Annotated in this window: 51 protein-coding genes and 2 pseudogenes (1 of these 53 only partly in view); 35 read left to right on the top strand and 18 right to left on the bottom strand. The window is 66.5% G+C overall.

The features are described 5' to 3' along the window. The 11 genes from urtB to H531_RS0108940 all read left to right on the top strand — a co-directional run. On the top strand, positions 1-633 hold the 3' portion of the coding sequence (urtB, locus tag H531_RS0108995) for an urea ABC transporter permease subunit UrtB (protein ID WP_022799024.1). 279 nt of this gene lie to the left of the window's left edge; only the last 633 of its 912 coding nucleotides appear in the window; the start codon falls outside the window, past its left edge; the stop codon is at positions 631-633. Continuing rightward, positions 634-1,695: an urea ABC transporter permease subunit UrtC gene (urtC, locus tag H531_RS0108990; RefSeq protein WP_022799023.1), complete on the top strand. Its 1,062-nt coding sequence runs from the start codon at positions 634-636 to the stop codon at positions 1,693-1,695. It abuts the gene before it with no gap. Next, positions 1,688-2,434 carry an urea ABC transporter ATP-binding protein UrtD gene (gene urtD / locus H531_RS0108985; RefSeq protein WP_022799022.1) on the top strand — a complete coding sequence of 249 codons (747 nt, stop codon included), beginning with the start codon at positions 1,688-1,690 and terminating at the stop codon, positions 2,432-2,434. Before urtC ends, urtD begins: the two co-directional genes overlap by 8 nt. Then, positions 2,427-3,134 (top strand): urea ABC transporter ATP-binding subunit UrtE, encoded by a 708-nt coding sequence (gene urtE, locus H531_RS0108980; protein WP_022799021.1) that lies wholly within the window; start codon positions 2,427-2,429, stop codon positions 3,132-3,134. The genes urtD and urtE overlap by 8 nt, the downstream gene beginning before the upstream one ends. A gap of 8 nt (positions 3,135-3,142) precedes the next feature. Continuing rightward, entirely contained in the window at positions 3,143-3,445 is a 303-nt protein-coding gene (locus tag H531_RS0108975; protein ID WP_022799020.1) for an urease subunit gamma, read from the top strand. A gap of 843 nt (positions 3,446-4,288) precedes the next feature. Further along, positions 4,289-4,645, top strand: a complete 357-nt coding sequence (locus H531_RS0108965) for an urease subunit beta (protein ID WP_022799018.1) — start codon at positions 4,289-4,291, stop codon at positions 4,643-4,645. Further along, positions 4,642-6,351 (top strand): urease subunit alpha, encoded by a 1,710-nt coding sequence (locus tag H531_RS0108960; protein WP_022799017.1) that lies wholly within the window; start codon positions 4,642-4,644, stop codon positions 6,349-6,351. Before H531_RS0108965 ends, H531_RS0108960 begins: the two co-directional genes overlap by 4 nt. A gap of 7 nt (positions 6,352-6,358) precedes the next feature. Next, on the top strand, positions 6,359-6,808 hold the full coding sequence (gene ureE, locus H531_RS0108955; protein ID WP_022799016.1) for an urease accessory protein UreE: 450 nt from the start codon (positions 6,359-6,361) through the stop codon (positions 6,806-6,808). Between the two features lie 6 nt (positions 6,809-6,814). Then, complete coding sequence (locus H531_RS0108950; RefSeq protein ID WP_022799015.1) at positions 6,815-7,468, top strand: urease accessory protein UreF; 654 nt, start codon at positions 6,815-6,817, stop codon at positions 7,466-7,468. 11 nt (positions 7,469-7,479) lie between these two features. Further along, the gene (gene ureG, locus H531_RS0108945) at positions 7,480-8,088 is read left to right on the top strand and encodes an urease accessory protein UreG (RefSeq protein ID WP_022799014.1); all 609 of its coding nucleotides are present in this window, start codon (positions 7,480-7,482) and stop codon (positions 8,086-8,088) included. Between the two features lie 28 nt (positions 8,089-8,116). Beyond that, positions 8,117-8,881 carry an urease accessory protein UreD gene (locus H531_RS0108940; protein ID WP_156860479.1) on the top strand — a complete coding sequence of 255 codons (765 nt, stop codon included), beginning with the start codon at positions 8,117-8,119 and terminating at the stop codon, positions 8,879-8,881. Between the two features lie 97 nt (positions 8,882-8,978). Here H531_RS0108940 and H531_RS12990 read toward each other — a convergent pair whose 3' ends face one another. The 3 genes and pseudogenes from H531_RS12990 to H531_RS15105 all read right to left on the bottom strand — a co-directional run. Then, on the bottom strand, positions 8,979-9,548 hold the full coding sequence (locus H531_RS12990; protein ID WP_022799012.1) for a peroxidase-related enzyme: 570 nt from the start codon (positions 9,546-9,548) through the stop codon (positions 8,979-8,981). Further along, complete coding sequence (locus H531_RS15110; protein WP_281167149.1) at positions 9,542-9,886, bottom strand: cyclase family protein; 345 nt, start codon at positions 9,884-9,886, stop codon at positions 9,542-9,544. The genes H531_RS12990 and H531_RS15110 overlap by 7 nt, the downstream gene beginning before the upstream one ends. A 137-nt stretch (positions 9,887-10,023) precedes the next feature. Beyond that, positions 10,024-10,179, bottom strand: a pseudogene (locus tag H531_RS15105) (cyclase family protein); the annotation flags it as partial. A 491-nt stretch (positions 10,180-10,670) separates the two neighbouring features. On the opposite strand from H531_RS15105, the gene hemW reads away from it, so the two are divergent. Continuing rightward, entirely contained in the window at positions 10,671-11,789 is a 1,119-nt protein-coding gene (gene hemW / locus H531_RS0108925; protein ID WP_028490761.1) for a radical SAM family heme chaperone HemW, read from the top strand. A 35-nt stretch (positions 11,790-11,824) separates the two neighbouring features. Here hemW and H531_RS0108920 read toward each other — a convergent pair whose 3' ends face one another. Continuing rightward, positions 11,825-12,214, bottom strand: coding sequence for an NADH-quinone oxidoreductase subunit 15 (locus H531_RS0108920; protein ID WP_022799010.1), 390 nt, complete (start codon positions 12,212-12,214; stop codon positions 11,825-11,827). Positions 12,215-12,289: 75 nt separating this feature from the next. Here H531_RS0108920 and H531_RS0108915 point away from each other — a divergent pair, with 75 nt between their 5' ends. From H531_RS0108915 to wecB, 4 genes are read left to right on the top strand one after another with little or no spacing between them, the layout of a single operon-like run. Beyond that, positions 12,290-13,132, top strand: a complete 843-nt coding sequence (locus H531_RS0108915; RefSeq protein ID WP_022799009.1) for a phosphotransferase — start codon at positions 12,290-12,292, stop codon at positions 13,130-13,132. 10 nt (positions 13,133-13,142) lie between these two features. Then, the gene (gene upp / locus H531_RS0108910) at positions 13,143-13,769 is read left to right on the top strand and encodes a uracil phosphoribosyltransferase (RefSeq protein WP_022799008.1); all 627 of its coding nucleotides are present in this window, start codon (positions 13,143-13,145) and stop codon (positions 13,767-13,769) included. Further along, positions 13,766-14,851: an MraY family glycosyltransferase gene (locus H531_RS0108905; RefSeq protein ID WP_022799007.1), complete on the top strand. Its 1,086-nt coding sequence runs from the start codon at positions 13,766-13,768 to the stop codon at positions 14,849-14,851. The genes upp and H531_RS0108905 overlap by 4 nt, the downstream gene beginning before the upstream one ends. Beyond that, positions 14,848-15,966, top strand: a complete 1,119-nt coding sequence (gene wecB, locus H531_RS0108900; RefSeq protein ID WP_028490760.1) for a non-hydrolyzing UDP-N-acetylglucosamine 2-epimerase — start codon at positions 14,848-14,850, stop codon at positions 15,964-15,966. Before H531_RS0108905 ends, wecB begins: the two co-directional genes overlap by 4 nt. Here wecB and H531_RS0108895 read toward each other — a convergent pair. Then, on the bottom strand, positions 15,941-17,137 hold the full coding sequence (locus H531_RS0108895; protein ID WP_022799005.1) for an MFS transporter: 1,197 nt from the start codon (positions 17,135-17,137) through the stop codon (positions 15,941-15,943). The genes wecB and H531_RS0108895 overlap by 26 nt on opposite strands. Before the next feature lie 214 nt (positions 17,138-17,351). On the opposite strand from H531_RS0108895, the gene H531_RS0108890 reads away from it, so the two are divergent. Genes H531_RS0108890 through H531_RS0108875 form a run of 4 tightly spaced genes read left to right on the top strand, consistent with a single transcriptional unit; the run spans position 17,352 to position 21,957 of the window. Then, the gene (locus H531_RS0108890; RefSeq protein ID WP_022799004.1) at positions 17,352-18,341 is read left to right on the top strand and encodes a TAXI family TRAP transporter solute-binding subunit; all 990 of its coding nucleotides are present in this window, start codon (positions 17,352-17,354) and stop codon (positions 18,339-18,341) included. 54 nt (positions 18,342-18,395) lie between these two features. Then, on the top strand, positions 18,396-20,513 hold the full coding sequence (locus H531_RS0108885; RefSeq protein WP_022799003.1) for a TRAP transporter permease: 2,118 nt from the start codon (positions 18,396-18,398) through the stop codon (positions 20,511-20,513). A gap of 24 nt (positions 20,514-20,537) precedes the next feature. After that, positions 20,538-21,515: a TAXI family TRAP transporter solute-binding subunit gene (locus tag H531_RS0108880; protein ID WP_022799002.1), complete on the top strand. Its 978-nt coding sequence runs from the start codon at positions 20,538-20,540 to the stop codon at positions 21,513-21,515. A gap of 7 nt (positions 21,516-21,522) precedes the next feature. Beyond that, complete coding sequence (locus H531_RS0108875) at positions 21,523-21,957, top strand: hypothetical protein (RefSeq protein WP_022799001.1); 435 nt, start codon at positions 21,523-21,525, stop codon at positions 21,955-21,957. Here the strand turns inward: H531_RS0108875 and H531_RS0108870 are convergent. Next, positions 21,954-23,168 carry a S1C family serine protease gene (locus H531_RS0108870; protein WP_022799000.1) on the bottom strand — a complete coding sequence of 405 codons (1,215 nt, stop codon included), beginning with the start codon at positions 23,166-23,168 and terminating at the stop codon, positions 21,954-21,956. The two genes, H531_RS0108875 and H531_RS0108870, sit on opposite strands and share 4 nt — an antisense overlap. A gap of 47 nt (positions 23,169-23,215) precedes the next feature. Further along, complete coding sequence (gene purU, locus H531_RS0108865) at positions 23,216-24,073, bottom strand: formyltetrahydrofolate deformylase (protein ID WP_028490759.1); 858 nt, start codon at positions 24,071-24,073, stop codon at positions 23,216-23,218. Positions 24,074-24,091: 18 nt separating this feature from the next. Here purU and rraA point away from each other — a divergent pair. Further along, positions 24,092-24,583 (top strand): annotated as a pseudogene (gene rraA, locus H531_RS13925) (ribonuclease E activity regulator RraA); the annotation flags it as partial. Here the strand turns inward: rraA and mutL are convergent. Both mutL and mutS read right to left on the bottom strand, forming a co-directional pair. Further along, positions 24,480-26,141 carry a DNA mismatch repair endonuclease MutL gene (mutL, locus tag H531_RS0108860; protein ID WP_022798998.1) on the bottom strand — a complete coding sequence of 554 codons (1,662 nt, stop codon included), beginning with the start codon at positions 26,139-26,141 and terminating at the stop codon, positions 24,480-24,482. The pseudogene rraA and the gene mutL overlap by 104 nt on opposite strands. Beyond that, a complete protein-coding gene (mutS, locus tag H531_RS0108855) occupies positions 26,138-28,573 on the bottom strand; it encodes a DNA mismatch repair protein MutS (RefSeq protein ID WP_022798997.1) in 2,436 nt (811 codons plus the stop codon). The genes mutL and mutS overlap by 4 nt, the downstream gene beginning before the upstream one ends. A 24-nt stretch (positions 28,574-28,597) precedes the next feature. Between mutS and H531_RS12980 the strand changes: the two genes are divergently transcribed. The 4 genes from H531_RS12980 to H531_RS0108835 all read left to right on the top strand — a co-directional run bounded on the left by H531_RS12980 (position 28,598) and on the right by H531_RS0108835 (position 31,871). Beyond that, positions 28,598-29,596, top strand: a complete 999-nt coding sequence (locus H531_RS12980; protein ID WP_156860478.1) for an AI-2E family transporter — start codon at positions 28,598-28,600, stop codon at positions 29,594-29,596. Positions 29,597-29,742: 146 nt separating this feature from the next. Further along, on the top strand, positions 29,743-31,020 hold the full coding sequence (locus H531_RS0108845) for a molybdopterin-dependent oxidoreductase (protein WP_022798995.1): 1,278 nt from the start codon (positions 29,743-29,745) through the stop codon (positions 31,018-31,020). 9 nt (positions 31,021-31,029) lie between these two features. Then, on the top strand, positions 31,030-31,434 hold the full coding sequence (locus tag H531_RS0108840; protein WP_022798994.1) for a hypothetical protein: 405 nt from the start codon (positions 31,030-31,032) through the stop codon (positions 31,432-31,434). Then, entirely contained in the window at positions 31,431-31,871 is a 441-nt protein-coding gene (locus tag H531_RS0108835; RefSeq protein WP_022798993.1) for an MOSC domain-containing protein, read from the top strand. The genes H531_RS0108840 and H531_RS0108835 overlap by 4 nt, the downstream gene beginning before the upstream one ends. An 87-nt stretch (positions 31,872-31,958) precedes the next feature. Here H531_RS0108835 and H531_RS0108830 read toward each other — a convergent pair whose 3' ends face one another. Together H531_RS0108830 and glnA (H531_RS0108825) are read right to left on the bottom strand one after the other, a co-directional pair. Beyond that, a complete protein-coding gene (locus H531_RS0108830) occupies positions 31,959-33,611 on the bottom strand; it encodes a bifunctional metallophosphatase/5'-nucleotidase (RefSeq protein WP_022798992.1) in 1,653 nt (550 codons plus the stop codon). Positions 33,612-33,660: 49 nt separating this feature from the next. After that, entirely contained in the window at positions 33,661-35,130 is a 1,470-nt protein-coding gene (gene glnA, locus H531_RS0108825; protein WP_281167148.1) for a type I glutamate--ammonia ligase, read from the bottom strand. Positions 35,131-35,417: 287 nt separating this feature from the next. Here glnA (H531_RS0108825) and glnA (H531_RS0108820) point away from each other — a divergent pair, with 287 nt between their 5' ends. The 10 genes from glnA (H531_RS0108820) (at position 35,418) to H531_RS0108775 (ending at position 46,603) form a co-directional block, all read left to right on the top strand. Then, positions 35,418-36,758, top strand: coding sequence for a type I glutamate--ammonia ligase (gene glnA, locus H531_RS0108820; RefSeq protein ID WP_022798990.1), 1,341 nt, complete (start codon positions 35,418-35,420; stop codon positions 36,756-36,758). A gap of 148 nt (positions 36,759-36,906) precedes the next feature. Beyond that, entirely contained in the window at positions 36,907-38,079 is a 1,173-nt protein-coding gene (locus H531_RS0108815) for a branched-chain amino acid ABC transporter substrate-binding protein (RefSeq protein WP_028490756.1), read from the top strand. Between the two features lie 66 nt (positions 38,080-38,145). Beyond that, the gene (locus H531_RS0108810; RefSeq protein WP_022798988.1) at positions 38,146-39,114 is read left to right on the top strand and encodes a branched-chain amino acid ABC transporter permease; all 969 of its coding nucleotides are present in this window, start codon (positions 38,146-38,148) and stop codon (positions 39,112-39,114) included. After that, the gene (locus H531_RS0108805) at positions 39,111-40,436 is read left to right on the top strand and encodes a branched-chain amino acid ABC transporter permease (RefSeq protein WP_022798987.1); all 1,326 of its coding nucleotides are present in this window, start codon (positions 39,111-39,113) and stop codon (positions 40,434-40,436) included. The genes H531_RS0108810 and H531_RS0108805 overlap by 4 nt, the downstream gene beginning before the upstream one ends. After that, positions 40,433-41,212, top strand: coding sequence for an ABC transporter ATP-binding protein (locus H531_RS0108800; protein WP_022798986.1), 780 nt, complete (start codon positions 40,433-40,435; stop codon positions 41,210-41,212). The genes H531_RS0108805 and H531_RS0108800 overlap by 4 nt, the downstream gene beginning before the upstream one ends. Further along, the gene (locus tag H531_RS0108795; protein WP_022798985.1) at positions 41,209-41,922 is read left to right on the top strand and encodes an ABC transporter ATP-binding protein; all 714 of its coding nucleotides are present in this window, start codon (positions 41,209-41,211) and stop codon (positions 41,920-41,922) included. Before H531_RS0108800 ends, H531_RS0108795 begins: the two co-directional genes overlap by 4 nt. Before the next feature lie 83 nt (positions 41,923-42,005). Then, entirely contained in the window at positions 42,006-43,586 is a 1,581-nt protein-coding gene (locus H531_RS0108790; RefSeq protein ID WP_022798984.1) for an ABC transporter substrate-binding protein, read from the top strand. 51 nt (positions 43,587-43,637) lie between these two features. Beyond that, entirely contained in the window at positions 43,638-44,648 is a 1,011-nt protein-coding gene (locus tag H531_RS0108785; RefSeq protein ID WP_022798983.1) for an ABC transporter permease, read from the top strand. A 3-nt stretch (positions 44,649-44,651) separates the two neighbouring features. Next, positions 44,652-45,500, top strand: coding sequence for an ABC transporter permease (locus tag H531_RS0108780; protein WP_022798982.1), 849 nt, complete (start codon positions 44,652-44,654; stop codon positions 45,498-45,500). 53 nt (positions 45,501-45,553) lie between these two features. After that, on the top strand, positions 45,554-46,603 hold the full coding sequence (locus H531_RS0108775; RefSeq protein WP_022798981.1) for a protease complex subunit PrcB family protein: 1,050 nt from the start codon (positions 45,554-45,556) through the stop codon (positions 46,601-46,603). Here H531_RS0108775 and H531_RS0108770 read toward each other — a convergent pair. The 7 genes from H531_RS0108770 to H531_RS0108740 form a co-directional block, all read right to left on the bottom strand. Beyond that, entirely contained in the window at positions 46,560-47,744 is a 1,185-nt protein-coding gene (locus H531_RS0108770) for a bifunctional folylpolyglutamate synthase/dihydrofolate synthase (RefSeq protein WP_022798980.1), read from the bottom strand. The genes H531_RS0108775 and H531_RS0108770 overlap by 44 nt on opposite strands. A 3-nt stretch (positions 47,745-47,747) precedes the next feature. Beyond that, the gene (locus tag H531_RS0108765) at positions 47,748-49,550 is read right to left on the bottom strand and encodes an ABC transporter ATP-binding protein (protein WP_022798979.1); all 1,803 of its coding nucleotides are present in this window, start codon (positions 49,548-49,550) and stop codon (positions 47,748-47,750) included. Next, the gene (locus H531_RS0108760) at positions 49,547-51,283 is read right to left on the bottom strand and encodes an ABC transporter ATP-binding protein (RefSeq protein WP_022798978.1); all 1,737 of its coding nucleotides are present in this window, start codon (positions 51,281-51,283) and stop codon (positions 49,547-49,549) included. Before H531_RS0108760 ends, H531_RS0108765 begins: the two co-directional genes overlap by 4 nt. A 199-nt stretch (positions 51,284-51,482) precedes the next feature. Continuing rightward, a complete protein-coding gene (locus tag H531_RS15100; protein WP_022798977.1) occupies positions 51,483-53,927 on the bottom strand; it encodes a S1 domain-containing protein in 2,445 nt (814 codons plus the stop codon). Positions 53,928-53,942: 15 nt separating this feature from the next. After that, a complete protein-coding gene (locus H531_RS0108750; protein WP_022798976.1) occupies positions 53,943-54,539 on the bottom strand; it encodes a hypothetical protein in 597 nt (198 codons plus the stop codon). Next, positions 54,524-55,273, bottom strand: a complete 750-nt coding sequence (locus tag H531_RS0108745) for a COG1470 family protein (protein WP_022798975.1) — start codon at positions 55,271-55,273, stop codon at positions 54,524-54,526. Before H531_RS0108745 ends, H531_RS0108750 begins: the two co-directional genes overlap by 16 nt. A 55-nt stretch (positions 55,274-55,328) precedes the next feature. Continuing rightward, positions 55,329-55,940, bottom strand: a complete 612-nt coding sequence (locus H531_RS0108740) for a hypothetical protein (RefSeq protein WP_022798974.1) — start codon at positions 55,938-55,940, stop codon at positions 55,329-55,331. Positions 55,941-56,229: the final 289 nt, after the last annotated feature.

The following is a 56,229-nucleotide window of genomic DNA, read 5'->3' as shown; positions in this document are numbered from 1 at the left end:
GGACGGCCTGCTGAAACCCTTCTGGCGACCTGGGGAATTTCCCTTGTGCTGCAACAAGCTGCCCGAGACCTCTTCGGACCTTCGGGGGTAGAGGTGACAAGCCCCTCCTGGTTGGCGGGAGCGCTGGAAATCCGAGGGGGAGCGCTGGATGGGCTGGGCCTACCCTATGTGCGCTTCTTTGTAGCAAGCCTAGCCTTGCTGGTGTTGGGTCTCCTAGGGGCCCTCCTCCGCTGGACCCGAATTGGCCTTCATATCCGGGCCGTTAGCCAAAATCGCGAGATGGCCGCGGCCTTGGGAATTCACACCCGGGCCGTGGATGGGTTTGTCTTTGCCTTGGGAAGCGGTCTAGCAGGCTTGGGAGGAGCGGCGTTGGCCTTCCTGGCGCCCGTCACCCCTACGGTGGGGCAAAGCTACATCGTGGATGCCTTCCTTGTGGTCATTTTGGGAGGATTGGGCAGCCTAGGGGGAACCGTGGTAGCCGGCCTTCTCGTGGGCCTGGCCTCTGCCCTTTTGCAGGCCCTGACCAGCGTCAGCCTGGCCAAGGTGCTTCTCCTGCTCTTGGTGGTTTTAACCCTGCAGGTACGGCCCAGGGGTTTGGTCTCCCTTCGCTCCCGGGCCCTCGAGGAGGTTTAGATGAGGGCAAACGCGGCTTTCCTGGTGAGGATCCTAGGCCCTGGAGCCTTAGCCCTCTTGGCCTTAGGCCCCTTCTGGCTCTCCAGTTACGACCTCTCCCTGGTGGGGCGCTTCCTCAGCCTAAGCCTTGCGGCCATTGGGCTGGTCTGGGTCTGGGGATATGGCGGTGTCTTGAGCCTAGGCCAGGGCATCTTTTTTGGTCTCGGCGGATATGCCTTGGCCATGCACTTAAAGCTTGCGTCTTTGCCCGTGGGGGAATTGCCTGATTTCATGGTCTGGAATGGCCTAACTCAACTCCCATGGTGGTGGGCGCCATTCCGCAACCCCTATTTTGCCCTGACCATGGTCTTCCTCTTGCCGGCCCTTCTCGCCTTGGTCCTGGGCTTTCTCCTTTTCCGGCGGCGCATCACCGGAGCCTACATCTCCCTCATCACCCAGGCCCTCGCCCTCACCTTCGCTACCCTGCTTATCAGCCAGCAAGGACTCACCGGAGGATTCAACGGCCTTACCAATTTTTCCCTTTTCCTTGGCCATTCCGTAGGGGAGCCAGAATTCCAAAAGGCCCTCTATTGGTTCACCCTGACAGGGGTGGTCTTGGCCCTTGGTCTTTCCTACCTCCTAAAGGCCTCTTTCTTTGGAAGAGTGCTCCTGGCGATTCGGGAGGGGGAAAACCGTATGCGCTTCTTGGGGTATGACCCCGCCCTTTTCAAGACAGCAGCTTTTGCCCTAGGAGCAATTCTAACAGGAGCGAGCGGGGCTCTCTTCACCCTGCATGTAGGGGTCATTTCTCCGGCCATGGTAGGGGTAGTCCCCTCCATAGAGATGGTGATCTGGACGGCTCTCGGGGGACGGGAGAGCTTTCTGGGGGCTGTGGGAGGGACCGTGATCCTCAACTTGGTCAAGGACCGGGTAAGCAGTGCCTTCCCCAGCGCCTGGTCTTACCTTCTAGGCCTCCTCTTTGTGCTCGTGGCTTTAGCTCCAGCCTTGGGGGAACGGGCCAGAGGACTCCGGGCCCGCCAGCACCCCGAGGCCAGGGTACCGGAGGTGAGAAGTCGTGGATGAGCTCCTCCGAGTAGAGGACCTGGTGGTGGAGTTTGCGGGGGGCTTCCGAGCCCTGAACGGCGTCAACCTGACGGTCGCTTCAGGGGAGCTACGGATCCTGGTAGGTCCTAACGGGGCGGGCAAATCCACCCTCCTGGATGCCATCATCGGCCGCGTTCGCCCCAGCCAGGGCCGGATCCTTTTCCACGGTCAACCCATCCAGGCTCTACCGGAACACCTTATCGCCCGGCAGGGCATCGCCCGGAAGTTCCAGACCCCGGGGGTTCTGGAGGAACTCTCCGTCTACGAGAACCTCCTCTTGGCAGCCCGTCGCGTTAAGGGGCTATGGAGCTCGCTTAGCTGGAAGCCCACCCCAGAAGAGGAGAAAACGGTGGGGGATCTTTTAACAAGGATCTCTTTGGAGGAGAAGGCCTATACATTGGCCCGTCGCCTCGCCCACGGAGAGCGCCAGTGGCTGGAACTGGGCATGGTCTTGGCCACCGGGGCCAAGCTGGTCCTCTTGGATGAGCCCACCGCAGGCATGACGCGCCAGGAGGTAGAAAAGACCGCCGAGCTTGTAAAGTCGCTGAGGGGGAGCCGCGCCTTCCTTGTAGTGGACCACGATATGGCCTTTGTGGCCATGTTGGAAGCCCCCGTCACCGTCTTACACCAGGGGCAGGTATTGGCAGAAGGAAGTTATGAAGAGGTGCAGAACCACCCCGAGGTGGTGGCGGTTTACCTTGGGGGGGCCCATGCTTGAGGTAGAAACCCTTGCTACAGGTTACGGAAGCAGCCAGGTGCTCTGGGGGATAAGCCTGCGGGTAGAACCAGGAGAGGCGGTGGCGATCCTGGGACGGAACGGGGTAGGCAAAACCACGCTCCTCCGGGCCCTGATGGGACTCAATCCCATTACGGGGGGCCGCATCCACCTCTTCGGTCGCGAGATCACCCATACCCCCGCCTATGTACGGGCCCGACAGGGCCTCGCCTACGTTCCCCAGGGACGGGGCATCTTCCCTTACCTGACCGTAGAGGAAAACCTAAAGGCGGGCCTTGCAGCCCTTTCGGGAAGGGTTCACCCTCTTGCCCAGGAGGTGCCCCCTAGCGTGTTTGATCTCTTCCCTATCCTTTGGGAAGTAAGAGACCGCAAAGGGGGAAGCCTTTCTGGAGGCCAGCAGCAGCAGCTGGCCATCGCCCGGGCCCTGGTCGCTAAACCTCGTTACTTGCTCCTAGATGAACCTACGGAAGGGATTCAACCCTCGGTAGTAGCCACCATCCAGGCAGCCCTCGTACGCATTCTTCAGGAGCTCCGCATAGGTATTCTCCTGGTGGAGCAAAAACTAGAGTTCGCCTGGAGCTTTGCCCGCAGGTTCTACGTGATGGACCGGGGGCAGGTGGTCCTCGAGGGCGGGACCTCAGAAACCAGCCCGGAAACGGTGGGTAGGCTGATTAGCTTGTAGGGGGCGCCATGCGGTTAACCGAACGTGAGATCGATAAGCTCCTCATCTTCCTGGCCGCTGAGGTAGCCCGACGCCGCCTTGCCCGGGGGCTCAAGTTGAACTACCCCGAGGCGGTGGCCTTGATCACAGCGGAGGTACTGGAGGGCATTCGCGAGGGCAAAAGCGTGGCGGAGCTAATGGACTTGGGAGCCCAGGTACTGAAACGGGAGGATGTGATGGAGGGGGTAGCAGATATGTTAGAAGAAATCCAAGTAGAAGGTACCTTTCCTGACGGGACCAAGTTGGTAACGATCCATAAGCCCATTCGGTAGGGAGGGATACCCTTTGCTTTTGGCTACTGCGCTCCCAGGCTCCAAAAACCTTGCGGAGACTTTCCACCAGGGCCCCATGCGGGCCTGCACCCGCGGGGTGGTATGAATATGCGAGTCTTTCTTCCCACATTCCCCGCAGCCCGGGCCATCTTAGACGTCTTGGCCACCCTAGTTGAGCAGGGCCATCTGCCCAAGGGAAGGAGGTGAACCCGTGAGCGCCCCCGGTCTGACCCTTTGGCTGGTAGGGTTTCTACTGGGGTTACGCCATGCTCTGGAGCCCGACCATTTGGCTGCGGTAAGCAACCTTGTTTTGACCTCAGGCCGCCCCCTTAAGGCAGCCCTGGCAGGTGCCCTGTGGGGTTTGGGACACCTGTTTACCCTGGCGGCAGTGGCGGGGGTGGCCTTGGCCTTGGGCCTCCGGCTTCCTGCTGCTTTTGGCTTCCTCACCGAGCTGGCAGTGGCGCTTGCCTTGACTTGGCTGGGGCTTAGCACCCTCTTAGGTCTCCGGGTTCGGCGCACGATGGGTCTGCGGTACCGGAGCCGCTCCCCTCTGCGCAACCCCTTCCTTTGGGGTGTTCTCCACGGCTTGTCCGGATCCGCTGCTTTGGTACTCTTGGCCTCCAGCCAACTCACCTACCCTCTACAAGCCCTTGGGTACGTGGTCGTCTACGGCACAGGCGCTTTTTTGGGCATGTTTCTCATGAGCCTCGCAGTGGGCCTCCCCTTTCTTTGGGCGGCTTCGCGGGTACGACGCCTTCAGTGGTACGGAACTGCGGCTACAGCCCTTTTCGGATTGCTGGCCTCAGGGGTGCTTTTTTGGGAGATCCTGAGAGGAGGTGGATCATGATTCCTGGGGAAATGCTTACCGAGCCGGGAGAGGTGGAGCTTAATCCTAGCCGCACTACGGTCTGCCTCGAGGTGGCCAATACTGGGGACCGTCCTGTTCAGGTGGGCTCCCACGCCCATTTCTTTGAGGTCAACCGCGCCCTTCGCTTTGACCGGGAAAAAGCTTACGGGTTCCGCCTTAACATCCCTGCTGGAACGGCCGTGCGATTTGAGCCTGGGGAAACCAAGGTAGTGGAGCTCGTAGAGATCGGGGGTCTTAGGAAGGTCTACGGCATGAACGGCTTGGTCATGGGCTCTCTGGAGGAAAAGCGGGAGGAGGCACTCCGCCTCGCCCGGGAAAGGGGATTCCTATGAGGCTTTCCCGGGAAGCTCGTGCCCGCCTTTATGGACCCACAGTAGGGGATCGGATCCGCCTGGCCGATACCAATCTCCTCTTAGAGATAGAAGAGGATTGGACCCTACCCCCGGGGGAAGAGGCCGTTTTCGGGGGTGGGAAAAGCGTCCGGGACGGGATGGCCCAGTCCCAAAGGAGTCGGTCAGAGGGGGCCCCGGATCTGGTGATTACCAATGCCGTGGTCCTGGACTGGTGGGGCGTGGTCAAGGCGGATGTAGGCATTCGGGACGGCCGCATCGTGGCTTTGGGCAAGGCAGGCAATCCGGACATCATGGACAACGTTACACCTGGCCTGGAAATCGGTCCAGGCACAGAGATCATCTCGGGCGAAGGTCGGATCCTCACCCCCGGAGGCCTTGATGTCCATATCCACTTCATCTCCCCCCAGCAAGCTTGGGAGGCCCTCTTTAGCGGCATAACCACCATGATCGGGGGAGGGACCGGACCGGCCGAAGGAACCAAGGCCACCACCTGTACCCCGGGCCCTTGGTATATCCACCGGATGCTGGAGGCCCTCGAGGGGTTACCCCTCAACTTCGGGTTACTGGGGAAGGGGAACGCTTCCTCGCCCCAGGCGTTAGAGGAACAGATCCTGGCCGGGGCGATCGGGCTTAAGGTTCACGAGGACTGGGGGGCTACCCCCGCCGTTATCGACACCGCCTTGACCGTGGCCGAGGCCTACGATGTGCAGGTGGCCATTCACACAGACACTCTGAACGAGAGCGGTTTTGTGGAAGATACGCTGGCGGCCTTCAAGGGGCGAACCATCCACACCTTTCACTCGGAGGGGGCCGGAGGAGGGCATGCCCCGGACATCCTCAAGGTAGTAGGTTACCCCAATGTGCTCCCCTCTAGCACCAACCCCACCATGCCTTACACGGTGAATACCCTGGACGAACACCTGGACATGCTGATGGTGTGCCACCATCTCAGCGCCAACATTCCCGAAGACGTGGCCTTCGCAGAGTCCCGCATCCGTCCCGAGACGATGGCAGCGGAGGATGTCCTCCATGACCTAGGAGCCATCAGCATGATGACGAGCGATTCCCAGGCCATGGGACGCGTGGGGGAGGTGATCTTAAGGACCTGGCAGACAGCTCATAAGATGAAAGAAGAACGGGGCCCGCTACCCCAAGACAGCGCAAGAAACGACAACTTCCGCATTCGGCGGTACCTGGCTAAGTATACCATCAACCCCGCCATCGCCCACGGGATTGCGGAGTATGTGGGGTCCATAGAACCCGGAAAGTACGCAGACCTGGTCCTATGGCATCCAGCTTTCTTCGGGGTTAAGCCCGATCTGGTTCTCAAAGCCGGCTTTATCGTTGCTGCACCCATGGGCGACCCCAACGCCTCCATTCCCACCCCTCAGCCTGTCCGCTATCGGCCTATGTTCGCTGCTTTAGGCGAGGCGCTAACGCGTGTCTCCTTTACCTTTGTCTCCCAGGCCGCCCTAGAGAAGGGGGAGCTTCCGGCCGGGCTGCGCCGTCTTCTGCTCCCAGTACGGCGAACCCGGGGGCTTACCAAAAAGGACATGCGGCTCAATGATGCCTTGCCCAGGGTGGAGGTGGACCCGGAGACCTACAGGGTTACGGTAGATGGAGAGGAGATAACCAGCAAACCGGCCCAGGTTCTACCTTTGGCCCAAAGATACTTCCTTTTCTAGAAAGACCATGATCAAAACCTACGTGGTGACCCACATTTGGAGGATGGAGGGGAAGATCCCGGAGGGTTTACAAGTGGTGGACTTGCCCATGACTTCGGAGGAGCGCACCCAGGTGCGCCGGCGCTTGCAAACCCCAACCGGCCTCGTCCTTCACCTGGCCCTGCCTACAGGAACCGTGCTTCAACCAGGACAGATTCTCTGTGTGGTAGAGGGTGTGGCCTACCGGGTAGTAGCAGCTCCGGAGGAGGTTCTCGTCATTTATCCCAGGAGTCTCCAGGAAGCAGCTCAAGTGGGCCACCTCATCGGCAATCTTCACCGCCCCATAGACCTTTCAGGTGAGGGGATTGCGATCCTCTACGATGCCGCTTTGGAAGAACGGCTAAGGAACCTTGGCTTTGTGATGGCTAGGGAAACGCGCTCCTTCGCCAAGACCCCTTTGCCTGGGCATAGCCACTAGCGCTCCATGAAGGAAGTAACCCTACTCAGGCTTTTCCAACTGGCTGATTCGGCCTTCCCGGTGGGAAGCTTCGTACACTCTTACGGCTTGGAATCTTACGCGGCCATGGGATTAGATCCTGAAAGGATACCCGATCTGATCCTCGCCGATCTTCGGCTTGGGCAGCTTCATTTGGACCTAGCCGCCTTGGTGCTGGCCTTTGAGAAAAGTCCAGACCTCGAGGCCCTGCAGCGGCTTAACGCCCTGCTTACCGCATGGAAACCGGTACGGGGGCCCAGGGAGGCCAGCCTGCAGGTAGGAAAGCGTATTCTGGCCCTTCTAGGCCGCCTATATCCCAGCCTTCCTTGGCCACCCCTGCGGGAAGGGCATCAAGCAGTGGCTTGGGGTATTGCAGGAAAGATGCTGGGGCTTGAGCGGGAACCTCTGGCCCTGGCCTTCCTTCACGCTTCCGTACAAGCTCTGCTTATGGCCGGAACCCGGGTGCTGGCGTTGGGACCTGAGCGGGCCCAACGCATGCTTTGCTTCCTTCACCCTTTTATGGCAAAAACGGTGCAAGAGGTGCTCTGCAACCCCGATGAGGCGTTGTTTGCCGCTACGCCCGCCTGGGACCTGAGGGCACATCAACAGGACTTCCTGTGGACCAGGCTGTTTCAGAGCTAGGGAGGGGGATTGTGAAACCGGTAAAAATCGGCGTGGCCGGGCCTGTCGGCTCAGGAAAAACCGCCCTGATCGATCGGTTGGCCAAAGCCATGCGGGACCGCTATAACCTTGCGGTGATCACCAACGACATTTACACCTATGAGGACGCAGAATTCCTTGTACGCTCGGGGGCCCTTCCCCCCGAGCGGATCGCAGGGGTGAGGACGGGAGGATGCCCTCATACGGCCATTCGCGAAGACCCTGCAGCCAACCAGGAAGCGGTGGAAGCTATGCTGGCCCGCTTCCCCGATCTGGACATCCTTTTTTTGGAATCAGGGGGAGATAATCTCGCTGCTTCCTTTAGCCCGGAACTGGTGGACGTATGGATTTATGTAATTGATGTGGCCGCAGGGGACAAAATTCCCCGCAAGGGAGGCCCGGGTATTCAAAAAAGCCATCTCCTGGTGATCAACAAAATCGATCTTGCCCCTTTGGTTGGAGCCGACCTTGGGGTCATGGAACGGGATACCCGGTTCCAACGCGGTTCACGTCCTTGGGTATTTACCAACCTCAAGACGGGGGAGGGACTGGATCGCGTGGTGGAGTGGATCCGACGGGAGGTCCTCTTTGAAGGAGACTGAAACATCCCAACCAGCTTTCGTCAGCCGGTTGGACCTGGAGTTCATCGCTGTCGGCGGCCGGACCCTTCTACATAGGGCTTACAGCCGCGGTGCCATCAAAGTGCTGCGGCCCTTTCCCTTGGGGGAAGGCCTGGTGTTGCAGCTTTTGACCCTTGGCCCTGGCCTCATGGGAGGGGACCAGATGGAGATCCGGGTTCATGTTCATCCCGGGGCCAGGGTATTCCTGCTCAACCAGTCAGCGACCAAGGTTCTGCCTGGGCGGGGAAATCGTTCAGTGGTTTTGAGGCTTTTTTTTCGGGTGGAAGGCTTTCTGGAGTACTATCCTGGCCTCACCATTCCCCACCCCGCCTCGGCCTTGGACCAAAGGATGGAGGTGAGTTTGGGGGCGGAAGGGTCTTTCTGCTGGATGGAAATGTATGCCCTAGGGCGATTGGCTAGAGGAGAAGCGGGAAAGTTTCAGTGGATTCGCACCCGAACGGCAATTTACGCCGAAACTCCCTTTTATATGGACGCCTTGGAGCTCTTTCCTGGAGAACTCGGCCCAAACCACCCAGGGGTTCTAGAGGGCTACCCCTACCTTGTGGCCGGTTTCTGGAACTGGGAAAGCCGCCCTTTCTTTGAGGAAACAGGGAACGGGCTTCTAGGAGTGGGGCCTACCGCGTTCAGTCACTCTTTTCTTAGAGGGATTGGGAACAAAGAGGTGACCCGGAGGGCCCTAGAGGTCTGGCGTCGGGAAAGGGCGCTGAGGGGGCTCCCGGACATAGACGTAACGCGTTATAGCAGCGCCCTTTAAAGGGCCCTCTCTTGCCGCTTCACCCACAAGCGAACCCCAGGGCCCCACTATGGGTTCAGAATCCCTATTCTCGGCCACCGAGCTGTTAAGGTCACGCCTACCGCAATAGCTCAGAGAGGCCGCCGTAGTACTCCGGGTTGGGCTTGAAGCCAAGGCTGTTGAGGAGCCGGTTGGTGAAGTTGAACATGGCGGCCACCTCGGCAGCCTCCAGGATGGCCTCATCGGAAAGCCCCGCCTCCCTCAACGGCCTCAGGTCCTCCTCCGTCATCTCGTAGTGGCGGTGGGTCACCTTGAGCGCAAAGTCCACCAGGGCCCGCATCCTCGGAGGAAGCTCCGCCCGGCGAGGGTTCGCCGCCAGGACCTCGGGAAGGATGGGGTCGTTCGTCAGGTCCTTTAGGTAGCGCTTGTGGCTCGCCACGCAGTACTCGCAGCGGTTCTCCCCGCTGATGGCCACCGCCATAGCCTCCCGCTCCTCCCGGCTCAGGAGACCCTCTCCCCGCATCAGGGTGTCGTAGTACTGGAACCAGAGGAGAAAGCGGGGGCTCAGGGCAAAGGCCCGGGCCACGTTGGGCACGAAGCCCGTCTTCTCCCGGAAACGGGCGAAGAGGGCCCGCACCTCCTCGGAAAGCTCCCCCTCCTCCGGCACCCGGAGCCAGGAGATCACCATACGGCTACCGCCCGCACCGGCCCGCCCGAGGCGCCCTTGTGCTTGGGGCCTCCCACAAAGATGAGGGCGCCTGAAGGGGGTACCTGAGCCAGGTTGGCCAGGTTCTCCAAGCCGTACTTCCCCGCCCCAAGAACGGTAACGTGGGTCTTGAAGTCCTTGGAGGGACCAAAGTCCAGGGAGAGGGTATCCACCCCGATCCCCACGATCTCCCGCTCCCGCACCAAAAACGCCGCCGCCTCCGGAGAGAAGCCCGGAAAGTGAAGGGTCCCCGAGGCGTCCTGGTTGAGGAAGGCCTTGGGGTCCCGCCACCGGCTCTCCCAACCCGAGTGCATGGCCACGAAGGCCCCCTTGGGAAGGCGGCCGTACTGCCTTTCGTAGGCCAGGATGTCGTCTCGTAGGCCAGGATGTCGTCCACGGAAAGCTGGGTGTCGGGATCCTTAGCCGCCCGCCCGTGGATATGGACCACCGCCAGGGGGGCGATGAGGGCGCTCACGGGAAGCTTCTCCGCCGTGGGGGCCCCCTCCACGAAGTGGGCCGGGGCGTCCATGTGGGTGCCGGAGTGCTCCCAGAGGTCTAGGCGGTTCCCGTAGTAGCCGTTCTTGCGCACCGTGACCAGGGTGGTGATGCGCATGGGCTCGGCCCCAGGGAAGAGGGGAATCTCCGGGGAGAGCTCGTGGGTCAGGTCCACCGCCCGGGAGAAAGCCTTGCCCGGTACCTCCTGCTGGGCCAGGGCCTGAGCAGCCAAAAGGCCGAGACCCGCCCCAAGAAAAGAGCGGCGGGAAATGGACCGGGCTACCGTTTCCATCACGTGGGGGGCGCACATGGGCTCCTCCTTTAGGGGACAGGTTACCACCTCCCTAGCCAGGTACGCAACCATGCCCGCGCCTGCGCCCGCTTCAACCCCCCCGGGCCGCGGCTCAGGGCTGCCCATGCGCCTGGGAAGTAAGGAGGCATGGGGTAGCACTGAAGTCCGGGTAAGCAGGGCTACAAGCCACCGGGGGCGCTATCTTGGAGGAGGCGATGGCGGAGGCGGACACAGGGGGCCACACGGAAGGCAGGACAAGGGGAGCTAACCCCGCAGGAGCCATGGCCCGGGCGGAAGCCCTCCTGAGGGATAAGGGGGTGGCTAGCCTCTACGTCCATGTTCCCTTCTGCCCCACCTTGTGCCCCTACTGCGACTTCCACGTGGTCCGGCGGGGGCCGGGGTGGGTGGAGGCCTACCTCAGGCGCCTTGGCGAGGAGGCCCAACGCCTTCACGAGCGCTTCCCCGGGCCCCTTACCACCCTCTACCTGGGCGGGGGCACCCCGAGCTACCTGAAGGACCGGGAACTCGTGGCCCTCTTCCAAAGCCTCCCCTGGGGGCTCGCGCCGGGGGCAGAGGTGACCCTCGAGGCCAACCCCGGCACCCTCTCCCCGGCCAGGCTAGGGCTCCTCCAGGAGCTGGGGGTGAACCGCCTCTCCTTAGGGGTGCAGAGCTTCCAGGACCCGGTTCTCAGGTTCCTGGGGCGGGCCCACGGAAGGAAAGGGGCGCTCCGGGCGGTAGAGCTGGCCCTGGAAGCGGGGTTCCGCGTCTCCCTTGACCTCATCCTTGGCCTCCCCATGCAAGACGTGGAACAAGACCTGAAGGAGGCGGCCTCGCTGGGGGTAGGGCACCTCTCCGCCTACACCCTGCAGGTGGAAAAGGGCACCCCTTTCGCCCTCCTGGGCCTACAGGAAGACCCCGAGCGGGAGGCCTGGGCCATGGAGCGGGCGGAGGAAATCCTGGGGGAGGCTGGGCTATTCCGCTATGAGGTCTCCAACTTCGCCAAAGCGGGAGCGGAGGCCCGGCACAACCTGGTCTATTGGCGGGCCGGCTTCTGGCTCGCCCTGGGCCCCGCCGCCACCGGACAGTACCCGGGGAAAGGCCCCGCCTACGCCCTGAGGCGCAGGAGCCCCCCCCTCCCCCGCTGGCTTTTAGGAGAGCCCCCCAAGGAAGAGGCCATTCCCCCCTTGGAGCACGCCAAGGAGGCCCTTATGCTGGGCCTCCGGCTTAGGGAAGGGGTGGACGTGGCCGGGGTGGAGGCGAGGACGGGGCTTTCCCTCTGGCCCTTCCTTCAGGACAAGGCCGGAGAGCTTGGGGTGGAGGGGCTTCTTGAGGTAGAGGGAACGCGCCTAAGGCCCACCCCTAAGGCCTTCCCCCTCCTCCACCAGGTAGTGCTCGCCCTGTGGGAGGCGCTTGAACCCCTGGCGGCCGCGGGCTAAGCCTAAGGACCTGCGGGCGAGCCCCAGGAGCCGGGTTAGGCCAAGGCCAGGGCGTTCCGGGCCCGGTCGGCAAGGGCGAAGAAGCGCTCCTTGGTAAGGGGGATTTTTCCCGTCACCAGGCCCTTCCCCGGCTCGTAGTGGGCGTGGAGGTGGATGTGGGCCCGGGGCAGGCGGAGGCCGATGCGCTTGAGCCTGGCGTGCCTGGGGGAGACGTCCGCCAAGAGGAAGGGCTCCCCGAGCCCGTCGGAGAGGGAGGCGGTCATGATGGTGGTGGGGAGCTCGTAAGGCCTCTCCATGCGGTAGATGAAGTCCGGAAAATCGGCTTCCTTCTCAAAACGCACGCCCTTCTCTCGGGCGTACTCCCGCATCCAGGAAAGGAGCTCCACCCAGGCCTCGTAGAGTTCGCGCTCGTGGGCCGCACCCATGGCTTGCAGTATACCCCCGTCCAGGCCCCCCTACCAAGAAGGCCCACCCCCGGGTGGGGGCTTAGAATAAGGCCCGTGGCCGTGGCCGCCCTAAGAGGCCTCCTCCCCCCTGAGGGCTTCGCCCGCCTCACCCCCCTCGGGGGGTTTGAGGCCCGGGTGTACACGGACGGGGAAAGGGTGTACAAGGTGTACAAGCCCCAGGAGGCCCATCTTGCGGCCCTGGAGGCCAGGCGTATGGCCCGGGCAGGGCTCGGGAGCTTCGTCCTTGGGGTGGTGGAGGTAGAGGGGCAAGGCGTGCTCATCACCCGGCGCTTTCCGGGAAGGCCCTTCACCCCGGGGGCGTTCACACCGAAGACCCTGGCCGCCCTTGGCCACCTCTTCCTCTCCCTCCACCGCCTGCCCGAGCCCGGCTGGGTAACCCAAGAAGAGCTCCTCCTCCGCCTGGAGCGCTTCGCCGAAAGCCTCTCCGGGGTGCCCGAGGCCCAGGAGCTCCTCCGCCTCCTGAGGCGCGAGGTGAGCGTGGCCGCAGGGGTGGAGCGGCGCTTCTGCCACCGGGACGCTTGGGCAGGCAACCTCCTCCTGAAGGAGCCGGGGGCAGAGGGCCTCGAGGTCATGCTGGTGGACTGGGTGCGCTCCGGGGGAGACGACCCGGCCCGGGACCTGGCCCTCCTCAAGACGGGAAGCCTGGACCTCCTGGGAGAGGGTGCGGCCAGGGAGGCCCTTTTCCGCATGGCCCGCCTCTACCCTAAGGAGGTGCGGGAGCGGCTGGCCTTCTACGTGCCCCTCACCTACCTGCACGACCTCCACTGGTTTCGCACCAAGGACCCGGCGGGCTTCCCCCAAGCCTTGCGGGAGAAGCTTCCTAGGGCGGCCTCCTTCCTCCAAGACTGCTTTCCCGGAAAAGGGGGGGCGTGTTAGGCTTCGTGGGATGAGGCTCACCCTGGTGGACCACCCCTTGGTCCAGCACAAGCTGGCCCACCTCCGGGATAAGCGCACGGGCCCCAAGGACTTCCGGGAGCTAGCGGAGGAGATCGCCATGCTCATGGCCTACGAGGCCATGAGGGACCTGGAGCTTACCGACGCCGAGGTGGAGACGCCCCTCGCCCCCGCCCGGGTCAAGGTCCTTTCCGGGAAGAAGCTGGCCCTGGTGGCCATTCTCCGGGCAGGGCTCGTCATGGTGGAGGGGATCTTGAAGCTTGTTCCCCACGCCCGGGTGGGGCATATCGGGATCTTCCGGGACCCCGAGTCCCTGAAACCTGTACCCTACTACGCCAAGCTCCCCCCGGACGTCGCGGAACGGCGGGTCTTCCTCCTAGACCCCATGCTGGCCACCGGAGGGAGCGCAAGCCTGGCCCTCTCCCTCCTTAAGGAACGGGGGGCCACGGGGATCAAGCTGGTCTCCCTCCTGGCCGCCCCTGAGGGGCTTGAGCGCATCGCCCGGGACCACCCGGAGACGGAGGTGGTGGTGGCGGCCGTGGACGAGCGCCTGAACGAACACGGCTACATCCTCCCCGGCCTGGGGGACGCAGGGGACCGGATCTACGGAACGCGATGACGGAGTGGCTGCACCGGATCGGGGTGGCCGCGCCCACGGGCACCGGCTGGCTCACCGTGGTCTTTGTCTTCTTTCTGGCCCTCCTCTTCACCTGGCGCTTTATCCCCCAGGTGCGCCGCTTCGCCCTGAAGGCGGGCTGGGCCGACCTTCCCAACGAAAGGCGCCTGAACCGGGAGCCCCTCCCCAACGCTGGCGGCCTCGCCGTCTACGCCGGGGCGGTGCTGGCCCTGGTGGTGGCCGCCTTCCTTAGGCCCATCGTGGTGGAGCACGTCCTCATCCAGATCCTCGCCATCCTCCTTGGGGGAGCCTGGCTGGTCCTGGTGGGCTTCATTGACGACCAGTTTGGCCTACCTCCCCTCTTTCGCCTCTTCGTCCAAAGCCTGGCCGCCCTTCTCCTCATGGCGGTAGGGGTACGCTTTGAGGCCGCCTTCGGCACCCCTCTAGACCCCCTCTTGGGCCTCTTCCTCACCTGGCTTTGGGTGGTGGGCCTCACCAACGCCTTGAACCTCATGGACGGACTGGACGGGCTGGCCGGGGGAATCGCCTACATCAGCGCCATGAGCCTCCTGGCGGTTTCCGCCCAGTACCCCTTCTGGGCGGCGGGCACCCTGGTCCTTTCCGCCCTTGCGGGCGCATCCTTGGGGTTTCTTCGGCATAACCTCCACCCAAGCCGCATCATCCTGGGGGACGCGGGGGCCTACTTCCTGGGCTACACCCTCGCGGCCACCGCCCTCCTCGGCAACCTCAAGCTCACCACCTTTCTCGGCCTTCTGCCCCCGGCGCTTTTCCTCCTCCTCCCCATCCTGGACACAACCCAGGTGGTGGTGCGGCGGCTCCTAAGGGGCCAGAACCCCCTGGCCACCCCGGGCAAGGACCACATCCACCACCGCCTCCTCGCCCGTGGGCTTTCCCAGAGGCGGGTGGCCTTCCTCCTTTGGGGCCTAGCCCTCCTTTTCAACCTTCTGGCCATGGCCTACCTGGGGATGCCCTGGGAGGCCATCCTGGCAAGCCTGCTCGCCACCCTCCTGGGCCTCTCCTGGGTTACCTACCGGAGGCTAAGAGCGCTGTGGAGGGGAGAATGAAGCGCGTGGTCCTCGCCTTCGGCACCCGGCCCGAGGCCACCAAGATGGCCCCGGTCTACCTAGCCCTCAAGGAGATTCCCTACCTGAAGCCCCTGGTCCTCCTCACGGGGCAGCACCGGGAGCAACTGCGGCAGGCCCTCTCCCTCTTCGGCATCCAGGAGGACCGAAACCTGGACGTGATGCAGGAGCGCCAGGCCCTCCCCGACCTCGCGGCCCGCATCCTCCCCCAGGCCGCCCGGGCCCTCAAGGAAATGGGGGCGGACTACGTCCTGGTCCATGGGGACACCCTCAGCACCTTCGCCGTGGCCTGGGCCGCCTTTCTGGAGGGCCTCCCGGTGGGCCACGTGGAGGCAGGCTTAAGGAGCGGCAACCTCAAGGAGCCTTTCCCCGAGGAAGCGAACCGCCGCCTCACCGACGTCCTCACCGACCTGGACTTCGCCCCCACGCCCCTCGCCAAGGAGAACCTCCTTAAGGAGGGAAAGCGGGAGGAAGCGATCCTGGTCACGGGGCAAACGGGGGTGGACGCGGTGCTCCTCGCCTCGAGGCTGGGCAAGCTTCCCGAGGGCCTCCCCCCCGGCCCCTACGTCACCGTGACCATGCACCGCCGGGAGAACTGGCCCCTCCTCCCCGAGCTCGCCCGGGCCCTCAAGCGGGTGGCCGAGGCCTTCCCCCACCTCACCTTCGTCTACCCTGTCCACCTGAACCCCGTGGTGCGGGAGGGGGTGTATCCCGTGCTGAAAGGGGTCAAGAACTTCGTCCTCCTAGACCCCCTGGAGTACGGCCCCATGGCCGCCCTCATGAGGGAAAGCCTCCTCCTCGTCACCGACTCCGGGGGACTGCAGGAGGAGGGGGCGGCCCTCGGGGTGCCCGTGGTGGTCCTTAGGAACGTAACGGAGAGGCCGGAAGGGCTGAAGGCGGGGATCCTTAGGCTCGCGGGCACCGACCCCGAGGGGGTGTACCAGGTGGTCAAGGGGCTTCTTGAGGACCCAGAGGCCCTAGAGGCCATGCGCCGGGCGAAAAACCCCTACGGGGACGGCAAGGCCGGGGCGCGGGTGGCCCGGGGGGTGGCGTGGAGGCTGGGCCTCGGCCCTAGGCCGGAGGATTGGGTTCCCTAGGCCACGGCCTGATCTGGTATAGCCCCACCAGGAGGACAAAGCCTCCCAAGAGGAGGGCGGCAAGCCGCCCCCCAAAGCGTTCAAAGAGGAGGCCGGTGAGGTAGGCCCCCACGGGGCCCGTTCCCAGCATGACCAGGGTGTAGACCGCCATGACCCGGCCCCGAAGCCGGTCGGGCACGGAGAGCTGCACCAGGGTGTTGGCGTTGATGAGCACGGAGATCATCCCAAATCCCCCCAGGGCCAGGAACAGGGGCACCCCGGGCGCCCAGGCCAGGAAGAGGCCCAGATGGGCCAGGGCCAGGGAAAAGACCCCCAAAAGAAGCCTCCCCGGCTTGGGTTTTCCCGTGAGGGCCATGACCAGGGCCGCCATCAAGGCCCCCATCCCCACGCTGGACACCAAGAAGCCGTAGCCCGTGGCGGAAAGCCCCAGGACCAGCCGGGCGTAGGCGGGCACCAGGGTCTGGAAGTTCATGCCAAAGAGGCTGGCGAAGAGGACCAGGCCCACCACCCGGCGCACCACGGGGTGGGCAAGGGCGAAGCCCACCCCCTCCAGGGCCTCGCGCCACCAGCGCTCCCCTCCCCCTTCCCCTCGAGGCCCGGCGGGCAGGCGCGAGAGGACGAAGAGGAGGGGCAGGAAGGAGAGGGCGTTGGCCAAATAGGCGACCCCCACCCCCAAGAGGGCGATGAGAAGGCCAGAAAGGGCCGGCCCCAGCAGGCGGCTCAAGTTGAAGCCAAAGGAGTTCAGGGCGATGGCCCCCGGGTACCGCTCCCGGCCCGCGAGCTCCACGGTGAAGCTCTGGCGCACGGGCTGGTCCATGGCGTTCAAGGCCCCGTAGAGGAAGGCGAAGGCCAGCACGTGCCCGTAGCGCACCCATCCCGTGAGGATCAGGAGGGCCATGAGAAGCGCCAGGACCATCATCCCCCCCTGGGTGAGGCGAAGGAGGTTCCGCTTGGGGTATCGGTCCGCCAGGACCCCGGCAGGCAGGGAAAAGAGAAGGGAGGGCAGAAACTGCAGGGCCACCACCAGACCAAGCCGCTCGGCGCTTCCCGTGAGAAGGAGGACGAGCCACCCCTGGGCCGCCGCCTGCATCCAGGTGCCCATCTGGGAGGTGAAGAGGGCCAACCAGTAGGCCCGGTAAAGGGGGTCCTTGAGGAGGGCGAGGGCCAGCACCCCTCCATCCTAAAACTGACCAGCCAGTCGGCTAAGCCCCCGCGCCCTAGGCCCGCTACAGGGGATGCCCTGGCCAGGTTTGTGGAGAAGCCCTTTGGTCCCAGCAAAAACCTTGCGGGGACTTTCTACCGGGGCCCTCGGGGTAGGCCTTCTGGCCTTGACAGGGAAGGGGGTGTGGGGTAGGTTAGAGGCGCAAAAGTATACGGGGGTAAGCATGAAGAGAGTCCTTATCGCCTTCGTTCTCCTGGCCCTGGGCCTCGCCCTGGCCCAAAAGCCCAAGGTGGTCATCGGCACGGGAAGCACCGGTGGGGTATTCTTCTACTACGGCACCGCTTTGGCCGATATCCTCAACAAGGCGGGGGCGGTGGAGGCCCAGCCGGTGCAGACCGGGGGCTCCTACGACAACCTCCTCCTCCTCCGGGACCGGACCGCCCCCCAGGCCAACACCTTCTACTGCGCCCTCACCACCACCGACTCGGCCTATGTGGCCTTTACGGGAGAGGAGCCCCGTTTTAAGGAGCGCCCGGCCAAGGGCCAGCGGGTCCTCTTCTACATGTACCCCTCCTTTATCCACATCGTGACCGTGGAGGGCTCGGGCATCCGGGTCCTGCAGGACCTCAAGGGCAAGCGGGTCTCCACCGGCCAACCCGGCTCCAGCACCGAGAACCTGGCCCTCCTCGTCCTCCAGGCCGCTGGGGTAAAGCCCGAGTCCTTCGCCAAGCGGGAGCGCCTCCCGGTGGCCGAGGGGGCCAAGGCCCTTTCCGAGGGCACCCTGGACGCCTTCTTCTGGGTGGGGGGCGTGCCCACCAGCTCCATCGTGGAGCTGTCCACCGACCTCTCCCGGAAGGGCAAGCGGGTTTACCTGGTGCCCATCGATCCTAAGAGCACCGTGGCCCAGGTGGTGGAAAAGCGCTTCCCCGGGCTCGTGGAGCCCTACAAGGTGCCCAAGAGCATCTACAACACCCGGACGGACGTCCCCGGACTGGCCACGGGCAACATCCTGGTCTGCCCGGAAAGCCTCCCCGCCGAGGCCGCTTACGCCATGGTGAAGGCCACCTTTGAAAACCTGGCCACCCTGCGCACCGCCGTGGCGGCGGCCAAGGACACGAGCCTCGAGGCCACCGCCCGCCTCTACGGCAAGCTCCCCATCCCCTTCCACCCTGGAGCGGAGCGGTACCTGAAGGAGAAGGGCCTGATCCGGTAGGTCCATAGGCCCTCCCGGGGCCCGGTCGGGCCCCGGGACTTTTGGGAGGAACCCATGGCCGAAGCCCCGACCCACCCCATCCCCGACACCCCCCTGGCCCGCCTGGCGCGGCTACTTTTGGTCCTGGGGGCTCTTTACAGCCTTTACCTGGTCCTCCACCCCTTCACCCCCTTGGCCAAGGCGGAGATACCCCTCCTGGACATCGTCCAGCTCCAGCGGAGCACCCACGTCCTCTTCCTCCTCCTCGGGGGCTACCTGGTGGCCTTTTACGCCCCCGCCCGCCGCACCTTCGGCTCCTGGCTTTTCTTCCTATTAAGCCTCCTGCCCCTCTACAACTTTCTCTTTCCCAACGTTCCAGGGGTAAGCCTGCCCCTCGCCGTCAAGCTCACGGGCCTCCTCTACTGGGGGGTGGCCGTGTTGCCGGCCCTCCTCCCCAGGCTTAGGCGGGGGGCGGACCTTCTTGCCGTCCTCTTGGCCCTCTTCCCCACCCTTTACCAGCTCCGCTACTTTGAGGAGCTGGTCTACCGGGCCGTCTTGCCCCAACCGTGGGACATGGCCATGTCCTTCGGCCTTATCATGCTCGTCCTGGGGCTCGTCTACCGCCTCCTGGGCCCGGTGATGCCCGCCTTGGTCCTCTTCTTCTTCGCCTACAACCTCTACGCCGACCTCTTCCCCGGAGCCCTAAGGGGCACGCGCCAGGGCATAGACCTCCTCCTAGGCAAGACCTTCAACGAGACGGAAGCGGGCATTTACGGCCTCATCACAGGGGTTTCGGCCAAGTATCTGGTCTACTTCACCCTGCTTTCCGGGATGATCTCCGCCTTGGGCCTGGGGCGGGTGGTGGCCAACCTGGCCATGGCCCTGGTGGGCAAAAGCCCGGCCACCCCTGGCCGGGTCACGGGACTGGCGGGGGTCTTCATGGGGATGTTCTCCGGAAGCGGGGCAGCCGACACCCAGTTCGTGGCCACCCTGACCAAACCCCTCTACGAACGGGCCGGGTACGACCGGCTTATCGCCGCAGGGATCGTGGCCACCGCCGGGACCATCGCCATCATCACGCCGCCGGTCCTGGGGAGCATCGCCTTCATCATGGCCGAGATCCTCCAAATCCCTTACCTCAAGGTCGCCGCCATGGCCGTGGTACCCGCCCTCCTTTACCTCACCGCCATCCTCTCCTTCAACGAGTTCTACGCCCGCAAGGCGGGGCTACCTCCCGTGGAAACCCCCTTGGGCATGGGGCGGAGGGCCTATGTGCTCCGGTACAGCACCATCTTCCTACCCATCCTCCTCATCATCGCCCTGCTCTACCTGGGCTACGAGGTGCGCACCGCAGCCAGCCTGGCCCTCGTGGCCTTCGTCCTCCTGGCCTACCTGGACCCCACCCTGCGGCCCAAGGGCTTCGCCCCCATCCTCCAAGGCCTCGAGGAGGGCTTCCGCACCCTCTTGCCCATCGGGGCAGCGGTGACGGCGGCCAACCTCATCTTCGCCATGCTGGTGATCTCCGGTCTCACCTCCAAGTTCAGCCAGCTTTTGCAACAGGTCTCGGGGGAAAGCCTCCTCCTGGCCACCCTGCTCACCGCCGTCTTCAGCCTTATCCTGGGGATGGGTGTACCCCCCACGGCCACCTACGTGATCACCTCCGCCCTCACCGCCCCGGCCATCATCGCCCTGGCCAAGCAAAACGGGATCCCCGAGTCCGCGGCCATCTTGGCCACCCACATGTTTCTCTTCTACTACGCCACCCTGGCCGACGTGACCCCCCCGGTGGCCCTCTCGGCCTACGCAGCGGCCAGCGTCTTCGGCACCGACCCCTTAAGGACTGGGGTCTACGCGGCCCGGGTGGCCCTGGCCAAGTACCTCATCGGCTTCTTCTTCCTCCTCACCTACGCGGGCACCGCCCTTTTGGTGGTACCGGTCCTGGAGCACTCCCCTCCCGGGGAGGCCTGGTCCCTCATCCTCTGGCGCGTCCTGGCGGTGGCCGCGGGCATCGTCTACTTCTCCGCCTCCGGGGTGGGGTACACCCGCAGGCCCCTTAGGCGGTGGGAGGCCTGGGCCCTGGGGCTTTTGGGCCTTGGCCTGCTCACGCCCCACCCCCTCCTGAACCTCTTGTCCTTCGTCTTGGGCCTGCCCTTTTTCGCCCGAGGGTTGACGGGGAGGACCCGGGAGGCTTAAGGTGGCCCTGAAAAGGGGGTAGACATGAAGCGAGCTCTTCTCCTGGCCCTGGCCCTTTTGGCCCCCGCGCTCGCCCAGAAGCCCAAGGTGGTCGTCGCCACGGGAGGGGTGGGCGGGGTGTACTTCTACTACGGCACCGCCTTGGCGGAGATTTGGAACAAGGCGGGGGTGGCCGAGGCCCAGGCCATCCAGACGGCGGCCTCCATCGACAACCTCCTCCTCCTGGAAAACCGCACCGGGGGCGGTACCTACTACTGCGGCACCGTCCTGCCCGACTCCGCCTACCTAGCCTACACCGGCCAGCACGAGCGCTTCAGGGAAAAGCCGGCCAAGAACGTGCGCATCCTCTTCGCCATGTACCCCAACTACCTGCACCTCGTCACCCGGGAGGGCGCGGGCATCCGGGTGGTGCAGGACCTGAAGGGCAAGCGGGTCTCCACCGGAGCCCCGGGCTCGGGCACCGAGGTGGAGGCCCTTCTTGTTCTCCAGGCCGCGGGCCTCTCTCCCAAGGATTTCGCCAAGCAGGAGCGCCTGGGAGCCCAGGAAAGCGCCAACGCCCTAGCCGAGGGCAACCTGGACGCCTTCTTCTGGTCGGGTGGCCTACCCACGGGGGCCGTCACCGAACTTTCCGCCTCCCTGGCCCGCAAGGGGCAGCGGATCTACCTGGTGCCCATAGACCCCAAGAGCACCGTAGCCCAGACCTTCCAGAAGCGCTTTCCCGGCCTCGCCGGGCCCGGGGTCATCCCCAAGGCGGTCTACGGGACCCGCGCCGACACCCCCACCCTCGCCTTCTGGAACCTCTTCGTATGCCCGGCGAGCCTCCCCGAGGAGGCCGCCTACGCCCTCACCAAGGCTGCCTTGGAGAACGTCCAGGCCCTACGCCAGGCGGTGGCCGCGGCCAAGGACACCACCCTGGAGAACGCCGTGCGCTTTGTGGGCGGCACCCTCCCCTACCACGAGGGGGCGTTGCGCTACTTCCGCGAAGTCGGGGCCTTGAAGTAGGCCAAGGATGCCCGAAGGAAAGGCAACCACCCGAGGGAAAGCCCTCTGGGCCCGGCTCCTAAGGAGCTGGGCCCTTTGGCTCTTCCTCCTCGCCCTCTCCCTGGTGCGGGTGGTGGAGGTGGAGAAGGGAGGCCAGAGGACCTACCTGGTCCTCTTTCCCTGGGAGGAGGCCCGGGTGGAGTTCGTGAACTCGGTGACGGGAAAGCCCGTCCTCTTGGAGTTCCGCCCCTTCTTCCGCTTCCAGGACTTCCGGGCCTACACCGACCCCGAGACCGAGGCCTACTACACGGGCGGGGTCTACCCCTGGAACCAGGCCCTGGCCCAGGAGCGTAAGCGGGAGCTCGCCTACTGCTCCGAGCTGGGCCTGGCCCTAGGGCTCGGGGGGCGCTGGTTCCGGGCCCAGGAGGGGTGCCTGCGCCTCCGCCTTCTCTTTCCCCCCTAGCGCAGCACCTGGGGCACCACCCGGAGGGTGAGGGTCTTCCCCTGGCGCCAAACCTTGAGGGCCACCGCCTCTCCCGGCTTCTTGGCGTAGAGGACCTGCCGGAGCTGGACGATGGAGGTGAGGGGGACGCCGTCGGCCTCGAGGAGGACATCCCCGTCCACGCCCACCTGAAGGGTTTCCCCGCTGGGAAGCTGGATGTAGGCGAAGCGGCTCGGGGGCTTGAGGCCCGCCCGTTCGGCCGGGCTTCCCTTCTCCACCTCTTGCACCATCAAGCCCTCCTCCGGCAGGCCGTACTGGGCCCGTAGGCGCTCGGGGTAAGCGGAGAGGGGGATCAGGGCCACGCCCAGGCGCGGGCGGCTTTTGGCGATCTCCTCCGCCGTAAGGGTCTTCCCCGCCTTGAGCGCGGGCAGGTACTCCTTCACCAGGTTGATGGGGAGGGCAAACCCCACCCCGGCGAACTGCGCGGCCCCGAACTGGCCCGTGGGGGTGAAGATGGCGGTGTTGATCCCTATCACCTCGCCCCGGGAGTTGAGAAGGGGACCCCCGGAGTTCCCAGGGTTGATGGCGGCGTCCGTCTGGATCACCTGGGGCACCAGGCCCGACTCGTCCCCGATGGCCCCGGGGTTCTCCCGGATGGCGGAGACGATCCCCTGGGTTACCGTGAACTCCAGCCCAAAGGGGTTCCCCATGGCGATGGCCTTCTGGCCCACGAGGATCCGGTCGGAGTCCCCCAGGACCAGGGGGACGAGCCTCTCCTTAGGGGCGTCCACCTTGAGGAGGGCCACGTCCAGGGGCGGGGCCGCGCCCACCAGGCGGGCCCGGTACTCCTTGGGGTCGTTGTGAAACTTGACGGTGATCCGGCTCGCCCCTTCCACCACGTGGTAGTTGGTGAGAATGTACCCCTCCTTGTCAAGGACGAACCCGGAGCCCGTCCCCTGCTGGGGAGGGGCCTGGAGGAAGGGGGCGAAAAACTCAAAACCCGGAGGGAGCTGGACGCTTTGCGGCCGGGTGACCACGGAGACGTATACCACCCCGTCCCCGTAGCGTTCCACGATCTCCACGGTGTTCCGCTCGTAGTCCAAAAGCCCCTGGTCCCCCGCGGGCGCCGGGGCGGGGGCCCGGCCCTGCCCGTCGGACAGTCCCCACCAAAGCACCGCCCCTGCCAGGGCGGAGAGGGCAAGGAAGCCGGCAAAGGAACGGCCAAGGTTCATGGCGCACCTCCCAAGCCCTAACCTACCCCCTGCCGGTTAGGGGAGGATTAGACGAAGACCACGGTCTTGTTGCCGTGGACCAGGATGCGGTCCTCGAGGTGCCAGCGCACGGCCCGCGCCAAGACGGTGCGCTCAAGCTCCTGGCCGAGCCTTTTCATCTCCGAAACCGAGTGCCGGTGGGAGACCCGGACCACATCCTGCTCAATGATAGGCCCCTGGTCCAGCTCCTCCGTCACGTAGTGGGCCGTGGCCCCGATGAGCTTCACCCCACGCTCGTAAGCCTGGCGGTAGGGGTTCGCCCCGGCGAAGGCGGGGAGGAAGGAGTGGTGGATGTTGATGATGCGCATGGGAAAGCGGGCCACAAAGGAGGGGGAGAGGACCTGCATGTAGCGGGCGAGGACCACGAGCTCCACCCCCTCCGCCTCCAGAAGGGCGAGGATCCGCTCCTCCGCTTCCTCCTTTTTGCCCTTCTCCACGGGCACATGGTGGTAGGGGACGGCAAAGCGCTCCACCTCCTCCTTGTGGTCGGGGTGGTTGGAGACCACCAAGCGAAGCTCCATAGGGAGCTCCCCCACCCGGTAACGCCACAGGAGCTCCAAGAGGGCGTGGGCGGGCCGGGAGACCAGGATGGCCGTGCGCTTCCTCTCCGAAGCAAAGGCCAGGCGCCAGTCCATCCCAAAGCGGGCCGCCACCACCTCCTGGAAGGCCCTTTCTAGGGCGGGGCGGGCCAGGTCCAGGTGGGAAGCGGTGAAGGCCACCCGCATGAAGAAGGTGCCCCCCTCTGGGTCGGTGGAGTGCTGCTGCAAATCGGTGATGTTGGCCCCGTGGGCGTAAAGGAAGCCGGAGACCGCGGCCACGATCCCGGGCTGGTCGGGGCAGGTGATGAGGAGGCGGGCCTCGTCCATGAGGGCTACTATATCCCCATGGAAGCGAGGACCACGGACCTGTCCGACCTCTACCCGGAAGGGGAAACCCTCCCCATGGTCTTCCAGAGCTTTGGCGGCAGGACCCGTTTCCAGGGAAGGGTACGGACCCTGAGGGTCCACGAGGACAACGCCCTGGTAAGGAGGGTCCTGGAGGAGGGAGGGGAGGGCCAGGTTCTCTTCGTAGAGGGGGGAGGCTCCTTGCGCACGGCCCTTCTCGGCGGAAACCTGGCCCGCCTGGCCTGGGAGCGGGGTTGGGCGGGGGTGGTGGTCCATGGGGCGGTGCGGGACACGGAGGAACTTAGGGAGGTCCCCATCGGCATCCTGGCCCTGGCCGCCACCCCGAGGCGGAGCGCCAAAGAGGGCAAGGGAGAGGTGGACGTGCCCCTTAGGGTTCTTGGGGCGCGGGTGCTTCCGGGAAGCTTTCTTCTCGCTGACGAGAACGGGCTTCTTCTCCTCCCCGGGCCCCCGACCGGCGCCCGAAGCGACGGAGGAGGTCCTCCTCCTTGAGGAGGAGGAGAACAGGGCGTCCGTGGGGGCAGACCCAGGGGGTCTCGCAGGCGAGGAGGGCGTCCAGGAGGGCCTGGCCCTGGGCCTGGCCCAAAGGGTGGCCCGCCTTCACCGCCGGGAGGCAGGCCAGGCGGGCGAGAAGGGCCTTGGTCAGCCCCGAGGGGGCTACCTTGGGGCTTTCCCCCTCGCCCCGCACCGCCTCCTTGAAGACCTCGGGAAGGAGCAGGGGATAGGGGTGGAGGAAGGGGGGAGCCGCGAGAAGCCGCACCCTCCCCGGGCCAAAGGGCTCAAAGCGGAAGAGCTGCCCTAACGTGCTCTCTCGCTCGCCAAGAAGGGCCTCCTCCCCGGGTTCCAGCCTTACGAGAAGGGGCCGGGGAAGGGGCTTTGGCCCCTCGCCGACCCGCCGCAGGAGGTCTTCGTAGAGGATCCGCTCGTGGGCGGCGTGCTGGTCCACCACATACAGGGCATCCCCCGCCTCGGCCAGGAGGAAGCTATCCCGGAACTGCGCCAAGAAGCGCAGGCGGGGAAGGCCGGAGGGGGTGGGAGGGCTCAGGGGAAGGAGGGGTCTCGGCTCCGGGAGGGCCCGGACCAGGTTCTGGTCCCGGAGAGCCCCGGCCAAGGCCTCCCCCAAAAAGGCCTCCACCTCCAAAGAGAGGGCCACCTCCTCCTTCCTGGCGTCCAGGCGCAGGCGGAAGGCCTCCTGGGGGAGGGAGAGGTTGAGCACCCCGAAGGGGTAGTGCCCCTCGGGGAGGAGCTCCCGGTAGGCGCGGCGCACCGCCCTCAGGACCCCCTCGGGCAGGGCCACGGGCCTCCCGTTCACCGCCAAGTGGAGCTGGTCGGGCCGGGTGCGGGAAGCCTGGGGGCCGGAGAGAACCCCTTGGAGGGCCATCCCGCCCCGCCTGGCCTCCACGGGGAAAAGCCTCTCGGCGAGGACCCGGCCGAAGGCGAGCCGGGCAGCCTCCCGCAGCCCCGCCCCGGGGAAAAGAAGCCTCGCCTCCCCCTCCAGAAGAAGGGTCAGGGAGAGGTAGGGATGGTGGAGGAGGTAGCGCTTGAGGAGGTCCAGGACCCCGCGGGCCTCCCCCTTGGGGTCCCGCCCCTCCCCCAGGAAGAGGCCCAGGACCTCCACCCGGGTGCCCGGGGGAGCAGGGACGGGGCGCACCTCCACCTGATCCCCGTGGGCCTCGAGGAGCCCGCCCCCCAGCTGTCCCCGGGGGCGGGAGCGGATCCTGAGCCTGGCGGCCTGCCTCAGGGCGTAGAGGGCCTGGCCCCGGAAGCCCAGGGTGTGGATCCTCTCTGGGTCCTTAAGCTTGCTGGTGGCGTAGGGTTCCGTGGCCCGGGGGAGGTCCTCAAAGGGAATTCCCTCCCCATCGTCCTCCACCACGAGCCTTTCTAGCCCCCCACCCCATAGCTCCACCCGGACCCTTTTGGCCCCTGCGTCCAGGGCGTTCTCCAAGAGCTCCCGCACCGCGTCTTTCACCGAAAGGAGAACCTCGCCCCGGGCGAGGAGGGCCCGAAGCTCTGGAGGCAGAAAGCGGATCACCGGGTTCCCCCCTTCATGCTACCCAAGGGGGCGCCGAGGGCCAGGGCCCTCAGCTCGTGGAGGAGCCTCAGGGCCTCGAGGGGGGTGAGGCGGTCGGGGTCTAAGGCGAGGAGGCGCTCCAAGACCTCCTCCAAAGCCCCTTCCCGCCTGGCCCCCATGGCCTGGAGGAGGGCCCGGGCCCGGGCCACCACTTCCTTGGGCAGGCCCGCCATGGCCGCCACCTCCACCCCGTAGCTTTTGGAGGCGGGCCCCGGGAGGACCTGGTGGTAGAAGACGAGCCCTCCCGCCTCCTCCCTAGCGGCCACATGGAGGTTCTTGAGCCGGGGAAGGGCGAGGGCGGTGAGCTCAACGTAGTGGGTGGCGAAGAGGGCGTAGCACCGCCTTTCGTGCAGGGCCTCGGCCAGGGCGGTGGCGATGGCCACCCCGTCCAGGCTGCTCGTCCCCCGGCCCACCTCGTCTAGGAGGACGAGGCTATCCTCCGTGGCCTCCTTGAGAATGAGGGCCACCTCCTCCATCTCTACCAGAAAAGTGCTCTTCCCCCCAGCCAGGTCATCGGAGGCGCCGATGCGGGTGTGGATGCCGTCAAAGAGAGGAAGCCAGGCCTCCTCCGCCGGCACGAAGCTCCCGATCTGGGCGAGGAGGGCGATGAGGGCGGTCTGCCTTAGGAAGGTGCTCTTCCCCGCCATGTTGGGCCCGGTGACCAGGACGAGTTCGTGATCCATCTCCAGGTCGTTGGGCACGAACTCCATGCGGCGCTCCACCACCGGGTGGCGCCCAGCCTTGATCCAAAGCCTCTCCCCAAAGCGGGGCCTCGTGTAGCCAAAGCGCACCGCCACCTCGGCCAGGGCCGCGTAGACGTCCAGTTCCGCCAGGATCCTCGCCGCCTCCCTCAGCGCCTCCGCCTCCTTTTTGGCCCGTTCCCTTACCTGTAGGAAGACCTCTTCTTCCCGCCTTCGGATCAAGGCCTCGAGGCGGTAGAGCTCCCGCTCCCTCTCCCGCATCTCGGGGAGGGTGTAGCGCTGCCGGTCCTTGAGGGTCTGGACGGGGCGGTACTCCTGGGGCACCCGCTCGTAGTAGGGGCGGGTCACCTCCAGGTAGTAGCCGAAGACGGCGTTGTACCCCACCTTGAGGGTGGGGATGCCCGTCCTGGCCTTCTCCCCTTCCTCCAGCTCCAGGAAGTAGGCCACCCCCTGGGCGTGGGCCTGCCTTAGGGCATCCAGGTCCGGGTCGTAGCCCTCCCGGATGAGCCCCCCTTCCGAGACCTTGAGGGGAGGGTCCTCCACCAGGGCCGCCCTCAGCTCCTCAAGGAGGGCGGAGAGGTCGGGAAGCCCCGCCTCCTCCCCCAAAAGGCCCCCAAGCTCGGGGAGGATCTCCAGGCTCCGCCGGAGGGCGGCGAGGTCTTTAGGTCCAGCCCGGCCGAGCTCCAGCCTCGTGGCCAGCCGCTCCAGGTCGGCAAGGCGGAAGAGGAGCCGCCTAACCCCTTCCCTTAAGGCCCCCTCCCGCACGAACCGCTCCACCCGGTCAAGCCTCGCCTCCACGGGCCCCCTTTCCAAAAGGGGATGGCGGAGCCAAGCCTGGAGGAGCCTCCGGCCTGGAGCGGTACGGGTCTCGTCCAGGACGGAGAATAGGGTGTCCTGGCCCCGTAAGGGCTCAAAGACCTCGAGGGCCTTGAGGCTCACCTCCGGCAGGCGCATAAAGGCCCCGGGGTCGTAAAGGCGGAAGGGCCGCACGCTCAAAGCCCCCCCCTGGGTGGCCCGGGCGTAGGCGAGAAGGGCCCCCTGGGCCCGCCTCAGGGCCAAAGGACCCTCCCCCTCGGGCGCGAAGGGGGCCTCGGAGAGCATCACCGGGAAACGCTTCCGGAACTCCTCCAGAAAGGCTTCGTTCTCCCTGAGCTCCGGGGCGAGGAGGACCTCGGCGGGCCTGTGGCGGAAGAGCTCATCGTAGAGAGCGCTCTTGCTCTTGAGAAGCGTCCCCTTGAACTCCCCCGTGGAAACGTCCAAAAAGGCGAGCCCCCACCCATCCCCCGTGGCGATGGCAGCCAGGTAGTTGGCCTCCCGGGGGAGGAGGGCCTCCTGGGTGAGGGTTCCGGGGGTGAGGAGCTGGGTCACCTCCCGCCGCACCAGCCCTTCCGCCTCCTCGGCGGGCTCCACCTGGTCGGCCACCGCCAGGCGAAAGCCGAGCTTGAGGAGCCTTTCCGCATAGGCGTCAAAGGCCCTTAAGGGGATCCCCGCCATGGGGGTGGTGAAGTCCTTGCTGGTCTTGTGGGTGAGAACGAGGCCAAGGGCGCGGGCGAGCCTTTCCGCATCCTCCCCGAAGCACTCGTAAAAGTCCCCCACCTGGAAGAGGAGGAGGTACTCGGGGTAGCGGTCCCTGAGCTCCACGTACTGTTGCAGGAGGGGGGGCAGGGGGCCCGGGCCTTCGCCCTTCAGCATCCCCCTTATCCTAACGGGGGCATAATGGAAAGCGTGAACCGCTTCTTCCTCCAGGCGGGGCTCTTCCTCCTTGGCCTCTGGGCCTTGGTGAAGCTCTACCCCCTTCTCCTTTGGGTGTTCTTCGCCTTCACCCTGGCCGCGGCCCTGGACCCCTTGGTAGGGTTCTTTGAGCGGGGCCCGGGGGGGCTTGGCCGCCGCTTCCCCCGGCCCACGGCCGTGTTCTTGGCCTACGCCCTCGTCCTGTCCGTCTTCGCCCTGGGCTTCTACGCCGCCTTTCCCCTTCTCTCCGCCCAGTTTAAGAACCTTTCCCAGCTCCTCCCCGCCTACCTGGAGCGCCTCCTCGCCACCACCGGCCTCACCCTCCCTGAGCTCACGGGGGCCCTGGCCTCCTCGGCGCGGGTGGCGGGTGGCCTCCTGGTCAAGGCTGCGGGGGTGGTCTCGGAGTTCGTCCTGGCCCTGGTCCTGGCGGTGATGATCAGCCTCGAGCCCCACCTGGTGGCCCGCTTCGCTCCCTACCTCCCAGGGCGGGGCTGGGCGGAGGCCTTGGAGGAAACCTGGCGGCGCATGGGCTACTGGGCCCGGGCCCAGTTCCTCATCGCCCTCTCCTTCGCCCTCCTCTTCGGGGGATGGCTCGCCCTCATCGGTGTACCCGCCCCCTTTGCCCTCGGGGCCCTGGGAGGGGTGCTGGAGGTGATCCCCTTCGTGGGGGGGATCACCATCGCCCTCATCGCCACCCTGGTGGCCCTCTCCTCCCAAGGGCCCCTCCTGGCCCTCCTGGTGGTCCTGGGCTACGCGGGGGTGGCCCTCCTGGAGGGCAAGGTGCTCATCCCCCTCATCTATGGCAAGACGGTGGGCTTCCACCCCGCCTTGGTCCTCCTCGCCATCTTCGCCTTCGGCAAGCTCTTCGGCCTTTTGGGCATCTTCCTGGCTGTGCCCTTCACCATCCTCCTCGCCGGGCTTTGGCGCAAGTGGCGGCTGGACCAGCCCGCCCCTGAGGGGGCCGCGAGGGAGAAGGCCCGTTAGGCGGGGCCGTGCCCCAAAGGGCCTTCGGATACTCCGCTTTCCCCACCCAGGGCTATACGCCAAAGCCCCGCGGCCTCTACGTTAAGTCCGCCCTTGACACCGGAAACCGAGGGCTGGTAAGGTAATTTTGCCTAAAGGAGGCAAGCATGAAACAGGTGGACCGCAGGCGGCTCTTGAAACTCCTTGGGGCTGGGGGGCTGGCCCTGGCCGCCCGACCGGCCCTGGCCCAGACCGCGGCCCAGGCGGAAGAGGCCTTGCCGAGCTTCACCGGGCCTAAAGCCAATCCTTATTGGAACGGGGTCCATCCCTACACGGTCTATCCCCAGAAGCTCCCCCTTTTGCGCATGACCGACCGCCCCATCCAGCTGGAAACCCCCCGCCACTACTTCCGCACCGTCTTCACCCCCAACGAGGCCTTCTACGTACGCTATCACCTGGACGAGATCCCCAACGAGATTGACCTTTCCAAGTGGCGCCTAAAGCTGGAGGGAAACTTTGAGCGGCCTGTGGAGCTTTCGCTGGAGGAGCTCATCCGCAGGTTCAAGCCCGTTTCCATCGCCGCCGTGAACCAGTGCTCGGGCAACTCCCGGAGCCGCTTCCAGCCCAGGGTCACGGGGGGGCAGTGGGGCAACGGGGCCATGGGCAACGCCCTCTGGACCGGGGTACGGCTCAAAGACCTCCTGGACTACGCCGGGGTGAAGCCCGGCACAGTCCAGATCCAGTTTGAGGGGCTGGAGCGGGGCAAGGGACCGGAGAACCTGGGCTCGGGCCGCTTCCTGAAGTCCCTGGACCTGAACGACCCGGTCATAGGGGAAACCATCCTGGCCTACCTCATGAACGGGGAGCCCCTGCCCATGCTCAACGGGTTCCCCCTCCGCCTCGTGGTGCCCGGGAAGTTCGCCACCTACTGGCTCAAGCACGTGACCTGGATCCGGGCCCTCACCGAGGAGGACAAAAACTTTTGGATGGCCTCCGCCTACCGGATCCCCGACACCCCCAACGGCTCCACCACCCCCGAGGACGTGGCGGCGGGCCGGGTCAAGACCGTGCCCATCGGCAAGGTCAACATGCCGGTCCGCTCCTTCATCATTGACCCTGACGGCTCCTACCCCCTGATCGCGGGGCTTCCGGCCAAGATCCGGGGCATCGCCTTCAGCGGCTACGGCCGGGTGGTGAGGGTAGAGGTCTCCACCGATGGCGGCCAGACGTGGCGTCGGGCCACCCTGGGCGCCGACTACGGCCCTTACTCCTTCCGCACCTACGAGTTCACCTGGCGGCCCGAGCGCCCGGGTACCTACGTCCTGGCGGTGCGGGCCACGGACGAAAAGGGCAACGTCCAGCCGGACAGCGGCGTCTGGAACCCCGGCGGCTACCTTTGGAACAAGATTGAGCGCCAGGAAGTCGTGGTCCTGGCGGCCAAGTAGGAGGGCGGGATGAAGAAGCGCTGGCTTATCCCCGTGGGGCTCGGACTGCTCGGGTTTGTCTTGGCCGAGGTACCGGGCGTGGTGGAGGGCAACTACGCCCAGGGGCCCTTGGGCCTCATTCTCCAGCCCGCCCCGGCGAAGCCGGGGGAGGGCACGGTCTACCGGGTGGGGGCCTATCCCCTCTACACCTCTGAGCTGGCCGACGGGGAGGGCAAGGAGCTGGTGATGAGTTACTGCGCCATCTGCCACAGCGTCACCTACATCACCATGCAGCCCCCCCTGGCGGACTGGAAGCCCACCGTGACCAAGATGCTGAAGACGTACGGGGGCGAGAAGTTCATCCCCCCGGACGTGGCGGAGAAGATCCTCGCCTACCTCCAGGCCCACTACACCCCCGAGACCCGCAAGGAATGAGCCGGGTGGTCTCCCTCCACCTGGGGAAGGGCCATGGCCTCCCCAAGCCTCAGGTGGAGGCTTTGGAGCTTTTAGCGGGCTTTGGGGCCCTAGGGGACCGGCACGCCGGAAAAGACCCTGACCGCGCCCTCCTGGTGGCGGGGCTTCCCGCCTACGAGAAGGCGAAGGGAGCAGGCCTTTCCCTTCCCTACGGGGCGCTGGGGGAAAACCTCCTCCTGGACCTGGACCCGCACGCCCTACCTCCCGGGGCCAGGCTTCGGGTGGGAGAGGCCCTTTTGGAGCTTACCCAGGTGTGTACGGTGTGCCAGAGCCTTTCCCGGTTGGATCTGAGGCTGCCCAAGCTCCTCTACGGCGGGCGGGGGGTCTACGCCCGGGTTCTTCAGGGCGGCCGGGTGCGGGTGGGGGACCCGGTCCTCGTCCTCGCCCCGGCGCGTTAAGGGCATGGGGAAATCCCCAGGGGGTATCCCCTGGGGATCTTTTACTTTGCCTGGGGCCGCCTGCCGACTTGGGCTGGCATGGGGTGGTTACACCCCCACCAGGACCGGCACCCGGTAGGCAAAGTAGGCGGGCCTTTCTCCCTTGGGCGCGTTTAGGACCTCAATCCGTCCTTCCAGGCCCGCCTCCACCACCTTGAGTTCCTTCAGGTAGTCCATGAAGCTCTCGGCGTCGGAGAAGCCCGTGTCCACCCGGTAGCCTTGGGCCTCCTTGAGGACGGCGAAGCCGTCGCCCCCATTGGCGATGAAGCTATTCACCACCACGCGGTAGGTGCCCTCGAGGTCCAGGGGCGCGTAGCCCCGCTCGGTCTTCACCTCCACCCGCACCACCCGGCTCCCCGTGGGCCGGGCGAGGTCAAAGGCGTAGCGGAGGCCCGAAACCTGCAGGAAGCGGCCCGCCTGACCTTCCCACTGGGAGACCCCGTTCTCCAAGGCGGCCTTGATCTCCTTCCCCTTGAGGTCCATGACCACCAGGGTGTTCCCGAAGGGCAAGACCTCGTACACCTTGCCCACGGTGATGGGGCCCTTGGGGATGGAGGCCCGGATGCCGCCGCCGTTTTGCAGGGCGATCTGGGTCCCGGCGTTCTTGGTCTTCCAGAGCATCCCATCGGCGATGAGGTTCCCCAGGTTGCTCTCCCGCCTCCGCACCACGGCCCTCTCCCCCACCAGGTCCACCCGGGCCTCGGCGATGACCTGCCCCATGAGGGCCATCACCGGCTGGGCGTAGGCCAGGAGGGCCTCCTTGGCGAAGAAGTCCTCGGGGGCCGCCTCCGGGGTCATGAGGAGGGCCTCCCCCTTGTAGGCAAGGAGCTCCCCCTTGGCCCCGAAGGTGACCTCCAAAAGCCCCACCACCTTCCCCCACTCCCAGGCCTGGACCACCAGGACGTCCTTGCCCTCGGGGTTCTTGACCACCGTGGGGTAGGGCCCCATGGGGCTGAGCTCCTTGTGGGGGAAGCTCCCCAAAAGGGTGTGGGAGTGGCCCCCCACGATCACCTGGGCCCCCACGAGCCGCCGGGCGAGCTTCAGGTCCTCCGCGTAGCCCAAGTGGGAGAGGACCACGATCTTGTTGACCCCTCGCTTCAGGAGCTCGTAGACCGCCTTCTGGGCGCTTTCATAAGGGTCCAGGAAGGCCACGGTGGGCCCGGGGTTGGCGATCTCCCGGGTGTCCGGGGTGGTGAGGCCGATGACCCCAACCCTCTCCCCGCCCACCTGCACCACGGCGTAGGGGGCGAAGAGGCCCTTGAGGCGGGGCTCGCGGCTTGCGTCCACGTTGGCGGAGACCACCTTGAACCTCGCCCCCTGGAGGAAGTCCGCCAAGGGGCCGGGGCCCAGGTCAAACTCATGGTTCCCCAGGGCCATGACCCGGTAGAGGGCCCGGTGCATGAAGTAGCGGTCCGCCAGGCCCCGGTACTGGTTGAAGTAGAGGGTGCCCTGGAAGACGTCCCCCGCGTCCAGGAAGAGGAGGTTCCGCCTCAGAGCCCTAAGCCGGTCAAAGAGGGCGATCCTGCGGGCCACCCCACCCACCGGGGTTTTCTTCCCGGAGAGGGTGAGTTCCACGGGCTCCAGGTGGGCATGGGTGTCGTTGGTGTGGACCAGGGTAAGGGGAAACGCCCCCTGGGCCCGGCCTAGGGCGGAAAGGCCCAAGACCCCCGCGCCTGCCTTGAGAAGGGTGCGCCTGTGCATACGGCCCCACTATACCAAGGCCCCGGTCAGGGGAAGGTCAGGCCGGGGGCTAAAGGTCGTAGTACAGGTAGTACTCCATGGGGGAGGGCCTTAGGCGCACCTGGGCCGCCTCCTCCCGCTTGAGGCGGATCCACTCCTCCAGGAGGTCCTCGGTGAAGACCCCGCCCTTGAGGAGGAAGGCGTGGTCCCGCTCCAGGGCGTCCAGGGCCTCGTCCAGGGTCTTGGGGAGGTGGCGGATGCGGCGGGCCTCGCGGGCGGGCAGGGCGTAGAGGTTCTTGTCCACGGGCTTAGGAGGCTCGAGGCCCCGCTCAATTCCGTCCAGCCCCGCCATGAGCATGGCGGCGAAGGCCAGGTAGGGGTTAGCGGAGGGGTCGGGGGCCCGGTACTCAATCCGCTTGGCCTTGGCCGCCTCCGGCCCCACCTGGTACATGGGCACCCGGACCACGGCGGAGCGGTTGCGCTTGGAGAGGATCAGGTTCACCGGAGCCTCGTATCCGGGAACCAGCCGGCGGTAGGAGTTGACCGTGGGGTTGGTCAGGGCCGCCAGGGCCGGCCCGTGGGCCAGCAGCCCGGCCACGTAGTGCAGGGCCAGGCGGGAGAGTTCGGCATAGCCCTTCTCGTCGTAGAAGAGGGGGGTGCCGTTCTTCCAGAGGGACTGGTGGGTGTGCATGCCGCTGCCGTTGTCCCCGTAGATGGGCTTGGGCATAAAGGTGGCCGTCTTCCCCGCCTGGTAGGCCGTGCTCCGGACCACGTACTTGTAGAGCATGACCTTATCGGCCATGCGGGTGAGGCGGTCAAAGCGCATGTCAATCTCCGCCTGGCCGGCGGTGGCCACCTCGTGGTGGTGCACCTCCACCTCAATCCCCACGGCCTCGAGGTTCTTGGCCATCTGGTTGCGAAGCTCCTGGTACTTGTCCACGGGCGGGGCGGGGAAGTAGCCCTCCTTGGGCCGAATCCAAAGCCCATCCCCTCCCTCCCTGCCGTTCCCGTTGGCCAGGGCCTCCACGGAGTAGACGCGGAAGCCAGCATCGTAGGGGTCCACGGTGAAGGCCACCTTGTCAAAGATGAAGAACTCAATCTCCGGCCCCCAGTAGCTCACGTCGGCGATGCCCGTCGCCTTGAGGTAGGCCTCGGCCCGCTTGGCAACCCCCCGGGGATCGCGGCTGTAGGCGGCCTTGGTGATGGGGTCGTAGACGTCGGCCACGAAGACCAAGGTGGGGCGGCTCGCAAAGGGATCCAGGAAGGCCGTGGTGGGATCGGGGAAGAGGAGCATGTCGGACTCGTGGATCTCCTGAAAGCCGCGGATGGAGGAGCCGTCAAACCCCGCCCCCTGGGTAAAGAGGTCCTCGTCCACCGCCCGCGCGGGCAGGGTGAAGTGCTGCCACCTTCCCGGCAGGTCGGTGAAGCGGAGGTCCACGAACTCCACGCCCTTTTCCCGAATGTAGGCCAGCGCCTCTCTGGGGTTTTGGAACATTCTCACCACCCCCCGCCCGTAGTTATACGCTAGGTTCGGCAACATGTCAAGCTACTCTTGCACAACTGTTCGCTTTATTGCGTACGACTTGCAGCTTATACCCAGGATAAAAGCTACTGAGATACAGCTATTGCCGCTGAGCGTAAAACCAAATCGTGACATCAAGACAAGCACTTCGGGCCGGACTCATTCTTCGGTACGGCCGTGCAAGTTGCTTTGCACGTGAGAGCAAAAACTTGACTAAAACTCGGGGATGAGGTAGGCTATTCGCGACAAAGGGCCGGCTACCTTTGTCCTTGTGTGCGAAAAAGTCGGTACAGGAGGTCAGGGAGATGGCGCAGACCAAGGCGGAGATCCTCAAGGTGCTCAAGTCGGAAAAGGTGCGTTTCCTCAGGCTCCAGATCACGGACATCCTGGGCGTGGTCAAGAACGTGGAGGTCCCCGAGTCCCAGTTTGAGAAGGCCCTGGACGGGGAGATCATGTTTGACGGCTCCTCCATTGAGGGCTTCACCCGCATTGAGGAGTCGGACATGCTCCTGAGGCCGGACTACAACACCTTCGTCATCCTCCCCGAGGCCCTGGAGGAGCCGGGGCGGGGCCGGGTAGCCCGGCTCATATGCGACGTGGCCTACCCTGACGGCCGCCCCTTTGAGGGGGACCCCCGCTACGTCCTCAAGCGGCAGATAGAGCGGCTCAAGAAGCTCGGGTTTGACAACATGTACGCCGGCCCCGAGCCCGAGTTCTTCCTCTTCCTAAGGACCCCGGAGGGCCTCCCCACCACCGAGACCCACGACAAGGCGGGCTACTTTGACCTGGCCCCCATAGACAAGGGGGAGGAGGCCCGGCGGGACATGGTGAACGTCCTGGTGGCCATGGGCTTTGAGATCGAGGCCGCCCACCACGAGGTGGCCCCGGGCCAGCACGAGATTGACTTCAAGTACGCCGACGCCCTCACCACCGCCGACAACATCGCCACCTTCAAGTGGGTGGTGAAGCGGATTGCCCTCAACCACGGCCTCCACGCCACCTTCCTGCCCAAGCCCATCCGGGGCATCAACGGCAGCGGCATGCACACCCACCTCTCCCTCTTCAAAAACGGGGAGAACGCCTTCTTTGACCCCAAGGCCGAGTACCAGCTCTCCCGGACCGCCCTCCACTTCATCGCCGGGCTTCTGGAGCACGCCGCCGGGATGGTGGCCATCACCAACCCCCTGGTGAACTCCTACAAGCGCCTTACCCCGGGGTACGAGGCCCCCACCAACATCGCCTGGTCCGCCTCCAACCGCTCCGCCATGATCCGCATCCCCGCCCGGCGGGGCGTGGGCACCCGGGCGGAGCTCAGGATGCCCGACCCCTCCTCTAACCCCTATCTGGCCCTGGCGGTCATGGCCGCTGCGGGGCTGGACGGCATTGAGCGCAAGCTCCTCCCTCCTCCTCCCATCCAGCGCAACATCTACCGCATGACCGTAAGGGAACGGCGCCGGCACAAGATCCGTGAGCTCCCCGGAACCCTCCGCGAGGCCCTCGAGGCCCTGGAGAAGGACGCCGTGGTGCGGGAGGCCCTGGGAGAGCACGTTTACGAGCACTTTGTCCAGGCCAAGCAGATGGAGTGGGACGACTACCGGGTCACGGTCCACCAGTGGGAGCTAGACCGGTATCTGGCCACATACTAGCCCCGGGTATATTCACCCCCGCCCCCTGAAGGGGCAGGGGTTGACCCATGGGTCAGGCATAAACTTCCAGCGGGGCATTGACAAACCCACCTACCCCCCCCTTAGAATGGGGCCGCAACGCGAACGCGTGCTCTTACAGGAGGTGCGTATGAGGAAAGTCGGGCTTCTGGTAGCAGGTGCGGCCGCCTTAGGTATGGCCTTGGGCCAGGCCAACGTCATCAAGATCGCCACCCAGTCGCCGCTCTCGGGCCCTCAGGCCGCCCTGGGGGAGCAGATCAAGCTCGGGGCGGAGCTGGCGGTGGAGGAGGCCAAGGCCCGGTTCAAGGCCCTGGGCTTTGACCTGGTCCTGGTACCCTACGACGACCAGGCCAACCCCGACGTGGGCGTGGCCAACGCCAACCGCATCATCAACGATCCGGACATCCTGGGGGTGGTGGGCCACCTGAACTCCGGGGTGGCCATCCCCTCCAGCGAGGTCTACGCCCGGGTGGGGCTGGTCATGGTCTCCCCCGCCAACACCAACCCCCGGGTCACGGACCGCAGGCTGCCCAACGTGAACCGCATCTGCGGGCGGGACGACGTGCAGGGACCCGTGGGGGCAGAGTACGCCTTCAACAACCTCAAGGTGAGGAACGTCTTCGTCATCCACGACAAGACCGCCTACGGCCAGGGCTTGGCGGAGGAGTTCAAGAAGCGCTTTGAGGCCCTGGGCGGCAAGGCGGTGGCCTTCGTGGGCACCGAGGAGCAGTCCAACTTCGTGCCCATCATCAACCAGATCCGCGGGGCCAGGCCCGTGCCTCAGCTCATCTACTTCGGGGGCATCTACAGCCAGATCGGCCCCTTCGTCAAGCAGCTCCGCGAACGGGGCGTGAGGATCCGGCTCATGGGCGGGGACGGCCTGGACTCCAGCGAGTTTGTCCGCTTGGCGGGTAAGGACAACGCCGCCGGGACCTTCTACACCACGGTGGCCGGCCCCGTCTCCGCCTTCCCCAAGGCCAAGGCCGTGGCCCAGAAGTTTAAGCAAAAGTACGGTAAGGACATGGAGGGCTTCGGCATCTACGCCTACGACTCGGCCAACGTGATCCTCACCGCCCTGGAGAACGCCATCAAGGCCGCCGGCGGCAAGAAGCCCACCCGGGAGCAGGTGGCCCAGGAGGTGCGGAAGGTCAAGATGGAGGGGCTCACCGGCGCCATTGAGTTTGACGACAAGGGCGACAACAAGAAGGCCAAGTACTTCGTCATGCAGGTGGCCTCCACCGGCAACTGGGCAGACAACAAGCTGATCCGCGTCATTGAGATGGCGGCCCCCGGCGCCAAGTAAACTGAGGGGGACGCCTGGAGGGGGTGGCCTTCCGGCCACCCCCTCGGCCCGGAGAAAGGAGGCGTCTTGCTAGAGCAGATCCTAACCCTCTTGCCCCAGGTCATCTTTGACGGCTTCGTCCTGGGCTTCGTCTACGCCATGGTGGCCCTGGGGTACACCATGGTGTACGGGGTTTTGGAGCTCATCAACTTCGCTCACTCGGAGATCTTCATGATCGGGGCCGTGGTGGGGGTGGAGGTCTTCCGGTACCTGGCCCCCTCTGTGGGCAACGGCTTTCTCCTCCTCCTTTTGGCCCTGGTCCTGGGGGGGGTCATCGCCGGCCTCACCGCCATCCTGGTGGAGCGCTTCGCCTACCGTCCCTTGAGGAAGCGGGGCACCACCAACCGCCTGGTCCCCCTGATCACCGCCATCGGGGTGTCCTTCATCCTCCAGGACCTGGTACGCCTCATTGAGGGGCTCTGGCACAACGAGTTCTTCCTGCGCATGCGCACCGTGGAGGGCCTGGAGAGCTCCTTCAGCCTGTTTGGGGGCAGCGTCTTCATCCAGACCAAGAGCCTCATCCTCATCGGGGTGTCCATCCTGATGCTCGTGGGCCTCACCTACCTGGTGAACCGCACCAAGCTTGGGGTGGCCATCCGGGCCGTGGCCCAGGACCTGCAGACCGCAAGCCTCATGGGGATTGACCCCGACCGGATCATCTCCCGCACCTTCCTTATCGGGGGCTCCCTGGGCGGGGTGGCCGGGGTGCTCTTCGCCCTCCAGTACACCACGGTGAGCCCCTACGTGGGCTTCCTCCCCGGCATCAAGGCCTTCACCGCGGCGGTGCTGGGCGGCATCGGCAACATCCCCGGGGCCATGCTGGGGGGGCTGGTGCTGGGCCAGCTGGAGAACTTCTTCGGCACCTACCTCCCTATCCTGACCAACGGCAACTTCGGCACCGAGTACAAGGACGTGGTGGCCTTCCTCATCCTCATCCTCATCCTCCTGTTCCGGCCCCAGGGCCTCCTCGGCCAGATCGTGAGGGAGAAGGTATGACCCTAATCAGCTTCCTCCTCAGCCTGGCCTTTCTTCTTTTGTCCTGGCTCCTCCCCGGGGCCCTCTCCGCCTTTTTAGGCTTCGCCGCCCTGGCCTTCGCCGCCTTCGCCCGGCTCCCCCAGGGCCTTAGGGGGCTGAACCTGGCCCTCCTCACCCTGGGCTTCACCCTGGGGCTGAAGCTCTCCGGGAACACCCTGGGCCTCATTGGTCTGGTGGGGATTCTCGTGGCCCTCACCACCCTGCGCCTGCCCCTTTGGCTCCGCCTCCTCCTGGGGGCGGCCATCCTCCTCCTCTCGGTCCCCCTGGCGGGGTTCGCCAACACCTTCGTCTTTGAGCTGGGGATCCAGATCGGCATCTACGCGGCCATGGCCCTGGGCCTCAACGTGGTGGTGGGCATGGCGGGGCTTCTGGACCTGGGCTACGCCGCCTTCTTCGCCGTGGGGGCCTACACCTGGGCCATCTTCGGCTCGGAGCAGGCCAAGAACTTCCTGCAGGGCAGCTTCCCCCTGCCTGGGGAGTACATGTACCTCTTCATGGGGATCGCCATCGTCACCACCGCCCTCACCGGCCTCCTCATCGGCCTACCCGCCCTCCGCCTCCGGGGGGACTACCTGGCCATCGTCACCCTGGGCCTGGGGGAGGTGGTGCGCATCCTGGCCAACAACCTGGACCACCCCATCAACTTCACCAACGGGCCCCAGGGCATCACCCCTGTCCAGCGCCCTCCCATTGACTGGTTCCGCCACCTCATGGCCGGCCTGGGGGTGCGCCTGGACCAGACCACGGACTACCAGCTCTTCTTCTACCTCCTCGTCCTCCTCATGATCGGCCTGGTGATCCTGGTGAACGTGAACCTGGCCAACTCCCGGTTCGGCAGGGCCTGGGTGGCCATCCGGGAGGACGAGATCGCCGCCCGGTCCATGGGCATCCCCCTCCTGCCCACCAAGCTCCTGGCCTTCATGACCGGGGCGGCCTTCTCCGGGGTGATGGGGGTCATCTTCGCCGCCCAGCGCACCTTCGTCTCCCCCGAGTCCTTCACCCTCCTCGCCTCCATCAACATCCTGGCCATGGTCATCCTGGGCGGCATGGGCTCCATCCCCGGGGCCATCCTGGGGGCCGCAGCGCTTTCCATCCTGAACCTGGACATCCTGAAGACCTTCAGCGAGTTCGTGCGCACCAGCCTGCCCCAGATCCCCAACCAGGTGGACCCGGCCAAGTACGAGCGGCTGGTCCTGGGGATCATCCTGGTGCTCATGATGATCTACCGCCCGGAGGGGCTCATCCCCGAGAAGCGCCACCGGGCGGAGATGGAGGAAGCATGAAGGCCCTCGAGGTCCAAAACGCCACCAAGCGCTTCGGCGGCCTGGTGGCCGTGAACAACGTGAGCCTGGAGGTGAACCAGGGGGAGATCTTTTCCGTCATCGGCCCCAACGGAGCGGGCAAGACCACCTTCTTCAACCTGCTCACGGGCATCTACACCCCCGATGAGGGGAGGATCCTGCTCTTCGGCAAGGACGTGACGGGCTTTTCTCCCGACCGGGTGGCCAAGGAAGGGGTGGGGCGCACCTTCCAGAACATCCGCCTCTTCGGGGCCATGACCGTCTTGGAGAACCTCCTGGTGGGGATGCATATTCACATCCATGTCCCCTACTTCCACGCCCTCTTCCGCACCCCCCTGGCGCAAAGGGCGGAAAGGCGGGCCAAGGAGGAGGCGGAAAGGCTTCTGGACTACGTGGGCCTCCTCCACCGGAAGGACGAGCTGGCGCGGAACCTGCCCTACGGGGAGCAGCGCAAGCTGGAGATCGCTCGGGCCCTGGCCCTGAGGCCAAGGCTCCTCCTCCTGGACGAGCCCGCGGCGGGCATGAACCCTAGGGAGACGGAGGACCTCCAGGCCTTCATCCAGAGGCTCCGGGAGGAGCTCGGCATCACCGTGATCCTCATTGAGCACGACATGCGCCTGGTCATGCGTATCTCCGACCGCATCGCCGTCCTGGAGTACGGGGCCAAGATCGCCGAGGGCCCCCCCGAGGAGGTGCGCTGGAACCCCAGGGTCATCGAGGCCTACCTGGGCAAGGGGGCCGCGGGGGGTGCGGCATGAGCCTCTTGGAGCTCGTGGACGTCCACACCTACTACGGACACATCCACGCCCTGAAGGGGATCTCCCTCCGGGTAGAGGAGGGGGAGATCGTGACCCTGATCGGCTCCAACGGGGCAGGCAAAACCACCACCCTGCGCACCATCAGCGGCCTAGTGAAGCCCCGGCAGGGGGAGGTGCGCTTCCAGGGGAGGCCCATCCACCGCCTCCCCCCCCATGAGATCGTGGCCCTGGGGGTGGGGCACGTGCCCGAGGGGCGGAAGATCTTCCCCCGGCTCACCGTGGAGGAAAACCTGGAGATCGGGGCCTACCTGGAAAAGGACCGCAAGGTGGTGGAGGCGCGCAAGGACCAGGTCTTCGCCCTCTTTCCCCGCCTTCACGAGCGCCGCCACCAAAAAGGGGGAACCCTCTCCGGCGGGGAGCAGCAGATGCTGGCCATCGGCCGGGCCCTCATGCAAAACCCCCGCATCCTCCTCATGGACGAACCCTCCATGGGCCTGGCCCCGGTGCTGGTGGACTTCATCTTTGAAACCATCCAGCAGCTGAACCGGGAGGGGAAGACCATCCTCCTCGTGGAGCAAAACGCCCGCTTGGCCCTCCAGATCGCCCACCGGGGCTACGTCCTCGCCACGGGGGAGATCACCCTCTTTGGGCCCGCCGGGGAGCTGGCCCAGAACCCCGAGGTGCAGAAGGCCTACCTGGGGGAAGGCTAGGCCCTACCTGCGCTTGCGCCCCCGGAAGGGGGCGCCTTATACTTCAGGCGTAGCCTAAGGGGCGTGCCCCGGAAAGGAGCGGTATGAAAAAAGCTCTCCTCGGACTTTTGGTAGCGCTTGGCCTGGGCCTGGCCCAGAAGACCCTGGTCTTCGGGGCCAACGGGGAGCCGGTGAGCCTCGAGCCCGGCAACATCACGGACGGCATCTCCATCTACGTCCAGCGGCAGATCTACGACACCTTGGTGGACTTCAAGCCGGGGAGCACCGAGGTCACGGCGGGCCTGGCCACCAGCTGGTTCAGCAGCCAAGACGGCAAGGTCTGGACCTTCCGCCTGCGCCAGGGGGTACGGTTCCAGGACGGCACCGAGCTCACCGCCGAGGCGGTGAAGTTCAACGTGGAGCGGTGGTGGGACCCCAAGAACCCCACGCGGATTGACGCCGCCGCCCGCTACGAGATCTGGCCCGAGCTCTTCGGCGGTTTCAAGGGCGACCCCGGTTCCCTCCTGAAGGAGGTCCAGGTGGTGGACAAGTACACGGTGCGCTTCGTCCTCACCCAGCCCTTCCCCGCCTTCCCCGCCGCCATCGGCTCGGGCTACTTCGGCATCGCGAGCCCCTCCGCCATCCGCAAGGACGGGGCGAAGTATGGTTCCCCCACGGGAAGCGCCGTGGGCACCGGGCCCTTCCGCCTCGTGGAGTGGCGGCCCGGGGAGCAGATCGTCTTGGAGAGGAACCCCAATTACTGGCGCAAGGGCCTCCCCAAGATGGACCGGGTGGTCATCAAGGTCATCAAGGACCCCGCCGCCCGCCTGGCGGCCCTCAAGGCCGGGACGATTGACTTCACCACCGACATCCCCCCCGCCAACCTCAAGGACCTCGAGGCCGACCCGAACCTCCAGGCCGTCTTCCGCCCCTCGTTCAACGTGGGCTACCTGGCCCTGAACCCCGCCTACAAGCCCTTCTCCGACCCCAGGGTGCGCCAGGCCATCGCCATGGCCATCAACAAGAAGGCCATCGTCCAGGGCTTCTGGGGGAAGCTGGGGCTAACGGACGGGCACTTCACCCCCCCTTCCATGAGGGCCTTCCAGTCGCCCAAGGTGACGGACTACGAGTACAACCCCCAGAAGGCCAAAGCCCTCCTGGCGGAGGCGGGGTACCCGAACGGGTTTGACCTGGAGCTCTGGTACATGCCCGTCTCCCGGCCCTACTTCCCCACCCCCAAGGAGATCGCCGAGGCCATGGCCGCAGACCTCTCCGCCCTCGGCATCCGGGTGAAGCTCCAGACCAAGGACTGGGCCAGCTACCTGGCCGACCGCAAGAAGGCCCCCGGCTTCCAGGCCTACATGCTGGGCTGGACCGGGGACTACGGCGACCCGCAGAACTTCTACGATCCCCACTTCGCCTGCCCCATCGCCGACCTCTTTGACAGCGCAGGCAAGCCCCTCTGCGTGAAGGAGCTCGGCGACCTCCTCACCAAGGCGGCCACCACCCCGGGCCTCGAGGAGCGCAAGCGGCTTTACCAGCAGGCCGACGAGCTCACCTTCAACCTGGCCCTCCGCATCCCCATCGTCCACTCCCAGCCCCTCCTTGCCAAGCGGAGGAACGTGACCGGCTGGACCCCGAGCCCTCTGGGCTCCGAGTCCTTTGAGGCGGTGGAGAAGCGCTAGGCCCCTTTACCCCGGACCCCCCTCGGGGGGGTCCGGGCTTCTTGCGGAAACATGGGAAGTTATGTTTTGAGGCGGCTTTTAGGGCTGGTCCCGGTCCTCTTCGGGATCAGCCTCCTGGTCTTTCTTTTTCTCAAGCTCATCCCCGGGGACCCCGCCCAGGCCATCCTGGGGGAGCGGGGCAGCCCGGAACAGCTCGAGGCGCTACGGGAAAAGCTTGGGCTAAACCGCCCCCTCCACGTGCAGTACCTCGCCTTCCTCAGGAACGTGCTCACCGGGGACCTCGGGGTGAGCGCCGTCTCCACCATCCCCGTGGCCGAGGAGCTGAAGCGCCGTTGGCCCGCCACCTTTGAGCTGGCCCTGAGCGCCACCCTGGTGGCGGTGGCCCTGGGCATCCCCATGGGCATCCTGGCAGCGGTGCGCAGGAACAGCCTCCTGGACACCCTCTCCATGAGCCTCTCCCTCCTTGGGGTCTCCATCCCCGTCTTCTGGCTGGGCCTCCTCCTGGTCTACCTCTTCGCGGTGAACCTCCACTGGCTCCCCACCGGAGGAAGGCTTTCCACCGACCTGGCCCTGGACTTCCGCCCCATCACCGGCTTCTTGGTCCTGGACGGGCTGCTTTCCCTCAAGCCCCAGGTGGTGCTGGACGCCCTCCGGCACCTCCTCCTCCCCGCCCTCACCCTGGGCACCATCCCCTTGGCCATCCTGACCCGCATCACCCGAAGCGCCATGCTGGAGGTCCTCTCCCAGGACTACGTGCGCACCGCCCGGGCCAAGGGCCTCTCCGAACGCCAGGTGATCCTCAAGCACGCCCTAAAAAACGCCCTTCTGCCGGTGGTGACCATCGTGGGCCTCCAGTTCGGCACCCTCCTCGGCGGGGCCATCCTGACGGAGACCATCTTCTCCTGGCCGGGCATCGGCTCCTACATCTACGAGGGCATCCTGAACCGCGATTACCCGGTGGTCCAGGCCGGGGTCTTGGTGGTGGCCACGGCCTTCGTCCTGGTCAACCTCCTGGTGGACCTTTCCTACGCCCTCCTGGACCCCCGCATCCAGTACCGGTGAGCCATGGAAACCCCCACTCGGAGAGCCTTAAGACGCTTCCTGAAGTCCCCCTCGGGCAAGGTGGGGCTGGTCCTCACCCTGGGCCTCGTGCTCCTCGCCCTCCTGATCCCCCTCCTCAAGCCCTACGATCCGGCCACGGACCGGGACTACCTCTCCCGCCTGACCCCCCCTTCCTGGGCCCACCCCTTCGGCACCGACCAGCTGGGCCGGGACATCTTCACCCGGGTGCTGCACGGGAGCCGCATCTCCCTGCAGGTGGGCGTGGTCTCGGTGGCCTTCGGCCTGGCCCTCGGCACCCTCCTGGGGCTCTTGGCGGGGTTTTTCCGGGGGCGCACGGAGCTTTTGATCGGCTGGCTGGCCGACCTCCTCCTGGCCTTTCCCGGAACGCTCCTCGCCATCGCCATCGTGGCCGTCTCGGGACCCAGCCTGCAAAACGCCATGCTGGCCATCGGCATCGTGCAGGTGCCGGTCTACATCCGCCTGGCCCGGGCCGTGGTCCTCTCCTTGCGGGAGCAGGACTTCGTGCAGGCGGCCATCGCCCTGGGCGCGGGCAACGGCCGCCTCCTCTTCAAGCACATCCTTCCCGGCACCCTCCCCCCCCTCGTGGTCCAGGCCACCCTCTCCATCGGGACGGCCACCCTCGAGGCCGCCGCCTTGGGCTTCCTCGGCCTCGGGGCCCAGCCCCCGGCCCCCGAGTGGGGGGCCATGATCGCCGACAGCTTCAAGGGGGGGTACGCCATGAACGCCCCCTGGACGATGATCTTCCCCGGGCTCTTCATCGTCCTCACCGTGCTCGCCTTCAACCTCCTGGGGGACGGCCTGCGGGACGCCCTAGACCCCCGGAGCCCCTAGGGAGCTCAAGGGAAGCTTAAGGATCCGGGGGGCCCAAGGGCTATGATGGAGCCATGAAGGCGTGGCGCCTTCCCCTTCTCCTCCTGCCCCTCCTCGCCGCCTGCGAGGTGCTTCAGGGCACGGGCTACCGGGTGGCCGAGGCCCAGCTCCTCTTCCCCGAGGCCACGGAGCGCTGGGCCTACTTCTACGGGGAGCCCCGGGAGGTGCGGCTCTCCGAGAAGACCCTCAGGCTGGAAAGGCCTCGAGGGGAGAGCCTTTGGGCTGTTCCCGAAGCCCTCTGGGTGGACGGCAACCCCCTCCTCAGGGAGGTGGGGCCGGCCCTGAGGCCTCCCGCCGAGGCGGTGCGGGGGGTTTCGGGAAGCCTCCTGGAGGTGCGGGCCCAGGCCCCCTTGCGCTCCAGCTGGCTCTACGACGGGGTGGGCTGGGTGCGGCTCACCGGAGGCCTGAGGGAGGGGGAAAGGCGTACCCTGGTCCAGCCGGCCAGCTACCAAACCCCGGACCTCTCCGCCTTCACCGGCCCCGAGACCCAGGTCCTCCTGCGGGAGGTCCTCGCCCGGCGGGGGGGGCGGCAGGTGGTGCTCTTTGAGCTGGCCGAGCCCGTTCTGAAGCCTTTGGCCCTGGACCCGGCCCCCGAGGCCTACCGGGTCGGCGCCCTTTCCGTGCAGTACGGGCTTAGAGTGGAGATCGTGGCCCCGCCCGCGCCCCTCTTCCGCATCCTGGACCGGGGGGTAAACGCCGCCTACCAGGAGGAGGCCCCGAGGGCCTTCCTGGCCAACGACCCCAACCGCTTCGCCGAGGTCTGGAACCTGGTGGTGCAAAACCGCCTTCCCCGCCCCCCGGCCCCGAGCGTGGACTTCCGCAACAGAAGCGTGGCCGCCTTCTTCCGGGGCCTCAAACCCACAGGGGGGTACGGCCTCGAGGTGGCCGGGGTCACCTACGCCGGGGACGCCGCCCGGGTGGTCCTCACCCTCACCGCCCCCAGGCCGGGGGCCATCGTCACCCAGGCCCTGACCAGCCCCTACGTGGTCCTGGAGCTCCAGAAGGTGCGCCGGGTCGTCTTCACCGACCCTGCGGGGAGGACCCTGGCGGAGGCCCGGGACTAAGCCGTCCCCTCAAGGCTCCCACCAGGTAGAGGGACCCGGTGGCGAGGACGGGTAGCCCGTCCTCGTGGGCCCTGGCCACGGCCTCGAGGAGAGCTTCCCAGGGATCCTCAAAGAACGGCTCCCCAAGCTCCCGCCCCAGGGCCCCTTCCCCAGCCCGGGTGTAGCGGACGCTTTGCGCCTTGGGCAGCAGGTGGGCTAGAACCCCCTTCGCGTCCTTCCGGGGGAAGGCGCCAAAAACGAGGTGGTAGGCGGCAAACTCCCGGGCGAGGGCCTCCGCTGCCGGGGGGTTGTGGGCCCCGTCCAGGTAGACCTCTACCCCCCCCAGGAGGAAACGCTCCAGGCGGCCAGGGTTTTCCGCTTCCCGGAGCCCCCGGGCGATGGCCTCCTCGGGAAGGCCTAGGAGGCGGAGGGCGGCCGCCGCCAGGCGGGCGTTCTGCTCCTGGAAGGCCCCCCTCAGGGCGGGGGGGGCGGGGAGGGCGAAAAGGGGGTCCTGGGGGTCCAGGACGAAAAGGGGCGCCCCCCGTTCCTCCGCCACCCGCCGCGCCACCTCCAGGCCCACCCCCTTGGCCCCCGTGACCACGGGCACCCCCTCCCGGAAGGCCCCCGCCTTCTCCCGGGCCACGGCCTCCAGACTCCCCCCCAAGGCCTCGAGGTGGTCCTCCCCCACGTGGGTGAGGACGGTGAGGACCACCCGGGAAAGGGCGTTGGTGGCGTCCTTCTCCCCTCCCACCCCGGCCTCCACCGCCGCCAGGGCCACCCCCACCTCCCGGAAGTGCTGGAAGGCCAGGGCGGTGGCGAGGTCAAAGAAGCCCGGGGGCTCCTCCCAGGCCTCGCCCCTCGCCCACTCCACGAAGCCCACCACCCTCTCCTCGGGGATGAGGCCCAGGTGGGTGCGGATGCGCTCACGAAAGTCCAGGAGGTGGGGGCTGGTGTAGGCCCCGTAGAGGAGGCCCCGGGCACGGAAGGCGGCCTCGAGGTAGGCCACCACGCTCCCCTTGCCGTTGGTGCCGAGGACGTGCACCGCCGGGAAGGCCCCCTCGGGGTGGCCGAGGCGGGCGAGGAGCGCCCGTACCCGCTCCGTCCCCCGGGGGCCCTGCCGCCTCTTCCCGTACAGCCAGTCCAGGGCCTCGCGGTAGGTCATGGCCTAGTCCGCATACTGCAGGCGGTAGAGGGTGGCGTAGTACCCCCCCTTTTCCAGGAGGGCCTCGTGGGTGCCCTCCTCCACCAGCCTTCCCTTGCGGAAGACCAGGATGCGGTCCACCCTGCGGATGGTGGAGAGGCGGTGGGCGATGAGGATGGCCGTCCTCCCCTCCATGGCCCGGTAGAGGGCCTCCTGCAGGCGGGCCTCCGTCTCCGAGTCCACGTTGGCCGTGGCCTCGTCCAGGATGAGGAGGAGTTCAGGGCTCATGAGGAGGGCCCGCACCAGGGCCAAAAGCTGCTTCTCCCCCGTGGAAAGCCCCGCCCCCCGTTCCCCAAGAAGGGTGTGGTAGCCCTGGGGTAGGCGCAGGATCGCCTCGTGCACCCCCAGAAACCTGGCCACCTCCACCACCCTCTCCTCGGGAATGGAGGGGTCAAAGAGGCGGAGGTTGTCCAAGACGGTGCCGGAGAAGAGGAAGGGGTCCTGGAGGACGATGCCGATATGGCGTCGGAGCTCCTCCTGGCGGTAGCGCCGCACGTCCTCCCCGTCTAGAAGGACCTGGCCCCTCTGGGGGTCGTAGAAGCGGGCGATGAGGCTCACCACGCTGGTCTTCCCCGCCCCCGTGGCCCCCACCAGGGCCACCTTCTCCCCGGGGCGGATGTGGAAGGAAACCCCCTTGAGCACAAAGTCCCCCTCCGAGGGCTCCACCCCCTTGGGGGTGTAGGCGAGCCAGACGTCCCTAAACTCCACCTCCCCCCGGAAGCGCCGGATGGGCTTGGGGTGGGGAGGGTCCTTGAGCTCCTCCTCCGCGTCCAGGATGCCGAAGATGCGCTCGGCGCTGGCCATGGCCCCCTGGAAGAGGTTGAACTTGTCCGAAAGGTCCTGGAGAGGCTGGAAGAGCTGGCGGGTGTAGTCCACAAAGGCCACCAGGAGGCCCAAGGAAGCGGCTCCCCGCACCACCTCTCCCCCACCGACGAAGAGGAGGCCCGCCACCGCCAGGTCCCCCAGAAAGCCCACCACAGGGAAGAAGAGGGCGAACCAGCGGATGATCTCCACCCAGGCCCGGAGGAGGTCTTGGCTCAGGCGGTCAAACCGCTCCTCCCGCTCCTTCTCCTTCACAAAGAGCTGGATGGTCTCCACCCCGGAGAGGTTTTCCTGAAGGGCGGCGTTAAGGCGGGCAAGCCTCAGGCGCATCTCCCGGTAGGCGGCCCGCATACCGTTCCGCACCCAGGCCGTGACCCAAAGGAGGATGGGGACCACCAGGAGGACCACCAGGGTGAGCTTGGGGCTAAGGAAGAGCATGAAGGCGAGGAGGCCCACGAGGGTAAAGAGGTCGGCGATGACCCCCACGAGCCCCCCGGTGATGAACTGGTTGATGGCGTCCACGTCGGAGGTGATCCGGGTCATGAGGCGGCCCACGGGATTCCGGTCGTAAAAGCCCGGGTGGAGGCGCATGAACTTGGCGAAGAGGGCGCTCCTCAGGTCAAAGAGGACCCGTTGTCCCACCCACTGGATGAGGTAGGTCTCGGCGTAGGTGGCGGCGAAGTTCACCCCCCGCACCAGGAGGAAGCCCAGGCTCAACCCCAAAAGGAGGGCGAAGCGCTCGGAAAGGGGCTTGGCCTCCTTGGGCACCAGGGCCCCGTCAATGGCCCACTTGAAGAAGAGGGGGGTGGCGGCGGCGGTGAGGGTGGCGAGGAGGAGAAAGAAGAGGGCGAGCCCCACCTGGAGGCGGTAGGGCCTGACGTACTCCAGAATTCGGGCGAAAAGAACCCGGTCAAACGCCTTGCTGTAGGCGTCCTCCTGGATCATTCCTCCACCTCTTGCTCCATACGCTGGATGCGGTCCAGCTCGGCGTAGAGGCCGCCCGCCTCGAGGAGGCTCTCGTGGGTGCCCTCCTCCACGATCCTCCCCCCATCCAAGACGATGATCCAGTCGGCGTGGCGCAGGGTGGCGGTGCGGTGGGAGATGAGGAAGGTGGTCTGGCGGCCGAGGACCGTCTTCAGGCCCTGGAGGATCCGGGCCTCGGTCTCGGTGTCCACGGCGCTTAGGGCGTCATCCAGGATGAGGACCTTGGGCCTCTTGGCCAGGGCCCGGGCCAGGGCCACCCGCTGGCGCTGGCCGCCGGAGAGGGTGATGCCCCGCTCCCCCAGCACGGTCCCATAGCCCCCAGGGAAGGAGAGGATCTCCTCGTGGATGCCCGCCAGCTTCGCCGCCCACTCCACCCGCTCCCGGTCAGGCCTTTCCAGCCCGAAGGCCAGGTTGTCCAGGAGGGTTTCGCTGAAGAGGAAGGGCTCCTGAGGGGCCACCCCCACCGCCCGCCTGAGGGCGGCGAGGGGAATCCGGCGGACCTCGTATCCCCCCACCAGGACCTGGCCCTCCGTGGGGTCCAAAAGCCTCGGCACCAGGGCGGCGAGGAGGCTCTTCCCGGCACCGGTGCGCCCGGTAATGCCCAGGGTCATGCCCTCGGGTACGGTGAGGGTGATGTCCTTAAGGAGCCACCGCCCCCCCACCTGAAGCCCCACCCCCTGGAAGCGCACCTCCCCCGAGAGGTCCTCCGGGGAGAGGGGCAGGGGGTCTTCGTCCCGGATGCGGGGCTTCTCGTCCAGAAGCTCCAGAAGCCGCCTAAGGCTGGTGAGGCCCCGCTGGTACATGGCCAGGACCCAGCCCAGGCCCAGGATGGGCCAGGTGAGCTGGGCCAGGTAGGCGTTGAACTGCACCAGCTGGCCCAAGGAGAGCTCCCCTTGCACCACCATCCTCCCCCCCACCCAGAGCACCGTAAGGAAGGCAAAGCCCATGAGGAAGCCCAGGAGGGCGTGCATGGGCCCCTCCACCCGGGCCAGGGCCAGGCTCCTTTCCACATACTCCCGGTTCAGGGCCTGGAAGCGGGACAGCATCCGGCCCTCGATGGCGTACCCCTTCACCACCCGGACGCCGCTGAAGGCCTCCTGAGCCAGGGTGCTGATCCGGTCAAAGGCCTCCTGGGCCTCCCGGTAGCGGCGGTCCACGAGCCTCAGGAGGTAGAACATGAAGAGGCCGATGGCGGGCAGGATCAGGGTAAGGTAGAAGGCCAGGCGGGCGTTCACCGCATACATGGAGCCGAAGGCCAAGAGGACCAAAAAGGAGAGGCGGCTGCCCATCATGACCCCCGGGCCCACCATCTCCCGCACCGCAGAAAGGTCGGTGTTCAGGCGGTTCATCAAGTCCCCCACCCGCGTCCCCTGGTAGAAGCCCCGGTCCAGGCGGAGGAGGTGGTGGAAGAGGTCCCGCCTCAGGTCGTACTCCACCTGGCGGCTCGCCACCACGGAGAGGCGGCGCATGAGGTAGGAGAGGAGGCCAGAGGCCCCGGCCGCGAGGAGAAGGCCGAGGGCGTAGTGCCCGTAGGGCCCGCCGCGGCCGAGGGCGTCCACGGCCAGGCGGAGAAAGTAGGGCCCCAGGACGAAAAAACCGATGGAAAGGAGGCCTGCCCCCACCCCGAGGAGGTACGGCCCCCGGTAGGGGGCCAGGTAGGGCAGGAGGCGGCGGAGGGCTGACCGCTCGGTCATGCCTCCCAGTCTACCCTAGCCTCGCCCCGCACACTAAGTGCCCCCACATAGCTTCCAGGAATCGGGGCCACCCCAGGCAGGGAGTGGCCGGCTCCTGCCAGCGGGGGCGCTCCCCAGGGCCTTTGCTTTCCCGATAGAGGGGGCGGAGGCGACTGGGGTGGGGCCGCAGCCCCCCAGGGCGCGGACCAGAAGGAGGGGCCTAGCGCAAAAGAAGCCGCACCTCCTTCCCCCGCTCCACCTCCCCCTGCCGGGCTTTTACCTGAAGGGAAAGCGCCGCAAGGGATCCGGTAAAGCGCTCTGCCTCCCTGAAAAGGGCCTCCTCCACCCGGAAGGTCCCCACAAAGACCCACGGGGGGCCTTCCCCTTCACGCCTAAGGGGAAGGGCCCCGGTGGGCAAGACGAGGTGGACCTCCTCCGCGGGGAACAGGGTCTCCACCCGCACCCGCACCCTCTCCCCCAGGGAGGCTCGAGGGGGGTCCAGCCGCACCGAGAGGAGTTCCTTTCCCGGGTTCAGAGGGAGGAGGACCCGGCTCTCCCCTCCTTTTGCCCTTAGGACCACCTCCAGCCTTTCCCGGGCCTCCCAGGGCACCTGGAAGAGGAGGACGAGGTCGTCTCCCTCCCGCCTTTCCCCCAGGACGGGCAGGGAGAGGAAGACTCCCCCAGGAGAACCCCCCTCCAGGCGCACCCGCACCTGGGCCACCTCCCCTGGGGCCACCTCGAGGGGCCACTCCACCCTCAGGGGCCGCGCCTCGGGGAGGGCCTCAACGGGGAGGGGGGCGAAGGCGAGGGGGACCTCCTCCTCGGCGAGGGGTCTCAAGACTACCTCCCGTTCCTCTGCACGGAAGCCCGGGAGCGCCTCAGGAAGGAGGCGGTAGGTCCCCGGGAAGAGGAAGGCCTCGCCGCCACAGGGCACGAAGGCCCCCACCTCCCCCACCAGGTGGGCTCCCCGCCCCCCGCCCTCGCACCGGAGGCGAAGGACGGAGGCGGGCCTTAGGGCGAGGACGGGAGGGGGGTCGCCCGGTTTCCAAGAGACCTCGGTGGGAAAGGCGAGAAGCCCCTCGGGGGGAAGGGCCTTGAGGCGGGCCCCAGCCCTCGGCGCGTAGAGGCGAAACCGCCCGTTTTCGTCCGTTTCCACAGGGGCGAGGCCCCCCTCCACCCTCGCCCCCCTCACGGGCTTCCCCAAGAGCTCCACCCGGCCTTCCAAGGGCACCTCCTCGTACCCCCCGAGGGCGAGGGTGACCTCCTCGGGCACGGGTAAGCGGAAGGCGTAGCTCCCAAAGAGCCCGAACCAGAGCCCCCTCCCGTCCCCTCTTCCCTCGAGCCTCAAGGCGTAGGGGGCCTCCCGCCACTCCAGGAAGCCCAAAAGCCCCGAGGAGGAGAGGTCCAGGCCCAGGGCCAGGGGGGCCTCGAGGTAGCCCACCCCCAGGCCAAAGGCAACGGCGGAGCCGAACTCCAGCCGACCCCTGAGGGAAAAGGGAGGGCGCGTGTACCCCGCCTGGAGGCCCAGGGTGGGCCCTCCTCCGTAGCCCACCCGGAGGGCGTAGGTGAAGCCCCCCTCCGATCCCGCGTACCCCAGGCGGAAGGTGGGGCCCGAAGGGGAGAACCCCCCTTCCCCTTCCCACCCCTTTGTGGCGAACCCCAGGTAGGCCCCGCCTTCCCACCGGGCGTAAAGGCGGGAGTCGCCGTAGCGCTCCAGCCGCAGGGAAACCCCCTCAGGTTTGGCCAAGGGGAGGGTGCCGGAGAAGGCCCAGGTGCCGTCGGCCAAGCCCACGCTCAAGGCCTCGAGGGAGAGGCGGAAGCGGTAGAGGGCCTCTCCCGAGTACGCCACCTCCAAGGCGGGCGGGTAGCCCAGGGTCCCCTCCCAGGGGCCTTCCCGAAGGCCAAGCCGGGCCTCCTCTATTCCCCGTCCTCCCGTCGCCCTAAACCCAAAGGAAAGGTTTCCTGTGCCCACCCCCACCCTGACGGAGGGATGGGGTCCCTCCAGGGCGAGGGCGAGGCGTACCTCCCGGGAGAGGCCTCCCTCCAAGGCGAGCCGGAGGGAGGGGGGTGCCCCGGAAGCGTACTCCCCCTCCAGAAGGCCCGAAAGGGTGTAGGGAAGGGGCCTCCCTCCCTCGGGGCGCACCCGGACCAGGTAGAAGACCTCCTTCCTTCCCTCCCAGAGGAGGCCCAGGCGGAGGAGGCCGAAGCCCGATAGGGGAATCTCCGCTTGCCTCTCCTCCCCGGGGGAAAGGGAGAGGGCGAGGGGAGAGAAGGCCACCTCGCTCCCCTCGGCGGGAGCGAGCTGTACCCTTAGGGACAGGTTTCCCTCGTTCTTTAGGGCGAGGCGCAGGCTCCTTCCCGCCACCTCCCCGGGCACCTGGGCCCTAAGCCTGGCTACGGCCTCTACGGTCACCTCTTTGCAGAAAGTCTTCTCCGAAGCGACCCGGAGGCACACCCGGTAGCTCCCAGGGGGGAAGCGAGGGGGCACCTCCACCGCCACCAGGACCACGCCCCCGTCCGAGGCTTGGGGGGCGAGGAGGAGGGGGAGGTCGGAGGCCACCTCCAAAGGCCCCGGGGGGAGGCCCGGGAAGGGGAGGACCACCACCTCGCCGGGCCTCGCCCCCAGGGCCAGGGCGAGGAGGGGTAGGACGGAAAGGAGCCTCAAGGCAGTCCCCAAGGGTCAGTTCTTCTGCAGGCTATAGGTCAGGGTGAGGACCCCCTGGGCGGGAAGGGAAGGGAAGGCGTCGGTTGGGGAAAGCTCCAAGAAGTAGTAGACCCAGAGGATCGCCGTGGTGTTGCGGGCCACGCTGGCGAGGCCCATGTTGTCGGGCACGGCGGAGAGGAGGGTGGGGGTAGGGACGTGGCTGGTGGCGTTCCCTGAGACCACCTGGACGAGCACGTAGAGGCGTCCTTGCCAGTCCCCGGGCACGGGGAGGCTTCCGGTCATGCCGGTTACCCGGAAGCACCGGGTGTTGCCCGCCCCGCAGAGCACTCCCCCCCCGCCGCCTCCCTTCGGGGTGGTGAGGGTGCAGGCCACCCGCTCCCCTGACCCGCCCACCACCTGCGTGGGCAGGAAGCGCATGGAGGAGGCGCCCCCCAAAAGGAGGAGGTAGGAGGCGAGGTTCGCCACGTAGTAGCTCTGCCCCCCCACGGTGAGGGTCTGGAGGGGGCCGGAAGCGGAGAAGTCAAAGAGGAGGTCGGTGGCGTCGCAGGAGGCGGTCTGGGCCCAGGCCCGGGAGAACCCGAGGAGAAGGAGGAGGGCTAGGGCACGTCCCACGTTCCCTCCGCCGCGTACCGCCCGTAGGCGCCCTCCAGGATCAGGGCCACCCGGTAGCGCCCCCTAGGGAGGGGAGGGTCGGGCCTCAGGAAAAGCTCCCGGTATCCGCCCGGGAAGACGGGGACCGCCTCCAGGGGAAGCCTCGCCACCTCCCTGCCCTCCCCGTCAAAGACCCGGGCTTCCCCCGAGACCCTCTCTAGGACGTTCCCCGGGTTCTCCAGGAGGAGGGGAAGGCTCTCCCCCGCTCCCCCCACCTTCGCCCGGAAGGCCGGGCGCTCCGTGCCCCGGAGGGTCAGGTAGACGGCGAGGCCGAGTTCGGGGCGGACGGAAAGCCGCACCCCTCCCCTCTCCAGGGGCCTTGGGCTCGCGGAGAACACCACCAGGCAGGCGAGGGTGCCCTCTCCTTGGGGGGCCTTCACCCGGACCCGGACCTCGGCGCTCCCCCCGGGCGGGAGGACGAGGGCGGTGGGGGCCACCTCGAGGTGGGGGCAGAGGTTCCGCTTGGGGCTTTCCACCACGTTCCCCCTGGGATCCAAGGCGAAGGGAAGGAGGCGGACCTGGAGGGCCTCCTCCCGGGGGAGGCCGTTCTTGAGGACCACCCGCTCTTCGGCGCTTCCCCCAAAGGGAAGGGCGAACTCCAGCCTCGCCGGGGAGAGGGTGAGGTCGGCCTGGGCCAGGGCGAGGGGGAGGAGGGCCAAGAAGAGGGCGTTTAGGCCAAGGGCGAGGCGTTTCATGGTCCCGTCTAAAGAAAGGGGAAGGGGCCTTCGCCCCCTCCCCGGCTCCCCCTCCTCAGGGCGAGGTGAGGAGGAGGTTGAGGGTGATGCTTTCGTTCAGGCCACTGAGGGGGATGTCGTCGTTGATGTCCATGGTGAAGAGATAGTAGAGCTTGTACACCGACTTGCCCTGGCCTCCCCCGAGGGTGGCACCGAAGAGGGGGAGACCCTGAGCGATTGGGGTGGGCGACAGAGTTAACGAAGTCCCTTTCCCGGAGAGCTTCTCGGCGAAGACCTTCACCCGGTTGTTGCCCAGGCTGAGGGTGCCCCCGATGCTGTCCACCTTCACCGTCCACTGGGCCCGATTGGTCTTGACGGTGACGGTACCGTACTCCGCGTTCGTCCCCGCAACGGACGAGGGGGCGAAGTCCTGGGTGGGGCCTGCCTCCAGGAAGTTGAGGTAGGCCGCCCTGGAGGCTTTGGTGTAGGGGGTACCGCCCACGGTGGTGGTCTCCGTGCCCTGGAGGGTGGCGTCGGTGAAGTCAAACAGGTAGTCCGTGGCGTCCAGGCTGAGCTGGAGGACGGAAGGGACCTTCACCGTGACCGTGTGGCTGTCCGTGTTGGTCTGGGCCAGGGCGAGGCCCGAGAGCAGGACCGATAGGATCCCAAGGCCGATAAGCTTCCTCATGCTCTGCACCTCCTTGTGCAGAGGGCCGGTCGCGCCACTCGCTCCCCCTCGGCCCCTGGCGCCCGTCTTGGGCTCGAGGGTTCACCGCTTCCCTCAAGATCCACCTTACCGGCGCGTGTGAAAACTGTGTGAAAGACCAGTTTGTGTGAAAGCTGCGTGAAAACCTAAAGGGCAGGCCATCAACCCCTCGCATCCCTTTTGACCCGAAGAGGCCCATTTTGGTCTTGAAGGCGGGGATAAGGAGCCCCCGGCAGGGGTGGGAGGACCGCCGCCTCATGCCAACCCCGCC

This window comes from Thermus islandicus DSM 21543 (genome assembly GCF_000421625.1).
Classification (GTDB): domain Bacteria; phylum Deinococcota; class Deinococci; order Deinococcales; family Thermaceae; genus Thermus; species Thermus islandicus.
The sequence above is the reverse complement of the archived record's forward strand: the minus strand, read 5'-3'. Positions and strand labels throughout refer to the sequence as shown.

Excerpts from the sequence above, each read along its gene's own strand:
- urtC (WP_022799023.1), top strand. The coding sequence starts at position 634 with ATGAGGGCAAACGCGGCTTTCCTGGTGAGGATCCTAGGCCCTGGAGCC.
- urtE (WP_022799021.1), top strand. The coding sequence starts at position 2,427 with ATGCTTGAGGTAGAAACCCTTGCTACAGGTTACGGAAGCAGCCAGGTG.
- H531_RS0108975 (WP_022799020.1), top strand. The coding sequence starts at position 3,143 with ATGCGGTTAACCGAACGTGAGATCGATAAGCTCCTCATCTTCCTGGCC.
- H531_RS0108965 (WP_022799018.1), top strand. The coding sequence starts at position 4,289 with ATGATTCCTGGGGAAATGCTTACCGAGCCGGGAGAGGTGGAGCTTAAT.
- H531_RS0108960 (WP_022799017.1), top strand. The coding sequence starts at position 4,642 with ATGAGGCTTTCCCGGGAAGCTCGTGCCCGCCTTTATGGACCCACAGTA.
- ureE (WP_022799016.1), top strand. The coding sequence starts at position 6,359 with ATGATCAAAACCTACGTGGTGACCCACATTTGGAGGATGGAGGGGAAG.
- H531_RS0108950 (WP_022799015.1), top strand. The coding sequence starts at position 6,815 with ATGAAGGAAGTAACCCTACTCAGGCTTTTCCAACTGGCTGATTCGGCC.
- H531_RS12990 (WP_022799012.1), bottom strand. The coding sequence starts at position 9,548 with ATGGTGATCTCCTGGCTCCGGGTGCCGGAGGAGGGGGAGCTTTCCGAG.
- H531_RS0108920 (WP_022799010.1), bottom strand. The coding sequence starts at position 12,214 with ATGGGTGCGGCCCACGAGCGCGAACTCTACGAGGCCTGGGTGGAGCTC.
- upp (WP_022799008.1), top strand. The coding sequence starts at position 13,143 with ATGAGGCTCACCCTGGTGGACCACCCCTTGGTCCAGCACAAGCTGGCC.
- H531_RS0108905 (WP_022799007.1), top strand. The coding sequence starts at position 13,766 with ATGACGGAGTGGCTGCACCGGATCGGGGTGGCCGCGCCCACGGGCACC.
- wecB (WP_028490760.1), top strand. The coding sequence starts at position 14,848 with ATGAAGCGCGTGGTCCTCGCCTTCGGCACCCGGCCCGAGGCCACCAAG.
- H531_RS0108890 (WP_022799004.1), top strand. The coding sequence starts at position 17,352 with ATGAAGAGAGTCCTTATCGCCTTCGTTCTCCTGGCCCTGGGCCTCGCC.
- H531_RS0108885 (WP_022799003.1), top strand. The coding sequence starts at position 18,396 with ATGGCCGAAGCCCCGACCCACCCCATCCCCGACACCCCCCTGGCCCGC.
- H531_RS0108880 (WP_022799002.1), top strand. The coding sequence starts at position 20,538 with ATGAAGCGAGCTCTTCTCCTGGCCCTGGCCCTTTTGGCCCCCGCGCTC.
- H531_RS0108875 (WP_022799001.1), top strand. The coding sequence starts at position 21,523 with ATGCCCGAAGGAAAGGCAACCACCCGAGGGAAAGCCCTCTGGGCCCGG.
- H531_RS0108870 (WP_022799000.1), bottom strand. The coding sequence starts at position 23,168 with ATGAACCTTGGCCGTTCCTTTGCCGGCTTCCTTGCCCTCTCCGCCCTG.
- purU (WP_028490759.1), bottom strand. The coding sequence starts at position 24,073 with ATGGACGAGGCCCGCCTCCTCATCACCTGCCCCGACCAGCCCGGGATC.
- mutS (WP_022798997.1), bottom strand. The coding sequence starts at position 28,573 with ATGCTGAAGGGCGAAGGCCCGGGCCCCCTGCCCCCCCTCCTGCAACAG.
- H531_RS12980 (WP_156860478.1), top strand. The coding sequence starts at position 28,598 with ATGGAAAGCGTGAACCGCTTCTTCCTCCAGGCGGGGCTCTTCCTCCTT.
- H531_RS0108845 (WP_022798995.1), top strand. The coding sequence starts at position 29,743 with ATGAAACAGGTGGACCGCAGGCGGCTCTTGAAACTCCTTGGGGCTGGG.
- H531_RS0108840 (WP_022798994.1), top strand. The coding sequence starts at position 31,030 with ATGAAGAAGCGCTGGCTTATCCCCGTGGGGCTCGGACTGCTCGGGTTT.
- H531_RS0108835 (WP_022798993.1), top strand. The coding sequence starts at position 31,431 with ATGAGCCGGGTGGTCTCCCTCCACCTGGGGAAGGGCCATGGCCTCCCC.
- H531_RS0108830 (WP_022798992.1), bottom strand. The coding sequence starts at position 33,611 with ATGCACAGGCGCACCCTTCTCAAGGCAGGCGCGGGGGTCTTGGGCCTT.
- glnA (WP_281167148.1), bottom strand. The coding sequence starts at position 35,130 with ATGTTGCCGAACCTAGCGTATAACTACGGGCGGGGGGTGGTGAGAATG.
- glnA (WP_022798990.1), top strand. The coding sequence starts at position 35,418 with ATGGCGCAGACCAAGGCGGAGATCCTCAAGGTGCTCAAGTCGGAAAAG.
- H531_RS0108815 (WP_028490756.1), top strand. The coding sequence starts at position 36,907 with ATGAGGAAAGTCGGGCTTCTGGTAGCAGGTGCGGCCGCCTTAGGTATG.
- H531_RS0108805 (WP_022798987.1), top strand. The coding sequence starts at position 39,111 with ATGACCCTAATCAGCTTCCTCCTCAGCCTGGCCTTTCTTCTTTTGTCC.
- H531_RS0108800 (WP_022798986.1), top strand. The coding sequence starts at position 40,433 with ATGAAGGCCCTCGAGGTCCAAAACGCCACCAAGCGCTTCGGCGGCCTG.
- H531_RS0108795 (WP_022798985.1), top strand. The coding sequence starts at position 41,209 with ATGAGCCTCTTGGAGCTCGTGGACGTCCACACCTACTACGGACACATC.
- H531_RS0108790 (WP_022798984.1), top strand. The coding sequence starts at position 42,006 with ATGAAAAAAGCTCTCCTCGGACTTTTGGTAGCGCTTGGCCTGGGCCTG.
- H531_RS0108785 (WP_022798983.1), top strand. The coding sequence starts at position 43,638 with ATGGGAAGTTATGTTTTGAGGCGGCTTTTAGGGCTGGTCCCGGTCCTC.
- H531_RS0108780 (WP_022798982.1), top strand. The coding sequence starts at position 44,652 with ATGGAAACCCCCACTCGGAGAGCCTTAAGACGCTTCCTGAAGTCCCCC.
- H531_RS0108775 (WP_022798981.1), top strand. The coding sequence starts at position 45,554 with ATGAAGGCGTGGCGCCTTCCCCTTCTCCTCCTGCCCCTCCTCGCCGCC.
- H531_RS0108770 (WP_022798980.1), bottom strand. The coding sequence starts at position 47,744 with ATGACCTACCGCGAGGCCCTGGACTGGCTGTACGGGAAGAGGCGGCAG.
- H531_RS0108765 (WP_022798979.1), bottom strand. The coding sequence starts at position 49,550 with ATGATCCAGGAGGACGCCTACAGCAAGGCGTTTGACCGGGTTCTTTTC.
- H531_RS0108760 (WP_022798978.1), bottom strand. The coding sequence starts at position 51,283 with ATGACCGAGCGGTCAGCCCTCCGCCGCCTCCTGCCCTACCTGGCCCCC.
- H531_RS0108745 (WP_022798975.1), bottom strand. The coding sequence starts at position 55,273 with ATGAAACGCCTCGCCCTTGGCCTAAACGCCCTCTTCTTGGCCCTCCTC.
- H531_RS0108740 (WP_022798974.1), bottom strand. The coding sequence starts at position 55,940 with ATGAGGAAGCTTATCGGCCTTGGGATCCTATCGGTCCTGCTCTCGGGC.